The following is a 57531-nucleotide window of genomic DNA, read 5'->3' as shown; positions in this document are numbered from 1 at the left end:
CGCGGGCGCACTCCCCGCGTTCGAGACGGCGCGCCTGCTGGCCGGGCGCCGGCTGCCCGTGCCCCGCCGGCTGTTCGTCTCGGCGCAGGTCGCTCCGCACCACTGCCCGCACGACCGGTTCCTGGACATGACCGACGACCAGCTCCGGGCGGAGCTGGCCCACCTGGCGGTGCTGCGCGGGGGGCGGCCGCATCCGGCGCTGCTCGATCTGGGACTGGCCGTCCTGCGCGAGGACCTCGGCGCCAACCGCGGCTACCGGCTGGCGGAACCGGTGCGGGTGCCGTTCGGTGTGACCGTACTGCACTGGGCCGATGATCCCGAGGTGACCCAGGCCCAGCTCAAGGGCTGGGAACACTACGGGGACGAGGTGCGGTTCGCGGTACTCGACGGCGGCCACTACTCCTTCCTGTCCGCTCCGGCCACCCTGCTCGAGGCGTTGTCCGAGGCTGTGGCGTGAGCCGCGCCACGGTCTTCGCCCTGCCCGGATACCGGCGGCTGCTGGCCGGGCGCACGCTCTCGTTCCTCGGTACGGCCCTGATCCCCACCGCGCTGACGCTGGCCGTGGTGAAGGCGACCGGGGACGCGGGGGACCTGGGGATCGTGCTGGCGGCCGAATTCGTGCCGCAGCTGCTGCTGCTCCCCCTCGGCGGAGCGCTGGCCGACCGCGTCCCCGCCCAGCGGGTGGCCGTGGCCGCTGACCTGGTGCGCGGGGCGGCCCAGCTGGTCATCGGGATCGAGCTGCTGTCCGGCGCGGTCCGGATCACGGATCTGGCCGTGCTGTCGGGGATCACGGGGGCCGCGGTGTCCTTCGGCGTCCCGACGATGTCGCCGCTGCTGACGGCCGTGGTCCCGCCCGAGCGGCGGTTGCCGGCCAACAGCCACTTCGGTGTCGCGCGGGGGCTGGCGCTGGTGGCCGGTCCCGGGGTGGCGGGGATCGTGGTGGTCACGGCCGGTGCCGCCTGGGCGTTCCTGCTGACGGCCGTGCTGTTCGCGGTCGCCGCGGGCACACTGGCCGGGGTCCGGGTCGGCCGGCGGGAGCGGCCGCGTACCGCTGTGCCGTTCGTACGGGATCTCGCCGAGGGCTGGCAGGAGGTCCGCCGCCGTCCGTGGTTCTGGATGAGTCTGTGCGGCCACGGCGTGACCAACTTCGCGGCCGGTGTGCTGACGGCTCTCGGCCCGTTGATCGCTGTTCACGGGCTGGGTGGTGAAGGCGTGTGGGTGGTGATCTATCAGGCGGGTATGGCGGGCATGGTGCTCGGTGCGTTCGTCGCGCCCAGGCTGCCGGTCCGCCGTCCGCTGGTGGCCGGCTCGGCCTGCGCGGCGCTCTACGCGCTGCCGCTGGTCACGTTCGCCGTACCGGTGGCCCTGGGGCGGTGCGGCGGTGGCTACATGGGCGGACGTGGCGGCCTACAGCGTCGCCATGCTGGGGGTCGGCGTGCTCAACGCGCTCTGGCTGACGACCCGCCAACTGCGCTTCGCTCCCGATCTGCTGGCCCGCGCCGATTCGTACGACGGGCTGCTGTCCCTGTCGGCGCGGCCGCTCGGCCTCGCGGTCGCCGCGCCGGCCGCGGCGCTCATGGGGGAGGCGGTGCCGCTCGTGGTCGCCGCGGTCCTGGTGGTGGCGGTCAACCTGGCGGTCGTCGCGCTGCGCGATGTCCGCGCGTTCTCGGTCCCCCGTCCTTCGGATACGGCGGTGCAATCTCCGACATGAGGAGCCCCACGGTATGAATCTTCATGCTTCTGCTCGTCGTGGCCGGCCGGGTCGGCTGCGTCGGTTCCGGCGCAAGGTGTGTGTGGCCGCGGCGGTGGGCGCCGCTGTCCTCACCCTCGGTGCGCCGGCCCCGCCGCCGGCCCGGGCCCCCGGCGCGCCCGCGCCCGTACCCGCGCCCGCCGCCCGTTCGCTGGCCGACGAGCTGGCGCATGCCGTGACCGGCAGGGGCGCCTGGCGGCATCTGGCGGCCATCGAGGCGGCGACGACGGCGAACGGCGGGCACCGGGTCACCGGTTCGGCGGGTTACGACGCCTCGGCGGACTACCTCACCAAGGTGCTCACCGCGGCCGGATACCAGGTCGAACGGCAGCGTTTCACCTTTCCCGACTTCGAAGTGACCGCCGAATCAGGCGTGTTGAAGGCCCCGGAAGTCAGGACGCTCCATCCCGTCATGGCGAACTTCTCCCGCTCCACCCCCGAGGGCGGAGTGACGGCCCAGCTGGTGGTGCCGTCCGGTGAGGACACCGGCTGTGCGGCCGCCGACTACGCCGGCGCCGACGTCACCGGAAAGATCGTTCTGGTCCGGAAGGGGAAGTGCTTCCTGACGGACAAGCAGCGACTGGCGGCGGACGCCGGAGCGGCGGCGCTCTTGATGAACGTGGACCTCCCGCAGACCGGGCTGAACCTGCGCCACCGGATGAATCCGCCGTCCGCGGCCCGCATCCCGACCGCCACGGTGACGCGTGCGGAGGCCGAGCAGCTGCTCGCGGACATGCCGGCGGCCGGCCCTGTCACGCTCACTCTCGACCTGCGTGGCCGGGCGACCACCAACCGGGCGTACAACGTGCTGGCCGACACCCCGACCGGGCGGGCCGGCAACACGGTGGTGATGGGGGCGCACCTCGACAGCGTGGACACCACCCCCGGCGCCAATGACAACGCGGCGGCCGCGGCGATGCTCCTGGAAACCGCGGTGCAGCTGGCCCCGCGCCGGGACCGGGTGGAGAACCGGGTGCGGTTCGCCTGGTGGGCGGCAGAGGAGAAGGGGCTCTCCGGGTCACGGTATTACGTGGACGAACTGACCGGGCAGCAGCGTGACGAGACCGCGCTCTATCTCAACCTGGAGATGATCGGCTCGCCCAACTTCGCACGCCAGGTGTACAACGGCCGTACCCTCGACGGCCCCGCGCCGGACGGCTCCGAGCAGATTTCCCGGGCCCTGAACGGCTACTTCGCCACACGCGGCCTGCCTACCGTGGGCCTGGCGCTGGATCACCGCTCCGACCACGACCCGTTCATCGCCGCCGGTATCCCGGCGGGGGGCGTGAACGCGGGTGCGGACACCGTCAAGACGCCTGAGTGGGCGGAACTCTTCGGGGGGACGGCGGGCCAGATGCTCGACCCGTGCTACCACCAGCGCTGCGATACGCCGGCCAACGTGAACCGGACGATATTCGGTCAGTTCGGCAGGTCGATGGCGTGGGCCCTGGGCCGGTACGCCGTCGACACCTCCGAGGTCAACGGCCGTCGATGAGCCCCGTCCACCGCTGAAGCGAAGGAGCCCTCGCGATGCCTGCCCCCGTACCGCCCGCCCCCGCCGACGGCGGCCCGCGCAAGACGCTGGCCGTCGTGTACGACGAGGGAGCGGCCCGCCCCGGTGACCTCGCCGTCGGTCTCGCGGACTGGGCCCGGTGCGTGTTCGTGGCCGCGCCCAATGAGCACACCCGGGCGATGCAGCCGCTGCTCGCCCGTTTCGGCCCCGTCGTCATGGCCGAGGCGCCCGGCCGGGCCGCCGCGGAGCTGCGCGCCCACCGCCCCGACGCCCTGGTCACCTACAGCGAGGCGGCTCTCGGCCTGGCCACCGAACTGGCCGCGGCGCTGGGGCTGCCGTTCCACGACCGGCATGTGCACGGCCTGCTGACGGACAAGTGGCGGCAGCGTGAGGCACTGCGGGTGGCGGGAGTCGACGCGGTGCGCTGTCACCGTATCGAGTCGGCGGGCGACTGGGAGCCGGCGCTGGCCGCGACCGGCTTGCCCGCGGTTCTCAAACCGGCACACGGTGGCGGCAGCCGCAACACCTTTCCCGTCGACGACGCGGCGAGCGGGCTGGAGCTGGTGCGCCGGACCCTGGCCCTGGAACGTCCCGGCCTGGTGGCGGGCGGGGGGCTCGTCCTGGAGGAGTACCTGATCGGCCGGGACTGCGGTCCGTTCGGTGACTACGTGTCCGTCGAGAGTCTCGTACGGGGCGGTGAGGTCACCGACCTGGCGGTGACCGGCAAGTTTCCCATGGTGCCGCCGTTCCGGGAGACCGGGCGGTTCTGGCCCTCGCCGCTGTCCGCCGCCGAGGAGGCCGGGGTGCGGGATCTGGCCCGGCGCGCCGTCGAGGCGCTCGGGGTACGCGAGGGGCTGACGCACACAGAGGTGAAGCTCACGCCACGGGGGCCGCGGATCATCGAGGTCAACGGGCGGCTGGGGGGATGGATCAACGAGCTGGCCGGGCGGGCTCAGGGGTGCAGTCTGGTCGAGGTGGCGGCCCGCGTCGCGCTCGGCGAAGCGGTGGCGCCGCCCCCCTTCTACCGGGGACGGGTGTACTTCCAGCTCATCCACCCCGCCCCGCGCACCCCGTGCCGGCTGCTGGCCGTCGACGGGATCGAGGAGGTCAACCGCATACCGGGGGTCACGCTCTACCGCCCCTACGCGCGTCTGGGTGCGCCGCTGCCGGGCGGGGTGCAGATGCGGGAGCTGGATGTGGTGACGGGGGAGGCGGACGATATGGCCGGACTCGCCGCCACCGCGGCGAAGGTGGACGCCACCCTGCGCTACCGCTTCGACTTCTCCGGCACCGAATGCGCCGTCACCGGCGCAGAGTTGGGAACCCTATGACCAGGGCGGCCGGTTGCCCGGCCCCGAACACGAAAGAGGTTCCATGCCCGCTGACCCTGCCATGCCGGACGCCGTCGCGACGCTCGCGCGGATCTGGCAGGAGATCCTCGACGTCCCCCGCGTCGGGCCGGACGACGACTTCTTCGCTCTGGGAGGCGACTCCCTCCTCGCCCTCGAGATCATCGGCGCGGCGGAGGAGCAGGGACTGTCCCTGACCTTGCTGGACCTGTTCAAGAACCCCACCCCCCGCGGCGCGTGCACCGCGCTGACCACCTCCGGCGGCCCGGGCGCGGCCGCCTCCGCACTCGTCAGCCCCCTGGACCGGGCACGCGTCCCCGATGACGTCGAAGCCGCCTGTCCGGCGGCGCACCTCCAACTCGGCCTGATCTACGAAAGCCTGATGAGCGAGGGCCGGTGCTATATCGACGTGATCTCCCGCACCCTCAACCGGCCCCTGCGCCCCGACGTGTTACGCCGCACCCTGGACCTGCTCGCGCAGCGCCACCCCGTCCTGCGTACCCGTTTCGACCTGGCGACGTTCAGCGAACCCCTGCAACTGGTGGAGCCGGCCGCGCCGATCCCCCTGGAGATCTCCGACGACCAGGCCGACGACCAGGCCACGGCCGCCGAGCGGCATGAGGAGCTGATGCGGCGCCTCGCCGAACCCTACGACCCGGAGCGCGCTCCTCTGCTGCGTGCCCACGCCGCGGCGACGGGCCCGCGGACCTTCCGGTTCTCCTACTCCTTCCACCACGCGATCCTGGACGGCTGGAGCGAGGCGGTCTTCTTCAGTGAACTCGCCCGCACCTACGCGGCACTGTGGTCAGGCTCCCGCCCCGACCTCCCGGAGCCGGCCCCCTACGCCACGTTCGTACGCCTGGAACGCGAAGCCCTGCAGGACGCCGCCGCCCTGCGCTACCTCACCCGTCTGTGGACCGCACCGGGGGGTGCCCCTCAGGGAGTGCCGGCAGCCCGGTCGGAGGCCGCGCTTCCGGGACCGTCGACGGCCTCCTCGGAGGCGGAGGCTCCGCCGGGACCGTCGACGGCTGCCCGGACCACCGCCACCGCCGCCCTGCCGCAGGCCCATACCCAGCGCCTGACCCAGCTCTCCGCCCAGTGGAGGGTGCCCGTCAAGAGCCTGCTGCTGACGGCCTGTTGCGCGGCGGCCGGTGCCGTGTGGGGCACCGACACCCCCACCGTCGGCCTGGTGACGAACGGCCGTCCGGAGGTCCCGGGTGCGGCCCTGACCCTGGGCCTGTTCCTGAACCGGCTGCCGTTCCGCCTCGGCCTGTCCGGTGCGACCTGGCAGGCGGCAGCCCGCCGGGCGCTCGCCGAGGAGAACGGTCTGCTGCCCTACCGCCGGTTCCCGTACGCGGAGCTGCGCCGGCTGCTGGGCCCCGACCCGTTCCTCGTGAACTTCAACTATGTGCACTTCCACCCCCGCGCGGAGCTCGTGGCGGCGGGGCTGGTGACGGCCGAGGAGGACATGCGTGACCATACGAGCCTGCCGGTGAGCGTCGATGCGCTCAACGGCCTCCCGGGCGACGGACTGACCCTGGTCGTCACGGCGGACACCAGCCGCTTCGGCCCGCACCTGCCGGCCCGCCTGCTGGAACATGTACTGCACGCCGTGGCCGGACTCGTCACCCACCCCGAGGCGGCTGCCGTGGCACCACGCTCCGGGTAGCACGCACGGAAGACGCACGGAAGACCTCTACGCCCGCCGCCGCATCCGCGTTACGCCCGCCGCCGAATCCCCGTGAGAGGAAGCCCGTTGGCACCGATGCCCCAGCACCGACTGCGCTGTTCCCGTCTGCGCCATGCCCGTGTGCGTCTCGCGGTCCTGGCGGTGTCCACCGCCCTGCTCGGCGCCGCCGCGACCGCCTCGGCACCCGCCGTCACCCCCACGCCGGCCCGAGCATCCGCCCCCGCCGCCGCCCCCGCATCCGTCCCCGTCGCCCAGCCGCCGCAGGCCGTACTCGGCGATCCGTACGTGGAGACCAGCCTCCTCTTCGGCACCGCCCATGCCGACGGCTCCCCTCCCGTCACCGACCGGCAGTTCCGGCGATTCGTGGATGAATTCGTCACGCCCCGGTTTCCGGAGGGACTGACCGTCCAGCAGGGGCAAGGCCAGTACCGGGACGCGCACGGGGCCATCGAGCGTGAGCGCTCCTACGAGCTGATCCTGTGGTACCCCCTCAGCCGCAAGGGGCCCAGCGGCCGCAAGATCGAGGAGATCCGCTCCGCTTACACCCAGCGCTTCGGCCAGGAGTCCGTGGCCCGCGCCGACCACCCCATCAGCGTCGACTTCTGACCTCCCGTGGGAAGGTTCACTGCCCGGGCGTGCCGCCGTCGCCGCGGTCGCCTTCCCCGCGACGGGTGCCGGCCGCGCGGCGGAGCCGCAGCAGGCGGGGGTGCCGGGGCCTGCGGTGTTCGGTGACCGCTTCGCCGACCATGGCCGTCACGGCGTCCCGCAGCCCGTGGAGGGCGTGCCGCGGGGGGCCGGCGCCCGGGTCCTCGCGCAGCTCGGACAGCAGCGACCAGCACAGCGCCAGCATCACCAGCGCGAACGGCAGCGCCACCAGGATCGTCGCCGTCTGCAGCGAGGTGAGCCCGCCCGCGATCAGCAGTACGGCCGCGACCGCGGCCATCAGCACACCCCACACGACGACCAGCCAGGTACGCGGGTGCAGTGCGCCGCGGCTGGTCAGCGAGCCCATGACGAGGGAGGCCGAGTCGGCACTCGTCACGAAGTACGTCATCACCAGCGCCATCGCCACCCATGAGGTGAGCGTGCCCAGCGGCAGGCTGTCCAGCAGCCCGAAGAGCGACGCCTCCGGGCCCTTGTCGACCGTCTCCGCGAGGTTCGCCTGCCCGGTCGCGTCCCTGCGGATCGCGCTGCCGCCCATGACGGCGAACCAGACCATGGTCGCGCCGCTGGGGACCAGGAGCACGCCGATGAGGAACTCGCGGATGGTCCGGCCGTGCGAGATGCGGGCGAGGAACGTGCCGACGAACGGGGCCCACGACAGCCACCATGCCCAGTAGAAGATCGTCCACTTGCCCAGCCACCCGGGGTCGGTGAAGGCACCGGTCTGTGAGGCCATCGGCAGCAGCTGGTTGAGGTAGCGGCCCAGGCCGGCCGGGATCGTCTCCAGCAGGTACACGGTCGGGCCGGCCACGAAGACGAACAGCATCAGCAGCGCTGCCAGCAGGATGTTGACCGTGCTCAGCCACTTCACGCCCCGGTGCAGCCCGGAGAAGGCCGAGGCCACGAAGGCCGCCGACAGCGAGGTGATGATGATCATCTCCAGCGTCCGCGACTGCGGCGTGCCCGCCGTGAGATCGAGGCCCTGGGCCACCTGGAGCGTGCCGAGGCCGAGGCTGGTGGCCGTGCCGAAGACGGTCGCGAAGACCGCCAGCAGATCGATCGCCTTGCCCGGCCCGCCGTTGGCCCACCGCTCACCGATGAGCGGTACGAAGGCCGAGCTCAGCCGGTTGCCGCGGGCCTTGCGGAAGCCCGCGTACGCCAGGGCGAGTCCGGCGATGCCGTAGATGGCCCAGGGCGTGAGGGTCCAGTGGAAGAAGGAGTACTCCAGGGCCGTACGGGCCGCGTCCGTGGTCTGCGGCCGTGCACCCGAGCCGGGCGGCGGCGACACATAGTGCTGCAGCGGTTCGCCCACGCCGTAGAACATGAGGCCGATGCCCATTCCGGCGCTGAACATCATGGCGATCCACGCGATATTGGTGAATTCCGGTTCCGCGTCGTCCCGGCCGAGACGGATCATTCCGAAACGGCTGAACGCGATGACCACGCACAGCACGAGGAAGAAATCGGCAGCCACGACGAAAAGCCAGCTGAAATTGCTCAGCACCCAGTTCAGAGCGGTGTCCGAGACGTTGGCGAAGTTGTCCTTCCCGATGGACGCCCACCCCACGACCAGCAGTACCACCACCACGCCGATGGTCACGATCGTCGGGTCCGGGGGATCCTCATGCGGCTGCCGGCCGGGGGCGGCCGGGTACGTGGGCTCCGTGCTCATGGCGCCCCACTATGGTGCGAAATCACGGGATTCTGGGGCTGGCGCGCCGACGGGATGATCATCGGCGGGCCGGGCACCGGCGCCCACCTCGCCCCCGGCGCGCCGGGATGATCCGGCCTCAGGCACACTTCATCTGCAGGTATTCCACCATTCACGAGGGTTGTACATGATTACGCTCACCAAGGAAGACGGCCCGGCGGACCTGGACGGGGTGACCCATATGTCCATCGGGGTCTCCTGGGATCCCACCGCGGGCAGCAAGGGCGGCCTGATAGGCAAGCTCAAGCGGAAGACCGGCACCGACCTGGATCTGATCGCGATCGCGCTGCAGGGGGAGGACCCGGTCCGCCTCGCGGGCCTCGACTCCCTGGACCCGATGGGCAACGGCGCACTGCTGCACAGCGGCGACAACCAGACGGGGCACGGCGACGGCGACGACGAGACGGTGACCGTCGAGTTCGCCAAGATCCCGCCGAACATCACCTCCCTCGTCTTCGTCGCCGCCGCCTACAAGAAGGGCAGTTCCTTCCAGGACGCGCGCAACATCAGCTTCAAGGTCTACGACGCGACGGGCGGCAGCAGCCAGCAGGTCGCCGACATCTGGCCGTCCCTGCTCACCAACGACAACGGCTGTGCCGTGGCCAAGGCGATCCGGGTGGGCGCGGGCTGGAAGCTGCAGGTGATCAACGAGACCGGGAAGATCAAGCAGGGTGACGAACACGCCCTGATGCGCTTCGCCATCAGCAAGTAGGACCCCCTCTCTCCCGTACGAGCAGGGCGGACCGGCGCGCGGCGAAGCCAGGTGAGGTGCGCCGGGCCCGCGCCCGCGCCCGCGCCCGGGCCCGCCGGCCCCTGCTCGTCGAGCGGCGAGATCGGCGAGCGCGACGGAGCGGCGAACGCGACGGAGCGTGAACATGATGGAGGGCCGGATATGACGGAGCGCCGAATTTCGGGCGAGGCATAGGCTTTACGGATATGCGTTCGACCGCCTAGCTTGGCATTGCTGCGCAGCTCAACTCGGCCTTCCGCAGGGGCGAGGCCGGCATCGACGTCGTCCGTGAGGTGTTCGGCCAGTACTACCTGTGGCGCAATCAGTTCCACCGCTGGTTCGGCGTGTGCATTGTCAAAAGCCCCGCGTTCGGTACCTCCTTCGACACCTCCTTCGTCCTGTCCGAGCTGACCGAGCACATCGACGAGGAGATCAACGGTGACCACCACGGCATGGCGGTCCGGTTCCTGCACGCACTGGGCGTCGCGGAACCGCAGTCGCTCACGCCCCTGCCGGTGACCTCGGCGTACTCCGACTCCTTCCTGCGCCGGTACCTCGGTCCCCAGCGGACCGGGGAGGAGACGCTGGCGGCCCTCGCCGGCCGGGAGATCGTCGCGCCGGAACGGAACCGCCTGACCATCGAGGCCCTACCCGAGCACTACGGCATCGACGAGGGCCTGGAGTTCTTCGGGCTGCACGAAGAGCTGGAAGTCGAACACTTCGCGTCGCTGTGGGGAGCCCTGGTGAAGGGCTATCAGGCGGACGAGAGCACCCTGATCGACGCCGCCCGGCAGGAGATCCGGGAGCACGTCACCTTCTGGGATGACGTCTACGCCGCGGTGACCGAGGCCAGGGGCCGCGCCTCCGCCTGGGCGTGACGGCGGCCCTGGAGGGCATGGTCCGGACATGGCCGTGGCCCGGGTGAGTTGCGCGGCGCCGCCGCGGATGAGGTGGTGGATGCTCGCGGTGGTGACGCTGGTGCAGGTCACCGCGTCCTTCGCCACCCAAGGACTCGGCGCGCTCTCGGGTGCGGTGCATGACGCGTTCACACTCTCCGGCGCCGAAGTCGGCCTGATGGTCACCGCGGTCGGCCTGGCTCCGGTCTTCTCCCTGTTCGTGGTGGGGCATCTGGTGGACCGCCATGGGGAGCGATGGGTGGTGGCCGTCGGATCGCTCGTGATGACGGCGGGACTGGCCGCCGCCTCCATCGCGCCGGGCTACGCGGTGGTGCTGGTCTCGTTGTTCTTCGCGGGCATCGGGTACAGCACCGTGCAGCCCGGTGGCAGCAAGTCGGTCTCCTCCTGGTTCCCTGCCGGCCGGCGCGGTGTGGCGATGGGGGTGCGCCAGGCGGGCCTGCCCATCGGCGGAGCCGCGGCCGCGGCTGCCCTCCCGGGGGTTGCGCACGCGTTCGCCTGGCAGGCGGCGTTCGCCGTGGCCGCCGCTGTCGCGCTGGCCGGGGGAGTGGCGTTCACCCTGGCCTACCGCCCGCCACCCGACGCCCGACGGACGAGGGGCGAGCAGTCCCCCGGCGCCCGGCGAACGATGCGCGAGCAGCCGGACGACGCCCGGCTACTGCCCGGCCTGGCCCGTACGCTCCGGCAGCCGTGGCTGCGTCCGGTCCTGTGGTCCGGAGTACCGCTGGTCGGCGCCCAGTTCTGCCTCACCGCCCACCTGATGCTCTTCACCCGCGACCACTTTGACCGTCCCCTGTCCCAGGGCGCGGTCCTGCTGGCACTGCTGCAGGTCGGTGGAGTGACGGGCCGGGTCGTGCTGGCCTCCATCAGCGACCGCGACCGCGCCCGCGCCCGTGGTTCGCGACTGCCGGTCGTGCGCGTCAGCATGCTGTGCTCGGCGCTGTTCCTGGCGCTGCTGCCCGTGCTGCCCGCCCGGACGCCGTTCGGCGTGCTGGCCGTCGCCACCGTCGCGCTCGGCTTCTTCGTCATCGGCTGGTACGGCCCCTGGGTCGCGCATATCGCCGACGCGGCCACGGGTGGCGGCGTGGGCCGGGCGACGGGCGCGGCGATGGCCGCCAACCAGGCAGCGATCGTCGCCGCCCCGCCGCTCCTCGGGCTGCTGCACGACGGCAGCGGCAGCTACCTCGTCACGTGGTGGCTCCCGGCCGCGGTCCTCACCGCCTGCGCGCTGCGTACCACCCGGCAGGCCGCCTGAGCCCCGGCGCCTCCGGAAATATGAATCTGGAATGCGTCTTTGATAGGGTCCGGACTGTGCGGCTGACAAAGTTCACCGACCTGGCGCTGCGTTCCGTGATGCGCCTGGCGGTCTCCCGGGACACCGATGAGGCGCTGACCACCCGGATGGTGGCGGATGCCATGGGGGTGCCGTACACCCACGCGGCGAAGGCGATCACGCGCTTGCAGCACCTGGGCGTGGTGGAGGCCCGGCGGGGCCGCGGCGGCGGGCTGGTACTGACCGATCTCGGGCGTCGTGCCTCCGTGGGCTGGCTGGTGCGGGAGCTCGAAGGCGACGGTGAGGTCGTCGCCTGTGAGGGCGACCCGCCGTGTCCGCTGCGCGCGGCCTGCCGGCTGCGGGGGGCGCTGCGCGAGGCCCAGAACGCGTTCTACGCCACGCTCGATCCGCTGACCGTGGCCGACCTGGTGACCTCGCCCACCGGCCCCGTCCTGGTCTCCCTGACCGGCCGCGCGGCCCCGTAGTCGGAGTGGATCGGGTCGCGGCGGCGGGGTCTGATTCCCTCCCCTTAAATGCGAAGATCATTAACCAATTTCAGGAGGCGCTGTGCTGTCCGAACGGTCCACCCCAGTAGTCCGAGCCACCCTCCCCGTGGTCGGCGCCGCCATCGGGGACATCGCCGAGGCCTTCTACCGCAGGCTGTTCGACGCCCACCCCGAGCTGTTGCGGAACCTGTTCAACCGGGGCAATCAGGCCGGCGGACAACAGCAGCGCGCACTGGCGGGATCCATCGCGGCGTTCGCCGGCATGCTCCTGGACAACCCCGGCGCACGCCCCGACGTGATGCTGTCCCGGATCGCGCACAAGCACGCGTCCTTGGGCATCACCTCCGACCAGTACAAGATCGTCCACCGCCACCTCTTCGCGGCGATCGCCGAAGTGCTCGGCGACGCCGTCACCCCCGACGTCGCCGCCGCCTGGGACGAGGTCTACTGGCTGATGGCCAACGCGCTGATGGCCAACGAGGCCCGCCTCTACGAGGAGGCCGGCGTCGCGGAGGGCGACGTCTGGCACCGTATGGAGATCGTCGAACGGCGCCAGGAGACCCCTCAGGCCGTCTCCTTCCTGCTCCGGCCCGCCGACGGCCGGCCCGCCGAGCCGTTCCGTCCGGGCCAGTACGTGAGCGTCCAGGTCGAGCTGCCCGACGGTGCGCGGCAGATCCGCCAGTACAGCCTGTCCGCCGCCCCGGGCAACGACACCTGGCGCATCACCGTCAAGCGGATCCGGGGCGACGGGCAGCCCGACGGCGAGGTCTCCTCCTGGCTCCACGCACACGCCCGGGTGGGAGATGCCGTCACCGTGTCCGCCCCGTTCGGCGACCTGATACTGCCGGACGGCGACGGTCCGCTGCTGCTGGCGACCGCCGGCATCGGCGTCACGCCCGCACTGGCCATGCTGGGCCACCTCGCCGCCACCGACTCCGGCCGACCGGTGACCGTGGTCCACGCCGACCGCTCACCCGCCGACCACGCACACCGCGACGAGCTGCGCACCCTCGTACAGGCGCTGCCCGACGCCCGCCTTCACCTCTGGTACGACCAGCCCGACGACTCCGCACCCGGGGCATCGGCCGGCCGGGCCGACCTCGGCAGCCTGGAGCTTCCCCCCACCCTCACCGCCTGCCTCTGCGGCCCGCTGCCCTTCATGCGTGCCGTCCGCGGCGATCTGCTGCGCCGCGGCATACCCGCACAGAGGATCCACTACGAGGTGTTCGGCCCCGATCTCTGGCGCGCACAGCAGTAGGCCGCTGCCCTGCTCGCCCTCGGCTCCGCCGCACCGGCCGCTTGAACCGGCCGTCCTCACCCTGTTCCAGGACCGGAGGGCCGGGTGTCCGGCAGCCGTCCCCGGTGCAGGCGGCGGTTGCGCTCGCTGCCGGTCTCGTACGCGGACGCTATGGGGAAGTAGCTGGTCAGGAAGGCGTGCAGGGTCGCGCTCTGCTCCTCTTCCGGCACGTCGCCGTCGTGGTAGTCGTTGAGGCAGAAGACGTCGTGCGGGCGGCTGCTGAGGATGCGGGTCAGCCGTGTGTGGTGCTCGCGGAGGCCGACATTCACAAAGCCGCAGTTGACCGCCCCGGGCACACTGCGGCTGGTGAAGTAGCCGTACGTGTGGTGAAGCGACGAGGCGATGGACAGGTCCGTGCGGCTGCGCAGCTGTGCGGCGGCGGTCTGCTCCACGGCCTCGGGGAAGCGCTGTTCGATGTCGTTCAGCACGCTGCGCCGCAGCGGGTGCGGGGCGTGCAGGAAGGTCTGGGCGGGGGTGTGCCCGAAGAGGTCCTCGATGAGTGCCCGGTTGTTCTTCGCCGCGCTGATGTTGAACTCGTCCTCGTCCGATACCGGCGTGGGCGGTACGGGTGTGGGGGACTGGAAGAACTTCGCCTGACCGTTGGGCAGGAAGAAGACCTCCGGCAGGACCGGGCGGCCGAAGAACACGTCGTCGTTGAGGTAGAGGAAGTGCTCGCTGAGGCCGTCGATGTGGTGCAGGCGGCTCTCGATGGCGTGCGAGTTGTAGGTGGGGAGCCTGCCGCGGTTCTGGAAGATGTCCCGGTGGTCCACTATGCGTACCCGGGGGTGCGAGGTGTCCAGCCAGGAGGGGACCTGCCGGTCCGTGACGATGTAGATGTTCCTGATCCAGGGGGCGTACATGTCCACCGACCGCAGTGAATAGCGCAGTTCGTCCCGGTCGCGGAAGCGCGCGTTTCCGGCGGCGCTGCCCACCGGGGGCAGGCCCAGGACGGTCAGCTCCGCGTTCTTGCGTGCGAGCCAGTCGGGGCCGGTGCCGTCGACCCAGGTGTAGACGGCGTCGATGGGGAAGGAGAGCTCCTGCACGAAGGTGCGCTCGAACGGCTTGATCGTCGGGTAGTCGCGGTCGCCGATCCGCAGCCGTCCCCGCAGAAGCGCGGACTTGGGCACGGTGTGGCCGATCCGGCTGCGCCTGAGCAGCCGGAAGGAGTCCGGGTCGTCCTCGGGTTCGCTCCAGAAGTCGATCGTGCAGGCGTAGACGCCGCCCAGCCGCAGGGTCCCCGAAGGCGTCACCGTCGGCTGGTAGACGCGCAGACCGGCGCACTCATAGTCGCCGGCGACGGCCTCGGCCAGCGCCGCGAGGGTGGTGGCGGTCGCGGCGTTGCGCTCGTTCACCAGCGTCACATAGACCGCCTCCCGCGCGTACTGCCGGGCCAGCGTGGCCAGGACGGCCGGGCGGAACTGCTCGTGCACGCCCACGGTGTAGGGGATCGCCCCGTCCTTGACCACGATGTACGGGACGCCGGCGGCCTCCAGGACCGCCACGGCCAGGTCCAGGTTGGCCTTGACGATGTCGAAGGGCGTCTCGGAGTCGAAGATCCGGCACACCTGCCCGCCCGTCCGCGTCAGGTCGGGCCGGCTCGCCTCGATACGGTCCTCCAGTGCGCGGCGGGTGCGGACGCCGACGCCGGAGCCGGGTGGGGCGAGGGCGGCCCGGCCCAGGTCACCGGAGGCGGTGAGCAGCGCGTGGTGGGCCAGTCGCCGCGCCTTGAGGTCCGCACGCCCGGTGCCGTCCCGTTCCGTCAGCAGCGCACCGAACAGGTCCTCCCAGCGCTCGGCGACGAGGGAGACCCCGAAACGCTCGGAGGCCTTGAGCGCGGCGTGCCCGAAGGAGTGGCGCAGGGCCCGGTCGCTCATCAGCCGGCCCAGTGCATGCCCCAGGCCGACGGTGTCGCCCGGCGGGACGAGGAAGCCGTCCACACCTTCGGTGACGATCTCCGAGGGGCCGTTGGGGCAGTCGTAGGAGACGACGGGTACTCCCGCGGCCTGAGCCTCGACGAGCACCAGCCCGAAGGCCTCGACCCGCGACGTGCACAGGGCGATGCTGGCTTTGGCCCACTCCTCGGCAAGGTGCGCCGAGCTGCCGAGCAGGCGCACGGTGTCGTGCAGCTCCAAGTCCTCGATCTGACGACGCAGACGAGGCCGCAACGGCCCCTCGCCGAAGATCTTCAAGGTCCAATCGGGGTGGTCCGGGACGACTGTGGCGAAAGCCCGGATCGCGTGGTCGACCTGTTTTTCGGATACCAGCCGCCCCGCGAGCACAACCGAGCGCGACTCCAGGGACGAGCGCGGACGGAAGCTGTCCGGCAGCCCGTTGGGGATCACTTCGAGGCGGGGTGCGCGCGGGCCGAGCGACTCCGCGAGCCACGCCTGGGTGCGGCGCGTGAGCAGGACCATGGCGTCGAACCGGGGCGCGAACTGCAGCAGCGGGTCGCCGCTGGCGCCGCGCCGCTCGGCCACTCGGTGTTCCTGATGCACGGTCACCGTACGGGCCGGTGCCGTCTGCGCCACGACGGCCATGAGCGCGGGGGTGGTGGAGACCAGGATGTCGGTGTCCGTCTCGCGCAGGGCGTGCTCGGCCTCGAGGTCGGTGAGCCGGTCGAACGCGGGCTCCCAGGCGGGATCGACCAGCCGGCTCGGCAGGGCCGCCAGCCGCGCACAGTCCGCCGTGCCGAGCCCGCTGTCACGCACCGGCCGCTCCACGGTGCCGGTCCGGTCCACGAGGTAGCTCACCCGCACCCGGGGGTCGAGGTCGAAGAACAGCTTCGCACGGGTGCGGAAGATGCTGATGACGCGGACGTCGTGGCGCCCGGCGAGCTGGTTGGCCTGGGTGAAGACGGTGCGCTCGGTACCGCCCATCTCGTCCGCGGTGGTGAGCAGGTAAGTGATCTTCATGGGGCGTCCCGGCGGCTGTGTCGGCGTCATCAGGCGGTGTCGGCGTCGTCGGCCAGTCGTGTGCAGGCCATACGGAGACTGCCGCGGTCGGTGTAGTAGAGGTGCACGCGCACCAGGCCTCCCCGGCGGTCGGAGACCACCGTCGGCCGGATGGCGAAGACCCCGCGGGGGTCGCTGACGTCGTGCAGTCGCCGGCCCAGGCGCAGCGGCCGACCGCTCTCACCGCCCCAGCGGACGTAGAAGTCCCAGGCCTCGGTGCGCCGGCCCGCAGGGCGGATCGAGCCCAGCGGTACCTCGAAGCGCAGCACACCGTCCTGACCCGTGAACTCCGGTGCGGGACAGGCGATGGCGGCCTCGCCGCGGACCAGCAGAGCCGCGGGGATCTCGTCGGGGGCCCCACCGGTGTCGCCCACGCCGTGGAAGCACACCGCGATGCCGTGGTGGCGCACCTCCACCCGATCCACCTCGGCTCTGGGGAGCGGCCGGGCGACCACCAGGCGGGCATACCCCAGGAGCGAGCTGCCCACGCGGTAGCGGCGACCGGTGCGCTGGCAGGCGTTCACCGGCCCCGTCGGGCCGTTGTAGTCAGCGGCGGGCCCCTCGGCGGGCAGCAGCCGGAGCAGGTGGACGCCGCGCCTGCTGTGCACCGCCAGGGCCATGCGCCAAGGGCCGTGGCCGACCGGAACGCCGTCCATCTCGGCCCCCAGCAACACCGCGGCGTCGAAGGCGGGCGGCCCGCCCGGACGCGGCCGCAGCCGGACGGGAGTGCAGTGCTCGACCCGGCCCCGCCGCAGGACCACCGTCGCCGAGTGCGCACTGCGGAACGACATCGGCAGCGTGCCGTGCAGATTGAGGGTGTGGCCGTCGAGCACGCCCGCGAAACGCAGCGGTGCCGCACGGTCCGTGGTGAGCGGCCGCACCACGCGCCGGACGAGAAGGCCACGCACCGGCAGCAGGGGCCTCAGTGCCCGCTGCCCCCACCGTCGCAGCAAGAACGGGTGCCGGCCGCGGCCGGGTTCTGTCAGGGGGGTCGGGGGCACAGCGTTCTCTCGTGGGCAGCGGTAAGCCCCGGGCCAGGGGAGGCACCGGGGCACAAGGGTCTGTTCACGCCGAAGGGCGCACAAGCGACAGACAAGCTTACCCGCTCCAAAAGGGGTGTACGTCCCCCAGTGGGTATACGTCCGTCCGTCCCCACAGTGGACACACATGCCCGGCCCCACACATGCCCGGCGTCGCCACGCGAGCCCCGGACGCTGCCGGTCAGTCCGTGCCGGACTCCATCGCGGCGCGGTCCAGCATCTCGTCGCCGGAGACCTCGCCGCCGGAGGCGATGGCCTCGGCGCCGCCCTCCGGCATGCTGCCGATCAGCCCCGTCGCGGCCGCCTGGGCGGCGCCGATGGCGGGATGGGCGGTGCCGACCAGGCCCAGCCCGGCGTACTGTTCCAGCTTGGCGCGCGAGTCGGCGATGTCGAGGTTCCGCATGGTGAGCTGGCCGATCCGGTCCACCGGACCGAAGGCCGAGTCCTCGGTGCGCTCCATGGACAGCTTGTCGGGGTGGTAGCTGAAGGCGGGGCCGGTCGTGTCGAGGACCGAGTAGTCCTCGCCGCGCCGCAGCCGCAGCGTCACCTCGCCGGTGACGGCCGTGCCGACCCAGCGCTGCAACGACTCGCGCACCATCAGCGCCTGCGGGTCCAGCCAGCGGCCTTCGTACATCAGCCGGCCGAGGCGCCGTCCCTCGTTGTGGTACTGGGCGAGGGTGTCCTCGTTGTGGATCGCGTTGACCAGGCGCTCGTACGCCGCGTGCAGCAGGGCCATGCCGGGCGCCTCGTAGATGCCGCGGCTCTTGGCCTCGATGATCCGGTTCTCGATCTGGTCCGACATGCCCATACCGTGCCGGCCGCCGATTTCGTTCGCCTCCATCACCAGGTCGACGGCGGAGGCGAATTCCTTGCCGTTGATCGTCACCGGGCGGCCCTGGTCGAAGCCGATCGTCACGTCCTCGACGGCGATCTCGACCGAGGGGTCCCAGAACCGCACGCCCATGATCGGCTCCACCGACTCCAGGCCGGTGTCCAGGTGCTCCAGAGTCTTGGCCTCATGGGTGGCGCCCCAGATGTTGGCGTCAGTGGAGTACGCCTTCTCCGCGCTGTCGCGGTAGGGCAGGTCGTGGGCGACGAGCCACTCCGACATCTCCTTGCGGCCGCCGAGCTCGGTCACGAAGGCCGCGTCCAGCCAGGGCTTGTAGATCCGCAGGTTCGGGTTGGCGAGCAGGCCGTAACGGTAGAACCGCTCGATGTCATTGCCCTTGAACGTCGATCCGTCACCCCAGATCTGGACGTTGTCCTCGAGCATCGCCCGGACCAGGAGGGTGCCCGTGACGGCACGGCCGAGCGGCGTGGTGTTGAAGTACGTACGCCCGCCCGAGCGGATGTGGAACGCCCCGCAGGTGAGCGCTGCCAGGCCCTCCTCGACCAGCGCCGCGCGGCAGTCGACCAGGCGCGCGATCTCGGCACCGTAGGTCTTCGCGCGGTCGGGCACCGAGGCGATGTCGGGCTCGTCGTACTGGCCGATGTCGGCGGTGTAGGTGCACGGGACGGCGCCCTTGTCGCGCATCCACGCGACCGCGACCGAGGTGTCGAGGCCACCCGAGAAGGCGATGCCGACGAGCTCACCGGCGGGGAGGGAGGTAAGAACCTTGGACATGGAAAGAGTATGCATTACGCTGCATTTTCATGCAAGGCGCCCGTCGCCTCGGAAGATCCGGTCGAGGTGATGGCGCAGGACCGCGGTGGCCGACTCCGGGCTGCGCTGGCCGGCGAGGACGCTGGTGCCGAGTCCCGCGGACATGGCGAGGAGGCCGGCCGCCTCCAGCTGCGCGTCCATGCCGGGCCGTGTGAGCTCCGCTTCCTCCGCCTGCCGGAGGAGTTCGGTGACGGCGCCCTCGGCGGCGTCGGGGTTCTTGAGGAAGGGCTGGGCGGCGAGCGTCGGGTCGTTCACGGCCAGGACCGTGTAGGAGGTGTAGAGGTGGTGGAAGGTGCGGCTCTCCTCGTCCGTCGGCAGCGCCGCCATCAGCAGCGCCTCGATCGTCGCGCGCGGTCCCGGGGTGTCCCCGGCGGCCTGGACGCGGGCGGCGACCCGCTGCCCGAATCTCTCCGTCAGGTGCTGCAGCCCGAAGAGCAGCAACTTCTCCTTGGTCTCGAAGTAGTACTGCACCAGCCGCAGTGACACGCCTGCCTCGGCTGCCACCTCGCGCATCCCCGCGGCATGCAGTCCGCGCCGCCCGGCGACCCGGACGAGCGCCTCGGCGATCTCGGTGCGCCGTTCCGCGTGATTCACGCGCTTGGGCATGGGTCGCTTCTCCCTTCGCCGCTTCTCCTTGTGTGCCCTGCTGGGCCGTCCCGTGTGGGCACCCTTGATGATACAGCTGTATCAGTACCGTGGTACGGTCGTATCACGAAGGCTCGAAACCCCGGAGGTAGCCGTGTCCGAGACCGTTGCCCGCACCCAGGCCGATGTCGGCCGCTACGTGAGCGATGCCTGGCGGGACCGCTACTTCGCAGCCTGCGACGCGGTCTACGCCCTCGGCGCATCCGCAGCCGCGGAACAGGACGTGGAGACCTCCTTCGGCACCACACACGTCTACCGTTACGACCCCGCGGACCAGGCCGCCCGGTCCCGCACCCCCGTCGTCCTCGTGCACGGGGCGGGCTCCTGCGCCGCCATGTGGTACCCCAACACCCCCGCCCTCAGCGCCGACCGCCCCGTCTACGCCCTCGACACCCCGGGCGACCCCGGACGCAGCGTGCAGCGCGAACCCATCCACCAGCCCGAACGCGCCGCACAGTGGCTGGACGAGGCGCTCGCCGGGCTCGGGCTCGACCGCGTACACCTCGTCGGCAGCTCGTACGGCGGATGGCTCGCTCTGAACCAGGCGCACCGCGGGCCCGGCCGCCTCGCCTCGGTCACCCTCCTCGACCCCGGCGGCCTGGAGAAGGTGGGGCTGCGCTTCTTCGTCTGGATCTTCGTCAGCCTCTTCGCGACCTTCGCACCCAAGGCGCTGCGTCCGCGCCTGGCGGCCTGGCTGGAGCAGCCGGTCCTCATCGTGCCGCAGCTGCGCACCATGATCAGGCTCGGTGTCCGTGCCTACCGCATACGCCGCCCGTCCCCCCTGCCGCTGTCCGAGGACGAACTGTCCACCATCCGCACCCCGCTCTACCTGGTGCTCGGCAAGCGAAGCCTCCTCGTGCATCCGCGTCGGCAAGCGGAGCGGGTTCCGCGCCTGATCCCTGGCGCCCGAGCCGAAATCGTGTCAAACACCGGCCACGGACCGCAGTTCGACCACGCGGAGGAGGTCAACCGCCGGATGCTGAGCTTCATGGACTCCGTCGACTGACAGCTGCCGGTGAGCGGCGCACCGCGACGGGCGGCATGCTGACACTGTGACTGGGCGCAGCGCTTGAGGGCGTCGTCCAGAAGTGCCGTCCGGAAGCGCCGTTCCGGAAGTGCCGTCCGGAATTGCCGTCCGGAAGGTGTCGGACTCCCCTCGGCCGTAGGGCATTTACTGCCCAGTGGGCGTGGTCTCCGCGCTGTCGCGCAGCGCGCGTTCCGCTGCTCTTTCCGCCGCTCGTTCCTCTGCGTCGGCAAGCCAGAAGAAGACCGGCGGCAGGCCGAGTTCGATCGCCGCCAGGGGGATCTGGAACCACTGCGGCCAGCCGTGAAGGACGAGCGAGAGCAGCCGCCCCGCGCCGCCCAGGAGAAAGACGCCGGCCAGCCACCGCACCGCCCGGGCCGGGATGGGGCGCTGCCGAGCGGCCCAGAGCCAGGCCAGCCCGTAGCCGGCGAAGCTGGCCCCCATGAACCGGCCCCAGCTGTCGACCGTCGTGCCGGCCGAACCTGCGCCGGGGATCGCTGCGTTGCCGAGCAGCACATGAAATACCCCGATCAGGACGCAGGCCCAGCCCATCAGCTGTGTGAGTGCCCGCAGAGCCTTTGCCATAGCGTCGCCTCCCCATCCGTCTCGGCGGAACCTTAGTTGACATGCGTCTCCCGGACCCTGCTCTACCGCCACTTCCTCACTGCGGCCGGGCGAAAGGTTGACGAAAGCAGTCCTCCCGTACACCTGAAGCAGGGCGATGCGGAACGTGCCGCGGAGCCAAGGGTTGACCAGGAGGAATGCCATGCGTCGGACGACTTCGTCCTTCGGACGTCCCGGTGCGTTCATGTGTTCACCTACAGCCATGGCGACCGGGCGGTCACCGCCCGGCTTCCCCTCGCCGACCAGCAGCTGGCGAAGAAGGGCAGCGCCGTGCGGGTCGTCCTGCCGGGCGGCGAAGCGGTACAGGGGCGCATCGCGGACGTCCGCACTGTCACCGGTGACAAGGCCGGTGACAAGGCCGGCGGCGCGGCCGATACGAAGCCGAAGACCGAGGTGGAGGTGCGGATCGCGGTCCGCGACCAGAAGGCGCTGGGGGAGCTGGAGAACGTCACGGTCGACGCCGAGTTCACCAGCGAGGTCCGCAAGGACGTGTTCCACGTGCCCGTCACGGCGCTCGTGGCCCGGACGGGCGGTGGGTACGGCGTGGAGGTCCCGGAAGGCGGGGGTCGTACCCGTCTGGTTCCCGTGAAACTCGGGATGTTCAGCAACGGAGAGGTCGAGGTGGCCGGCGAGGGCCTGCGGGCCGGCCTGAAGGTGACGGTGCCGCGATGACGGCGCGGGAACCGGTCGTCGAACTGCGGGACGTCACCCGCGCCTACCCCGGCGTCGCCGCGCTGGCCGGTGTCGACCTCACCGTGGGGCGGGGCGAGCTGCTGGCCATCGTCGGTCCGTCCGGATCGGGCAAGTCGACGCTGCTCAACATCATGGGGATCCTGGACCGGCCCACGTCGGGTCTGGTGCGCGTGGACGGACACGACGTGGCGGCGCTCAGCGACCGCGGACTGGCCGCGCTGCGCGCCCGGTCCATCGGCTTCGTCTTCCAGCACTTCCACCTCGCCGAGAGCGCCACCGCGCTGGACAACGTGGCCGACGGCCTGCTCTACAGCGGCCGTTCACGCACCGAGCGCAGGGAGCGGGGCGCGGCCGTGCTGGCCCGCGTGGGCCTGGGGGAGCGCCTGCACCACCGGCCGCACGAGCTGTCCGCAGGCCAGAAGCAGCGGGTCGCGATCGCCCGCGCGGTGGTCGGCGAGCCCGGTCTGCTGCTGGCGGACGAGCCCACCGGCGCGCTGGACTCCGCGTCCGGCGCGGCCGTCATGGAGCTGCTGCACGAGCTGCACGCCGGAGGGACCACGATCGTCGTCATCACCCACGATCAGGACATCGCGGCGAGCCTGCCGCGCCAGGTCGCCATGCTCGACGGCCGGGTCCGGTACGACTCCGCGGCGCGGCCCGGCGGGCGCGAGGAGGCGACGGCATGCTGACCCCGGCCCGGCTCTCGCCGGCGGACCTGCTGCGCGTCGGGGCCTTCGGACTGCGCACCAGGCCCCTGCGGGTCTTCCTGTCCGCCCTCGGTATCGCCATCGGGATCGCCGCGATGGTCGCCACCGTCGGCATCTCCACCTCCAGCCGCGCCGAACTCGACCGGACCCTGGACCGGCTGGGCACCAACCTGCTGACCGTCCACCCCGGCAAGGCCCTGGACGGCAGCGACGCGAAACTCCCCGAGCCGGCCACGGACATGATCGGCAGGATCGCGGGCGTCGAGCGCGCCTCCGCGACCGGCCGGGTGGACGGCATCAGGGCCTACCGTACCGACAAGATCCCCGAGGAGCAGTCCGGCGCGATCGGCACCTACGCCGCCCGCCGCGACCTGCCCGCGGCGGTCGGGGCGCGGATGGCCGAGGGCCGCTGGTTCGACGCGGCCACCGGCCGGTACCCCACCGCCGTACTCGGCGCCGAGACGGCCCGGCGGCTGGGGGTGACGACACCCGGCACGCAGATCCGGCTGGGCGGACAGTGGTTCACCGTCACCGGCATCCTGGCCGCCGCCCCGCTCGCACCCGAACTGGACACCGCGGTACTCGTGGACTGGGACACCGCCCGCGAGCGGCTCGGCTTCGACGGCCATCCCACCACCGTCTACATTCGCGCGGAGAAGAAGAAGGTCGAAGAGGTACGCGCGCTGCTCGCGGCGACCGCCGACCCCGCGGACCCGTCGAGGGTGGCCGGTCTCCCGTCCCTCCGACGCGCTCGCCGCCCAGCAGGCGGGGGAGAAGGCCTTCACCGGCCTCCTCGTGGGCCTGGGCGCGGTGGCGCTCCTGGTCGGCGGCATCGGCGTGGCCAACACCATGGTGATATCCGTTCGGCCTGGACGGCCCCGACGACGAACTCAAGGACCTGTCCGACACCTTCGACTCCCTGCTCGCCAGGCCGGAGGCCGCCTTCGACAGCCAGCGGCGCTTCATCGCCAACGCCTCGCATGAACTGCGCACGCCCCTCGCCGGGCAGCGCGCCGCCCTCCAGATCGGGCTGGAGGACCCGAGCCCCGAGGAGCTGGCCGAGGTGCGCCAGGCCCTGCTGGACTCCAACCGCCGCAGCGAGCGCCTGCTCGACAGCCTGCTCACCCTCGCCAAGGGGGAGCGGGGGGTCGAACGTTTCGAGCCCTTCGACCTGGGCCAGGTCACCCGCCAGGAGGCCACAGCTGCGGAGGCGCTCGCCGAGGAGCACGCCGTCACGCTGGAGGTCACCGTGCCCCGCCCGCTGCGGGGCGGCCCCGCCCTGATGGCCACGCTGGTCGGGAACCTGTTGCGCAACGCCGTCCTGTACAACCGGCCCGGCGGCACGGTCGAGGTGCGCTGCACCGCCGATGCCCTGACCGTCCGCAACACCGGGCCCCGGGTGCCGGCGGAGGAGGTGGCGAGCCTCTTCGAGCCGTTCCGCCGCGGCCGTGACCTCGACCGGCGCGCCGGCCGGGGAGAGGGACTCGGCCTGTCCATCGTCGCCGCCGTGGCCCGCGCACATGGCGCCACCACCACCGCGACCGCCAACCCGGACGGCGGTCTCACAATCGGCGTACGACTGCCCGCCGGTGACACCCCGGCCGGGTGAACGGCGGCCCGGGCGCGCCCGGTTGAGTGGTGGCCTGGGCGCGCTCGGGGGAGTCCGGCATGTGTACCTGTCCCGTACCTAGGGCCTGTCTCTCCGATCTCCGCGGGCCTGCGGCGCCTGGCACCGCACCTCGCCGCGTTGTCACATCACCCACGGACACCCAGTCCGCGGGCAATGCTCCGCCTTGCGATGCACGGCACCAGGCGCCGCAGGCTGATCCACGGAGATCGGAGAGACAGGCCCTAGCCCGCGTGCAGGGCGAGCGTCGGTGAGAGGCGGGCGGCGCGGACCGCCGGGTACAGGCCTGCCACCGACCCGATGAGCAGGGTGGCGGCGAAGCCGCCGCCGACCGCCCACAGGGGTACCACCCACGGCATGCCGCCCGAGGCGGCGAACACATAGGTGGCCGCCGCGCCCAGCACCACTCCGGCCAGCCCGCCGAGCCCGGACAGCAGCAGTGATTCGGTGACGAACTGGATACGGACCTGGCCTCGCGTGGCGCCCAGCGAGCGGCGCAGGCCGATCTCGTGCCGCCGCTCCAGCACCGAGATGATCATGGTGTTGGCCACGCCGACCCCACCGACCAGCAGCGCCACTCCGCCCAGCCCCAGCAGGAGGTTGGTGAAGGCCCCTTCGGTGGCGGCCTTGGCCTGGAGCGCCGACGACGGGTCGGTGACCCGTACGTTGTTCGGAGCCTGCGGATCGGCGGTGCGCGGGATCAGGCCCCGCACCGTGTCCACCGAGGCGTCCGTGGAGCGCTCGTAGATCTGGGTGGGGTGACCGTCGAAGCCCAGCAACGCGCTCGCGGCCTGCCAGCCCACCAGTGCCGACCGTTCGATCTCCGGCGCCAGCGGCAGCGGGTCGAGGACGCCGATGACCGTGAAGTACCTGCTGCCGATGAGGACTTGCTGACCGGGCGTGGTGATGCCGAGGCGTTCGGCGGCGATGTGCCCGAGCACCACGGCCGGGTAGCGCCCGTTGGCGGCGTTGAGCCAGGTGCCCGCGTCGACCGTGCCGCGCAGGACCTTGAGCAGGTCCTCGTCGGCGGCCTTCACGGTGATGCCGCTGGTGTCGCTCTCGGGGATCTTCTCGCTGCGCCGGACCGTGGGTTGCAGGTCGCCGGTCGCGCCGACGTGCTCCACCCCGGGGATGCGGCCGATCATGCCCGGGGCTTCCTTGGGCAGTTTCGCCGTCTTGCCGCTGAGAAGGTCCTGACCAGGGGTGATCGTCAGCATGTTGGTGCCCAGCCGGTCGAGCTGCTGGAGCAGCTGGGCCTTGCTGGACGCCGAGATGCCGACCACCGCGATCATGGTGGCGATGCCGAGGGCGATGCCCAGTGCGGAGAGGACGACCCGTATCGGCCGGGTACGCAGTCCTGCCGAACCGACGTGGAGCACGTCACGCGGGCCGAGCCGGGCCGGGGTCAGGCGGTCACGTCGCATGTCCGGCGCTCCGCTCGCACGAGGTCTCCCCACGCTCGACGCCGGTCCGCCGGACAGCGCCGGTCCGCCGGTCGGCGACGACTTCGCCGTCACGGATGCGGACCTGGCGCGGCAGCGCACCGGCGATCTCGTGGTCATGGGTGATCACCGCGATGGTGGCGCCTTCGGCGTTGAGGTCGTGGAGCAGCTCCAGGACGGTCTCGCCGGAGGCGGAGTCGAGCGCGCCGGTCGGCTCGTCCGCCAGCAGGAGGTCCGGTTCGCCGACCACGGCCCGCGCGATGGCCACCCGCTGGCGCTGCCCGCCCGACAGTTCGTGCGGGCGGTGGTGCATCCGGTCGGCGAGCCCGACCCGTTCCAGGGCCGCGGCGGCGCGGGCCCGGCGCTCGGCACGGGGCAGGCCGCTGTAGAGCAGGCCCTCCGCGACATTGTCCTGGGCGCCGGCTCCGGCCATGAGGTGGAAGGACTGGAAGACGAAGCCGATATGCCGGGCGCGCAGCGCGGACAGCCGGCGGTCGGAGAGGGCCGCGACATCGTGCCCCGTGATGGTGAGCGTCCCCGCGGTGGGCCGGTCCAGGGTTCCGACGATGTGCAGCAGCGTGGACTTGCCCGACCCGGACGGGCCGACGATGCCGAGCAGCTCTCCGCGCTCGATGCGCAGGTCCACTCCGCGGAGTGCCGCGACACCGCCCGGGTACTCCTTGGTGACCTGGTTCAACTCGACGACGGCGCTCATGACGTGGGCACCCCGACCTTCATTCCCTCCTTGAGGCCGGATCCGCTGACCTCGACCCTCCCTTGCCCGAACAGGCCTGGCTTCACCGGGACTTCCCGGGCCTTTCCGCCCTCGACGACCTGCACGCCGAAACCGCCGGCGGGCAGCGCGAGCAGGGCGTTGACGGGAACGGTCAGCACGTTCTCGCGCTTCTCACCCTGGAGGTCGACGGTGACCGGTGCCTGGTCGGGGCCCTTGGCCTCCGACGGGTCGGAGAAGGTCACCCGTGCGGTGACTTTCTTGGACTCCTCCCCTCCGCCCTGGCCCTTGCCGTCCCCACCGGAGCCGTGGTCGACCGAGGCGACCTTGCCCTTGACCCGTTTCCCGTCGGGGAGGGTGATCTCGACGCGGGTACCGGGCCCGGCGAGACCGGCGTCGGAGGCGTCGAGCTTGATCTGCACCTCCCGGTCGGAGCCGGTGGTGGTCAGCACCGGACGGCCGGGACCGGTCTGGTCGCCCAGGGCCGCGTCCTTCTTCTGCACCCGCACGGAACCGGGCGCGAACGCGATCTGGTCCGGCCCCGTCTCGCCGGTCTGCTTCAGGCCGTGCGCCTTCTGCCAGCGCTTGACCGCCTCGGCGGTGCCGGAGGTGAAGGATTCGTCCACGGTCAGTCCCCGGCTGTAACCGAGGTCGCGGAGGTTCTGCTTCAGCTGCCGGACATCGGGCCCCTCGTCGCCGGCCTTGAGCTTCCGGTACATGGGCCGCTTGCCGTACATGAGCCGGACCTTGTGACCGTCGGCCTCGTAGAGCGGATCGTCGAGCTTGATCACCGAACCGGTGTCCGGGAGCCAGGTGAGCGTGCCCTGCGCGCCACCGTTGAGCTTGCGTTCCTTGGAGTAGCCCAGGGTTCCGTCCACCTGGGTGCGGCTGCTCAGGTCCTGCCGCGTGACCGTATCGGTCTTCTGCGGCAGGCCGTCGGTGCGCCGCTCATGGCTCCGGCCGTCGTCACTGTCACCGCTCACCGAGACGGCGGCCGCACCGCCCACCAGCGCGCTCACCACGGCCAGCGAGGCGACCAGGTATTTCCCGGGGAAACGTCTGCGCTCACCGCCCATTCTGTTCACCGCACGCCTTCTGCGCCTTCTCGAACTTCCCCTTGTCCACGTCGGAGTCCAGGCGCTCCGATCGCATCCCGCCGCCCTCGAACTTCGGATCCGGCACATTGACGCCGTGTTCGCGCATGCACCGGGCGAATTTCAGGGCCCGATCCTTGTCGGCCTGCGTCATTTCCTTGCCGCCGCCCGCACCCGGCAGGTCCTTACAGGCCTCCATGGCCTTCTTGACCTTCTTGTCGTCCCCCTGGATGCCGACGGCCTCACCCTCCTTGGGCTCCTCCACCTTCGCACCGTGTTCACGCAGGCACTGACGGTACTTATAGGCCTCGTCCGCGTCCTTGCCGCTGCCGGACGCGCCGGAGCCCTGCCCACTGTTCTCCTTGCCGGAATCCACCTCACCCCCGGTGCAGCCGACGGCGAACAACGCTATTCCCGTCATGAACGCAGCCACCATGCCGTACTTGATATTTCCCATGGAATTCCTCCGTATCCGGGGCCGATTTGGCCGACGAGCCGACGGGCCGACGGAACGGAGGCTGACACGGACCCGCATTTCGTTTCTCTCAACGAAGACGTTTACACCGGCGAAAGGTCGCTCTCGGGTATACATGGAGTCATGCGTGTGCTGGTCGTGGAGGACGAGGAATTCCTGGCGGACATGATCGCCGAAGGGCTGCGCCGTGACGCCCTGGCCGTCGACATCGCGCACGACGGCAGACAGGCGCTGGAGCGGCTGCGCCTGGGCGACTACGACGTGCTCGTCCTGGACCGCGATCTGCCCGGCATCCACGGTGACGAGGTGTGCCGCCAGGTCGTCGGGACGCGCCTGCTGACCCGGGTGCTGATGCTCACCGCCGCCGGTTCCGTGCGCGAGCGCGTCGAGGGACTGGGCCTGGGCGCGGACGACTACCTGGCCAAGCCGTTCGCCTACGAGGAACTCCTGGCCCGCGTGCTGGCGCTGGGCCGTCGCGCCCACCCCGCCCTGCCCCCGGTCATCGAACGCGCGGGCATCACCCTGGACACCGCCCGCCGCCAGGCGTCCCGGGACGGGCGCCATCTCGCGCTCTCCCGCAAGGAGTTCGGCGTACTGGAGGTGCTGATGCGCGCCGAGGGCGCCGTCGTCAGCGGCGACGACCTCATCGAGCAGGTATGGGAGGAGCACACCAGCTACCGCACCAACGCCGTCCGCGTCACCCTCAGCAAACTCCGCACCAAACTGGGCGAGCCCCCGGTCGTCGAAACCCTGCCCGGCCACGGCTACCGCATCGGCGGCTCCGGATGCCCCGGATGAGGCGGCTCCCGGTACCCCGCGCGCTCCGTGACCGCGTCCGGCTGCCCGGCGGGGAACGCACGCGGCTGACCCTGCTCTACGGGGGGCTGCTCGTCCTCGCCGGCGCCATGCTCATCGGCCTGGTCAACGTCCTCGTGGGCCAGGGCCTGTACATGACGATCAGCACGGCGGTGGCTCCCGCGACCAGCCGGCCCGGCGACGCCCCCGAACCCTCGCCCGCCATCGCCGGATCCGCCGTCCCCACCCGCGTGCCCCGCGACCAGTCGGCTCCCGACCCTCTCAAGGCGTTCACACAGGCCGCTGAACAGGCCGCCCAGCACCGCCTGCTGACCATCTCCCTGATCGCCCTGGCCGCCTTCGCCGTCCTCTCGGTCGCGCTGGCCTGGTGGATGGCCGGCCGGGTGCTGCGCCCGGTGGGGGTGATCACCCGTACCGCCCGGCGGCTGTCCGGGGAGAACCTCCACGAGCGCATCGCCCTCGACGCCCCCGCGGGCGAACTCAAACAGCTCGCCGACACCTTCGACGAGATGCTCGACCGTATCGAGCACCTCGTCGGCGCCCAGAAGCGTTTCGCCGCCAACGCCGCGCACGAGCTGCGCACCTCGCTGGCGGTGCAGCGGGCCGCGGCGGAGATCGGTCTGGCCACCTCCGACCCACAGGCCGTCGCCCGCATCCGCAGCAAGCTGATCGAGGTCGCGGACAGCAGCGAGCGGCTCATCGAGGGCCTGTTGCTGCTCTCCGTCTCCGACCAGGGACTGGAGCACCGCGAACCGGTCGCCCTCGACGAACTGACCGGCTCCGTGGCCGCCGAACACACCGCCTCGCAACGGGCCCGCGACCACGGCATCACCGTACGGACCGAGACCTCACCGGTGACGGTGCAGGGCGACCCGGTCCTGCTGGTCCACCTCGTCCGCAACCTCCTCGGCAACGCCCTCCGTTACAACCAGGACGGCGGCCACATCACCGTCACCGTGCACGGCCGCGTCCTGGAGGTCGCCAACAGCGGCCCCCTGGTGCCGCCGGAGACCGTCCCGTACCTCTTCGAGCCCTTCCGGCGCCTGGAAGAACGCCGGCACGGCCCCGGCGAGGGCGCCGGCCTGGGCCTGTCCATCGTGGCCTCGATCGCCCGCGCCCACGACGCCCGCGCCACCGCCGAGGCGAACCCGGACGGCGGCCTGACCGTCCGGGTCGCCTTCCCCGACCCCAAGGGCGACGAGTGAACACCCACGACATCGGGCCGGCCTGCCTGTCCGCCGGGGAGGTGCTCCGTCCACCGGGGGGCTACCTCCTGATGCCGTAGGGAGCGGCTACTTTCCGAGCGCGAGCGCGCCGGCCTGGGCGAACTCCTCGTCGGTGGCACCGCTCGGGGCGCCGGCCACACCGATCCCGGCGATCGGCGCGCCCTGGGAGCGCACCGGGGTGCCGCCGGGAAGGAAGAGCGTGCCGGGAATGTCCTTGAGGGTGGGCGCCTGGTCGAGCCGCTTGACCAGTTCGGAGGTGGGCGCGTTCCAGGAGACTGCGGTGAACGCCTTCTGCGCGGCCGACTCGTAGGACTGCGGGCCTGCGCCGTCGCCCCGCAGGTGGACGAGCGTGTTGCCATTGCGGTCCACGACGGCGACCGAGATCTTCTGGCCCGCCTTGCGCGCCGCGTCCACGGCGGCCTGCGCTGCCTTGGTGGCGGCAGCGAGGGTGAGGTGGCTGGTGGTGTGGGTGTCTTCGGCGGCAGCGACGGTGGTCTTCTTGCTGACGGACTGCGCGGTGCCGGGAGAGGAAGCGGCGGTCGCGGAGAAGGCGCCGACAGTGCCCGCGCTGAGGAGGGCGAGGGCGGCGGCACCGGTGACGACACGGGCACGGCCGGACAGCTTCTTGGCGGTCCGCTGCGGGGTGAGGGTCGGGTTCGGCATGTTCTGGCTCCTTGGATGGCCGTCGTGGCCGTCATGGCTGCTACGGCCCGCTATGGCAGGCATGGTCTGGGACAGCCGTGGACGGTCTGGGATGAGTGGAAGAGGTGGTGCGTCTTCATCCTCGGGGCGGGGCGGGAGCACGCGGGTCGGCGTTCCGGCTGGGGCCGGCGTGCATGATGGGGGAGGCCGGTGTCATCCGATCGGTTGATACGGGCCGCTCGCCACCCGGGTTACGACTGGGAGGACCACTACGGGAGAGCCCGCAAGGAGAAAGATCCACGTGCCTGACGCCGCCCCCTGCCGCGCGCAACCCGCCCCACAGCAGCCCCCGGCGCCGGACGCGAACCCCGACGCCCGCTGGCTGGGCCCCGTCATGCACCTGGCGTTCTTCCTGCTGCTGGCCGCCTCCCTCGCCCGCTTCCTGCTCCGCCACCCCGGTCAGCCCCGCACCCCGTGGATCGTCGCACTCGGCGTGGCCCTGGCCCTCCTGTACGTCCTCGGCCCGGTGCTCGGCCCCCGTACGGACGACGAGCGGCGCCCCACCGCCCGCCGGCTCCTGTGGCTGGGGGCCGTCGTGTCGATCTGGGCCGTCCTCGTCGTGCTCGCACCGAGCTTCGCGTGGTGCGCGGTGCCGCTGTTCTACACGGGACTGCGGACGCTGCCGACCGGCGCGGCGTCGGTGCTCGTCGGTCTGCTCACCGCGTTCGTCATGGTCGCCCAGATGCGGCTGTCCACCGGCTTCGACCCGAATCTGCTGCTCGCACCGCCGGCCATCGCCGCCCTGGCCACCGCCGTGTTCGTCCATATGGAACGCCAGACCGCGCGGCAGCGGGCACTGGTCGACGATCTCCTGCGCACCCGGCGTGAACTGGCCGCCACCGAGCGGCGCGAGGGCACGCTCGCCGAGCGGCAGCGGCTGTCGATGGAGATCCACGACACCCTCGCCCAGGGGCTGTCGAGCCAGCAGATGCTGCTCCAGGCCGCCGAACGCACCTGGGACGCGGCTCCGGACACCGCCCGCGGTCATATCCGTACGGCCACCGAGATCACCGCCCGCAACCTCGCCGAGGCCCGTCGCTTCGTGCACGACCTCGCCCCGGCGGACCTCGCCGACGGCGCCTCGCTCCCTCAGGCGCTGCGCCAACTCGCCGCCCGCGCCAACGAGTCGGCCCTGGAGCCGGCCCCCGCGTCCGCTCCGGCGGCCGCCCCCGGGGTGCTCTCCGTGCGGCTGCACGTGGACGGCACGCCGGCACCGCTGCCCGACCGGGTGCAGTCCGCGCTGCTGCGCATCGCCCAGGGCGCCCTCGCCAACGTCCGCGAGCACGCCGCCGCGACCACCGTCGCCCTGACCCTCACCTACCTCGGCGACCAGATCGTGCTGGACATCGCCGACGACGGCCGCGGCTTCACCCCCGCCGGTCCGGGCACCTTCGCTGTTCCGGGCACGCCCGCCGGTCCGGGCACCTCCGCCGGCCCAGTCGCACCGGCCGCCCCCGGGCGCGAGCGCGGCCACGGCCTGCCCGCCATGCGGGCCCGGGTGCGGCAGCTCGGCGGCACCCTCACCGTCGAGTCCGCACCGGGCGAGGGCACCGTCCTGTCCGCCGCCATCCCCCTGGAGCCCACCCCATGACCACCCCCGAGCCCGCCCGAGAGCCCGGAACCGATCCCGTCCGAGGGCCCGGAGACGCGGCCGTCCGAGAGTCCGGAGCCGCGCCCGTACGCGTCCTGCTCTGTGACGACCACGCCGTCGTACGCGCCGGGCTGCTGGCTCTGCTGAGCAGCGCGCCCGGCATCGAGGTCGCCGGCGAGGCCGGCAGCGGCGAGGAAGCCGTGGCGGCGGCCGCCAAGCTCCGGCCAGATGTCGTCCTGATGGATCTGCAACTCGGCCCGGGAATCGACGGCATCGAAGCAACCCGCCGCATCACCCACCTTGCTCCCACCCCCCACGTCCTGGTCCTGACCACCTACGACACCGACGCCGACATCACCCGCGCCATCGAGGCCGGCGCCACCGGCTACCTCCTCAAAGCCGAACGCCCCGACGAACTCTTCACCGCCATCCACGCCGCCGCCCAGGGCCACAGCACCCTCTCCGCGCCCGTCGCCCATCGCGTACTGGCCCGGATGCGCAGCCCCCGCCCCACGCTCACCGACCGGGAACGCGACATCCTCGGCCAGCTGGCGCGGGGCCTGAGCAACCGCGAGATCGCCCGGGCGCTGTTCATCAGTGAGGCCACCGTCAAGACACACCTGGGCCGCATCTACGACAAGCTCGACGTCGACACCCGTGCCGGCGCGGTCGCGGTGGCCAAGGAGCAACGACTGCTGCCCTGAAAAGGAACAGCGACTGCTGTCCTGAACCGGTCAGCAGGATGCCGCCGGAGCGGAACGTCGTGATCCGTCGCAGTTCGAGCGGGAGGGCCGGACGCCGCCCGGCAGTCCCTCGTTGTCTCGGGGCTTGCATAGGCTGGTCCGATGCGGACGCGAGTGCGAGAACGATGGAGTGGTCGGCCACTGTGGGCACGATGGGTTCTCGCGGTGTACTTGATCGGCTTCCTCCAAGGTGCCTGCGTTCACGTCCTCGACCTGGTCCGCGGCGGGATCCACGCCTATGCGTCGTTCCCGCAGGTTTCGTTCCAGGCGTTCTTCATCAGTCTGGTGGTCCTCGATCCGCTGGTCGTCGTGCTGGTGGCACTCATGCGGCCGGTGGGCGTCCGGCTGGCCGTCTGCGTGATGGCGTTGGACGTCTCCGCGAACTGGATCGGTAACTGGCCCTGGCTGCGGGCGGATCCGACGCGACTGCTGCAACCGGTCGGACTGCTGCCCATCACGCTCTTCGGCCTGTTCGTCGTCGTGTCCTCGACGCCCTTGCTGCGAGCCATGCGGGGGCGGCATCCCCGTTGTACGACCCGTTGACCCGTTGTACGCCCCGATGACGATCGCCGACGATCCCGCTGTGGGGCACCGACTGTCCGGATTCCGCCGTCGGCGCGGTGCCGATTGCGGGATGGTGGTGGTTGGTGTGTCGTACCCGGGCGTCGACCGTCACCATCCCCGAGGACGTCGACGAGCTGTTGAAGAAGGCAGATGCCGCGCTCGACGCGCTCGCGAGCCGTGCCCCCGCAGCCGCCCTCAAAGCCGCCCGCCGCCTGGAGATTCTGGCGCAGAGCATCGGATACCACGCCGCGGGCGGCGCATACCGGACGATGGAGACGGAAGAACTCGGTACAGCCCTCGGCATCACTGCCGACGAGGCTGAGAACCTCCTCTTCCGCTACAGGAGGCGGTAGAGCGGCGCCTCCGCTGCCTGACCATCAGGCGGTGCCTGTACGTACTGTGCGGCTTGCATCTCGTAGAGCGTTCGGTAGTGGCCCTGGGGCAACGCCATGAGTTCGGCGTGGCTGCCGTGCTCGGCCACGCGGCCGTGGTCGAGCACGTAGATCAGGTCGGGCGGTTGCGGTGGCCGCCAGCCGGTGCGTGATGAGCAGGACCGTCGTGCCGTCGTCCGTCATCGACCGCAGGGCATGGAACGCCTCGATCTCCGCCTTCGGGTCCAGGGCGGAGGTGGGCTCGTCGACGATCACCAGCGGGGCTCGCCGGAATCGGGCTCTGGCGCTGCCGATGCGCTGCCATTGCCCGCCGGAGAGCTGGGTGCTGCGCTCGAACCCGCTGACGATGATGCTGTCCCAGCCGTCCGGCAGTGAGTCCACCACACACGAGGCGTCGGCCTCCCGGGCGGCTTGCTCGATCCGGGCCTGGTCGAGGTCCAGCTCGGGCCGGCCGATGTGGATGTTGGCCCGGGCGGTCATCGACCAGTGAGGGAAGTCCTGGCAGAGCAGAGCCACCTGGTCGAAGACGGCGTCCCGATCGGCTGTGCGCAGGTCGACGCCGTTGACGAAGACCTGGCCCTTGGACGGCAGGTAGAGCCCGGCCAGGAGCTTGGACAGCGTCGTCTTGCCGGACCCGTTCTCCCTGACCAGAGCCACCACCTTCCCTGCGGAAATCGTCAACGACACGTATTCCAGGGCGGGTTGCTCGGCTCCGGGGTAGGAGAAGGACACGTTCTCGCATCGCACTTCGACCGGCCCCCGGGGGATCGGGAGACCCCCGGTGGGGATCGCTTCGCGTTCGGCCAGCTCGTACGCCGCCTCCAGATCGGCCAGGTACATCGACTCCTCATAGAGCCGGTTCATGGACATCACCAGACTGCCAAGATTCTGGCTGGAGTTACGCATCGCGACGACTGCGGTGCCGGCCGCCGCCAGCGGGATGCCGCCGTACCACAGCAGCGCCCACAAAGCTCCATAGGAGGCGAGCGCGACGACCCCGGACAGGGCCGAGGCCACCAGGTCGGTTCCGGCCTCGGCGTAGGCCAGGCGCTGCTTCTCCAGCGCCGCGGTGGCCGCCATGTCCTCGTACGCGCCGGCGAGCAGTTCGCCGGCGCGGTGGGCCTTGACTTCCGGTCCCGCCTCCGGCCGCCCGGGCCAGGCCCCGGTAGTAGCGGGCGGTGCAGGCCCGTTCGATCTTCGGCTCCAACCGGGCCGGATGCCGCCACGCTCAGCGCCGACAGCATCGAGGATGCCGCTGACACCGCGGCGGCCGCGCCGAGGGCGGGAGCCGCGTCCAGGAGACGGTCGGTACCAGCAGGGCTCGCGGGTCTTCCCGCCACCCGGCTCTGGCGACACTGGCCATCATCGCCGGGAACTGCTTGGCCATCGACCAGAACGAGATCCTCAGCAGTGGGTTCTCGTAGTGCGCCCATGCTTTGTCGTGCCGTAGTGCACCGCTGAACAGGAGTTGTTCACTGTCGGACAGCGCTGACTGCCGGGGTGTCCTGTCAGGGGTGGCCTGGTGGGACATGGTGTCGCGGATCAGGGTTCATGACCACCCCGCCTCGGTGCAGGGACGACAGGGCCTGGCGCGGATGAGGGCGGGTCAACTCACCTTGCAGGGAGATTGGTTCGTGCGAAGAGAACGGGTCCTCTCGGCCGAGCCGGCAAGCATTCTCGGCCGAGAGGACCTCCCTACTGGAACCGCCCGTTCAACTCAGTTCATGCGCTTGCCGTCGGAGAGGCGGCCGGCGCCGTCACCGACGTACAACTGTGGGACGCCATCACTGCGGATACCCACCACATCGGACTTGCCGTCACCGTTGAAGTCCCCGCCCAACAGCGCCTTGCGGCTGCCCCAGGAGGTGTCCTTCCACAACGGCGTGTACGCCCGGGACAGCTTGCCCGGGGCCGAGCCGGTATACAGGCGGAAGCTCCCGCCCTGGTGGACCCGGCGAGATCCGTGTACCGCCCGCCGAGCGACATGTCCCGTGCCGGCCGTTCGCGGAAGTCCCCGGCGACCAGGTGCTTCATCCGCTTCCAGGAAGTGTCGTGCCACAGCGTGCGGCGCCCGGAGAACGCGGCCAGGGTGCCGTCGGCCCGCGTCGGGTAGAAGTACAGGCAAGCCGTCCCTGGCGATGGCCACCAGCCCGTCGCGGCCGCTGCGGTCATCGCGCATGGCGGCGAAGGTCCGTACGTTCTTCCAGGTGTTGTCGGGCCAGATGCGGCCACGCGCCCGCACGTGCCCCTCGCGGGTACCGGTGTACTGGCGCAGCTCGCCATTGGCCCACAGCGCGATCAGATCGCCGATGCCGTCGCCGTTGAAGTCCCCGCCGACGATCCGCCGCATCCCTCCCCACGTCCTGTCGTGCCACAGTGCCCGGCCGTACTCCAGCGTGCCGTCCGGCTTGGCGTAGAACGCATGCAGGGAACCGTCCTTGCGCACCGCCGCGATGTCGGTACGGCCGTCACCGTTGAAGTCCGCCGAGGCCACAAGATCGGTGACATCCTCGAAGGGGCGAGGCTTCGGCTGGGGCTTCGGCCCTGGGCCCGGCGTGGGCTTCGGCTTGGTGGGGGCCTTCTGCGGGGCGCGTACGTCGAGGTGGTTGCGGTCGATGTTGAGGGTGACGCCGCCGTGGGGCCTTCAGGGCCTGGACGCCGGAAGAGGCGTGGACGTACGCGCCCGAGCGGTAGCCCAGCTCGTGGAGGCGCTTGGTCCAGGCCGACAGATACGCGCGCACGGGGCCGTCGAAGCCCTTGCGGTCGTTGTAGTGTTCGACGTCGTTGTAGAGTGCGGCGCCCGGCCCCAGGCCGAGGCCCTTCGCGGCCTGCACCGCACCGTCCGCCGCCTGCCGGCCCTGGTGTGCGGCGCCGGCCTCGTTCTTGATCAGGCGGGTGGCGGGCGCCTTCTTATCGTTCCAGGGCTGGGGGCCGACCCAGATCGGCATGAGGTGCCAGCCGTCCGCCGCCTGCCGGCGGATCCACTCCGCGGTGAGCTGGGGCTGCGCGCAGGCCCGTGTGCTGCCGCCGATGTAGACCCCCACCGCCCGGTAGGGCGACGCCTTGCGCCACGCCTTCATCTGGGACCCGCTCGGGGCTGTGCAGGCATCGAAGCCCTCGGTGCCCGAGGACACCGTCACCGTCGGGATGTCGGCGCGCTGCGATGCGCCCTCCAGCGGCTCCAGGTGGACCGTCTCGGCCCGTTCGCCGACGGCGCCGCCCGTGCAGCGCGCCTGTTCACCAGCGCGGCCGAGATGCAGCGCGGGCTGGTCCAGGCGGAGGCACGCCTCAGGGGAACGCTCCAGGTCGACGACCTGCCAGCCGTCCGGGACGGGCACCTGCCAGCCGCCGTAGCTGACGGACCCGGCGGAGCCGGAGGACCCGGCGGAGGGCTCGTCGGCCGCTGCCGCGACGGGGGGGTGGTCAGGGAGAGGAGCGCGGTGGCGGCGAGAGTTCCGCCGACGAGCCGGGGCAGCCGGGGGAGTGGGGGTATCGCGGATGTCATGGTTCTCCGAGTCGTGGTGTCCGAGCCGTCGCGTTGCGTCGTGACGGCGGGATCCTTGACGGAGATTGAAATTCAGACGCGGCGGAATTTCTGCCTACCAAAGCCCTTATCCGGTGGACTTATTGACCGCTGTTACCCAACGAAGGATGACGAATTCATCAACTTCGGGCTACAACCTCTTTTGGGTACCAAGGGCTACACGAACTTCGGCACCAAGGGCTACACGACTTTCGGTACCAAGGACTACACGGCTGTCCCGGTCCGACGACATCCCCGCACATACGATGCAGCGAAGAGTCGACGCCGTCGGCGTGGCGCGCGCCGGTCCAGGCCCCGGCCGGTCCGGCGAAACGTGAGAAATGAGAATGGCGAATGGGAAATCCATGTCCGAGCAGCAGTACCAGGGGGGCGTGACGGCCCCGCCAGGGGCGGACGTCCGCCACGGGCAGCAGGCGGCCGCCGAGCCGCGCGGCATGGTCATGAGTGGGTACCGGAGGTTGTGCGACAGCCGGTGGAAGAACACGATCCAGGCGGTGCTCTACGGGGTGCCGCTCGTGGGGATCGCGGTGGCCCTGCCGTACTCGGGCCTTGTCGCCAGCAGGACCGCGGGGGTGACGGTGTCCGTCGTCATCTCCGTGGCCACGGTGTGGCGCGAACGCCTGCTCGTCCCGTACTCCCTGGTGTCGGCCGTCGGCGTCGTGATCACCGGCCATCTGCTGAGCGCCACCGGCGCCTGTTACACGGCGGTCCGCCAGGGCCGCTACGTACTGGCTTCGATGCTGGTGGTCGGTTCCCTGGCCTTCGTCCTGGCGACCCCCGAAGCGCTGGTCGCGCGGGCTCCGAACGCGGAGGCCATCCTGGCCGACAGCGTAGTGATCATTCTGCTCCCGGTCCTCCTGGGCTATGTGGCCCAAGCGCACCGGCAGATGGCCGTGCTCGCTGCCGAGCAGCAGGCGCAAGAAGCCCTCCTCCAGGAAGGCCGCCTCCGGGAAGCGGCGCTACGGCAGCGCGAGCGGCTGGTGCGGGACATTCACAACGGGGTGGGGCAACAGGTCACCCTCATGGTGCTCCAGGCCGGCGCCATCGCGGTCCGCGCGGATGCCTCGGCGCCCATCAAGGAGCGGTGCTCGCTCATCTCCGACGCCGGGCGCGACGCCGTGAACGCCCTGCGAGAGATCGTCGCGAAGACCCCCGGGCCCGGCGAATCCCCTACGGAGGACGAGCGGCAACTATCCGATCTGGCCCCTTTGTTCACGCGCTATCGCAGCAGCGGTCACAAGATCACCGTCGGCGCCCGCATCACTGCCGAACCACCTGGCCCGGTCGCGCAGGACCTCGCGTACAAGGTCATCGCCGAAGGGCTGAGCAACGCCGTGCGTCATGCCGCCGGCGGGGCGATCGATGTCCGGATCGCCCAGGCGGCCGACGCCTCGTTGATCGTCGCCGTGCACAACGGCCCACCGCCCTCCGGCACCGCTCCGCTGCCCGGCACCGGCCACGGTCTGTCCTGGCTCCGGCAGGAGATCCAGGCCGCGGGGGGCACGCTGCGTGCCGACGCCGACCCCGCAGGGGGCTTCCTCCTGGAAGCACGGTTTGCCGGTCACCAACCATGACTCCGCCTCTTCCCGGGACCGGGGACGTGGGCACGGTCAGCGGCAGCACCCACCTCACCCTTCCCTTCCCTCTCAGGTGCCCGTTCCCGGGCTCCGCCCCGCAGTGAGGAGAACGACATGATCAACGTTGTGATCGCGGACGATGACGACCTGGTGCGCGCGGGTATCCGTGCCATCGTGGAGACCTCCCCCGAGATCACGGTCGTCGCGGAGGCCGGCAACGGCGGCGAGGCGATCGCCCAGGCGCGGAAATGGCGTCCGGATGTGGTCCTGATGGACCTCGACATGCCACGTTGCGACGGACTCTGTGCCACCCGGCGCCTGCTCACCGAGCCGGACCCGCCGAAGGTGCTCGTGCTGACCACCTTCGGCATGGACGAGAACATCACCGCGGCCCTGCACGCCGGAGCCTCGGGGTTTCTGATGAAGCAGCTCACCCCGCAACAGCTCATCCACGCGGTCTCCACCGTCGTGGCCGGGGGCACCGTACTGTCCCCCGCCGTCACCCAACAGCTCCTCACCCACGTCGCCCGGCCCGGCTCGCAGCGCAAGGCCCGCATCCGCGCCATGGCCGCCAAGCTCAGCGAACGCGAGCGGGAGGTCTTCGGGCTCCTGGGGCAGGGGCTGGGCAATGCCGAGATCTCCGAGCAGCTGCACCTGACCACCTCGACCGTCAAGACGCATGTCTCGCGGATACTGGTCAAACTCGAAGTGGAGAACCGCACCCAGGCCGCGCTCGTGGCGTTCGAACTCGATTTACTCCCTGCCACCGGAGCGTAGCGGCAGGTATCACCGGCGAGCGGACGGCGTGACGGGCCGAGCCGGAACCTTCGCCGGCACGATACGAACGCCGGCCTTCACCACCCACTGACAGGTGGTGAAGGCCGGCGTTTCCTTTCCGCTCCGGGGCCGCTCTTTGACTCTTCCGGTGTGAATTGCTCTTCCGGTGCGAATCGCCGGGCCGCGAAGATGCACTAAGGCCTACCTAATCGGCACTCTGGTCCACAATCTGACGCCCGGGCCCGTGATGGAATCAATGCAGGCGGTTTTCACCGGAGATGACGGAGCGCTGGGCTCCCCAGGGCCGCTGGAGAACACTGTCGCGAAAAGAAGTTCGCATACCTCGCCACACGGTGAGGACGGGAAAGGAAAATCCCCAGTGACGTCTGATACTTCGCCGAGGTCCCGGGCCGGTCGGCCGGCCACCAGCAGGCGCACCGTGGTCATGGCCGCAGCGGCCGTGGCGGCGGTCATGGGCGCCACTGTCGTGGCCGCGGATGCGGCAGCAGTCAATCCGAGGCCCGACCGGAACATCAGTTCCGTGGACACCAGGCACTACACCACCGAATTGTGTGCCGAGACGTTCCAGCTGTCCGCGAAGCCGTCGCCGGCCAAGGAGCAACAGCGTCTGAAGTCCTCGTTCCGGCTGAGCGGTGCGCAGAGCACCGGCCTGCACGTGCCGCCGAGTGGGAGGTCGGGGTTCGCCGAAGTCGCCGACACCCCTGACAGCCGGGCCGGCAGGGTCAAGCTGCGGATCGGTGTTCCAGGCGCCAAGCATGACGGGGGCAAGCAGCGCGTCATCACCCTCAAGCCGGGTACCAACCGCATTGGCGACGAGACCGGCGGCATGCTGTACCTCACCGTCGAGGGGAACTCGTCCGCCACCACCTCTGTGGAGTTCGCGGGACATTTTGCGAAGGTCCCGCGCTTCGTGCTCGGCGAGACGAGCGGCGAGAACTTCCGCACCATGCTGGACAATTCCGATGCCCCGTGGGTCGAGTACGTCAGCGAGCGGGTCATCGTCACCGTGGACCGGGCCACGGCACTGAAGTACCGCGACCAGGACCCGGTCAAGCTGATGCGGACCTATGACGCGATCGTTCGCATACAGGACCGCGTCAACGATGTCGGGGAGGAGGGCGGCAGCCTGGCTCCCAGTCCGCTGCGTCAGCACATCGTCCTGGACGGCCAGAAGAGGAAGGGCACGGCCCGGACCGCGAACGGCTACACAGCCTTCGGCCCCGCCCACGCCGGGGTTCTCCTCTCCTCGGGCAAGTTGTCCCGGGGCGAGACCGCTTGGGACATCTGGCGGGAGCTGAGCCGCCCGCGTCAGCTCAAGCCGGTCAGCGGCGACGGACTGGGGGAGGCGATGGCGGGCATCTATGCCGTTCAGGTTGAGCGGGACATCTCCGGACTGCCGTTGTCCGGCCCGCGGGGGTGGCACACCAGGACGCTGGCCAAGCTCCGCGAGGCGAAGCCGACGCTGGAGAGTGTGCGGGGAGCCGTCATGCTCGACCAGCTTGCCCTCGCCTATGGCAGCAAGGACTTCTGGCGCTCGGTCAACAGACTGATCCTTGAGGAGGAGTTCCCGAAGCCGCAGAGGGCTCAGGATGCCCTGATTATGAAGACCAGTGCGATCGCGGGTGAGGACCTGCGGGAATTCTTCGCGAAGTGGGGAGTGTTCCCGGGCGAGGAGCTCGGCAAGCTCTTCGACGCGATGAAGTTCCCGAAGCCCCGGGTCGACCCGTTCACCCTCGGAGGAGAACGCAAGGTGTCGATAGTACCCTTCGGCCAGTAGCAGGGTACCGCGCACGTAGGCCTGGACAGCCTCCCGCCGTCAGCCGCCCTCTCCGTGCACCAGGTTCGGATTGCCTCGGCGGCTCGCCCGCACACGCACGGGGGAGCGTAGCGGCTGATGGCGGGGCATCGCACTCGACGTGGTCCGGTTTGCGTTTCAACTTCCTCCCCTTGAGGTCCACTTCCGGCTCACTGCCTGCTGAGGCCCAGTCAAGTAGGCGTAGGTGCAGTTTGGTTACGTACGGCCCTGACTGTAGGGACTTTGGTCCCTACGGATAAATGATCAAGTGCTGCAAGGATTCTTGTGACGGGTGGGTGGCCGGTCGAAGAATTCCTTCGGCATTGTCTGTGCCCCTGGCGCTCTTCTCCGTCGTTCGCATTTCGCGTGTGCGATGGTGTCGTCTTTTATCATTTCCGACTTTTGAAAGCGCTGAGCTGTTGCCGCTGAGTCCTGGCAAGGCAGTCAGTAAACGTGAGATAAGGAGTTGCGGGTGCCTAACTATCTGTCCCCGGGTGTGTTCGTAGAGGAGATGGAGGGCGGATCGCGTCCGGTCGAAGGGGTTGGCACCGCAGTAGCGGCCTTTGTCGGATTCGCAGAAAAGGGGCCGCTGGACCGGCCCGTGCGCGTCACCAATTGGAGCCAGTTCGCGCAAACATTCGGCGACTTCATGGAGGGTTCGTACCTCGGGCACTCCGTCTATGGATACTTCGCCAATGGCGGCGGCACGTGTTACGTGGTGCGCGTCGCCGGAGACAGTGCGGCCGCGGAAGGACAGGCCACGGTGGGTGCCGGTGCCGGTGCCGGTGCTGGTGACGTGGAGATGGTGGCCGCGTCGCGGATGCTCGGGGGCTTCCGGATCACGGCCCTCCCGTCGGCGGCCGGGCAGGACATCTCCGTCGACGTGCGGTGTACGGAGCCGGAGGGCGGCACGGGCACCAGGACCCGCAGGTCCGCGGCCGAGAGCGCGAGAAGCAGGACCGGGAAGGACGGCGGCGAGGCGGCCGCCGCGAACAGCGACAAGGACAGTGACAAGGAAGGCGACAAGGGGGCCGACAAGGGTGGCGACAAGGATGGCGTGAAGGGCGGACAGGGTTCCTACCGGCTGACGGTGCATCTCGGTGGTTCGCCGACGGAGACCTTTGACGTCTCCACCGACAGGGCCTCGGCCCAGTACGTGGTCACTCAGGTCCGGGAGCGGTCGAAGCTCATCCTCATCGAGGAGGCGGGCGCCACCGCCGGTGCGGCCCTGGCACTTCCCGAGAAGACGTCCCTGATGCTGCCCGCCGCCTCGGCGGCGGAGAGCGGTGCCCAGCTGGCCGGAGCCGGAGCCGTGGGGGTGACGGGCAGCGCGGTCGGCCGCTATGTCGGCGATGTGAGCAGGCGCTCCGGCCTCTCCGGCCTGGAGGCGATCGACGATGTGACCATGGTCGCCGCACCTGACCTGATGGCGGCGTACGAACGCGGTGCCCTCGACGGCGAGCAGGTGAAGGCCGTCCAGATGGCGATGATCAACCACTGCGAGGGCATGGCCAACCGCATGGCGATCATCGACCCGCTGCCGGACATGGGACCGTCCGAGGTCTACGAGTGGCGGCAGAACGACGCCGGGTTCGACTCCAAATTCGCCGCCCTGTACTACCCCTGGATCAAGGTGGCCGACCCGTCCACCGGCAAGAGCTTCCTGATGCCTCCGTCCGGTCACGTAGCGGGGCTGTGGGCGCGTAACGACGAAGCTCGCGGGGTGCACAAGGCGCCCGCGAACGAGGTTCTGCGCGGTGCGTTGGACCTGGGCATCCAGATCACCAAGGGTGAGCAGGAACAGCTCAATCCCGCGGGCGTCAACTGCATCCGCAGCTTTCCCGGGCGCGGCATCCGTATCTGGGGTGCCCGTACGCTCTCCAGCGACCCGGCGTGGCGCTACCTGAACGTCCGCCGGCTCTTCAACTACCTGGAGGAGTCCATCTTCCAGGGCTCCCAGTGGGTGGTCTTCGAGCCCAACGACGAGCGGTTGTGGGCCACCATGCGCCGCAATGTGGCCGCCTTCTTGGTAGGCGAGTGGCGGCAGGGTGCCCTCTTCGGCGCCACCCCCGACGAGGCTTTCTACGTCAAATGCGACTCCGAGACCAACCCGCCGGAAGTCATCGAGTCCGGCCAGGTCGTGTGTGAGATCGGCGTGGCGCCGGTCAAGCCGGCCGAGTTCGTGGTCTTCCGCATTTCGCAGGAATCGCTGGGCGGTTCGGGTACGTAACCGGAAACCGGACCTGCCATCGGGTGGGGTGGGACCGGTGCAAAGCTCGGCAGATCCAACTCCCCTACCCAAGCACTGAGTACAGCAATGAAACGTGAGGTTCGATAGTGGCGGATATGCAGGACAACTTTGTCGTCCACACCTTTGGTATCCAGATCGACGGTGTTCAGCTGGAGCAGCTGAAGAGCATCAGCGGACTGGGCATGCAGCAGGACGTCATCACCAGCCAGCATGTGACGGACAAGGGCGTTGTCTACACGCGTAAGCAGCCGGGTGCCAAGACCCCCGGCAGCGTCACCATCACCCGTGGCATGGACAAGAGCAAGGCCCTGGGCGACTGGATCAAGGAGACGTACGAAAAGGGTGATGTGACCAAGGGGCGTAAGAACGTCACCATCGAGATGAAGGACAACACCGGAAAGACGGTCCGGCGCATCACGCTGATGCGGGCCTGGGCCAGCTCGTGGCAGAGCGGCGACCTGATCGCGGGTCAGACGAACGCGGTCGATGAGTCCGTCACCATCGAATTCGAAGAGATGAAGGTCGAGGACTCGTGAGGCGTGGGCGTATCACGGAAGGCCCGTCCCCGGCAGTGCCGTCCGAGCCGGCCGCGCCGCATACGCCCACCACGCTGCCTTCGGCTGCGGGCCCGTCCAACGGGCCCGCAGCCCTCCCGACAGAATTCCCCTTCACCCTGCCGCGCGGCTACGTGGACGGCAAGGGGAATGTCCATCGGGAGGGCGTGATGCGCCTTGCGACGGCCCGTGACGAGCTGATTCCGCTCAAGGACCAGAGGGTGCAGGAGAACCCCGCCTATCTGTCCGTCGTCCTGCTCGGACGGCTCATCACACGGCTGGGCACCCTGACGGACATTCACGCCGGGGTCGTGGAGGAGATGTTCGCCGCGGACCTGGCATTCCTGCAGAGGTTCTACGAGAAGATCAATACCGATGGCTCCGCGCTCGCGTCCACCGTGTGCCCGAACTGCCGGCACGAGTTCCAGGTGGACATGGGGAGCCGCCTGGGGGAATGACGGTGTACGCGATCGACGACCTCCATGCGGAAATCGCGTACATCGCCTACTACTTCCACTGGCCGCTGAGCGAAATCCTCGACCTGGAACACGGCGAACGCAGACGCTACATACGGCAGATCGGAACCATCAATCAGCATGTGGCGGGCAAGGGCGGCGGTCAGGGGCGTCAGGGAATCCAGGCCTGACGAGGGCTTGGTGACGCGGCCGGGGAATTCGTAGCAGTTGAGGTGCCGCAACCGACGCGGTCAAGGAAGTCAGGGCTGTTGCAGCAGCCGAGACAGTGAGGGACACCAGGGAAATGTTGCAGCGGATGCGCGGCGTGGCGCGGCGATCGTGGCGGTCGCGGCGGTCGGCTCGTACAAGAGCCGAGGCAGAGGTCTCCGCGGCTCTCGCGCCGGTGGCGGAGCCGAGGACCGGTCCGGGGGTCCGGATCATCTCCCCCCTCGCCCTCGCCTGCGTGGATGGCGTACGGACCGTCACGGACGCGCCGCGCGCGGCCGCTGCGTTGACGGCGTGGCGGGACCCTCGGCTGAGCGGGGAGCAGGCGCTGGTGGTCGATCCGGAGCCTCCGTTGGTGTTCCGTACGGCCATCGGTCTGTGGAGTGCGACTGGTTATCCGCTGCATCGCCGGGCGGCGCCACTGGTGTGGGCCGTGGACCGGGAGCGGGAGCCGGAGCCGGAGAGCGACGGCAGTGGTGGCAGTGGCAGTGACGGTGACGGTGGCGGCGGGCTGGTCGACGCAGTCGGCCGGCCCGGGCCGGCCCGTGTGGCCCGTATGGAAGGCGTCGAGGACGCGAAGGATGTGAAGGGCGCGAAGGGCGTGGTGGTCGTGGAGCGGAAGGAGGGCGTGGGCGAAGACGAGGGGCGAGGTGCGGGGCGGTCCGGGAGGAGTCCCCGCCGCGAGAGGCAGTGGCGGGACCGCTGGTGGCGGCACGGCGGTGAACGGGCGCGTGCCGGTCGGCAGGCCGTCGGTCCTGGTGGGCCGGGGAGGGACACCGGCGGCGCTGAAGGAGGTCAGGCGGAGGAACGGGTCGCGGACCGCGTCCCACTGGTGCAGTTCGCCCAGGGGGCGGGGGCGAAGAGAGGAAGGTCTGGGGCGAATGCAGTGGTGGCTGGTCTGGCGCGTGTGGAGACGAAGTCCAACCACCCGGCGGGGATGACGAGTTCGGGCATGCCTTCTCCGGCTGTGCGGGGCGACGACCTCGCGACTGAATGTGAGGCATCGAAGCCGAAGCGCCGCAGGAAGGCGCGTCACGAGGGGCCGGAAGGGCGGGAGGAGCTGGACCAGCTGACTGCCCGGCCGGGCCCGAGGGGAGCCCGGGGGCGTTCACCTGACGGGTACGTACCGGTCGTGGCCTCGCGCAGCGCATCGCGCGAACGAGCTGAAGAAGCCGAACGAGCCGAAGGCGCCGAACGGCCCACACAAGTGGGAGGAGCCGCACGGACCCAACAGGCCCAACAGGTTCAGGAGGCGGTGTCGCGGAGGAACAGCTCCATGACCGCTCCGAGCCTGCCGGACGCAGATAGCGGCAGGGGTACAGCTCAAGGCATAGGCGGACCTCAAGGTGTAGGCAGAGCTAAAGGCGTAGGCACTGTTACATCTGCTGCTGCACACACATCAGTACACGTGAACGCGATATCGGATCGCGCGGCAGTCACCGCTCGCGTTGGCCGTCACCTCCGCTCCGTCCCCTCTCCGCTCCCGGTCCACCCTCCGCATCCCGTCCCCTCTCCGTTCCCCGTCCACCCTCCGCTCCCCGTACCGCGCGCCCACTCCGCCCCGCGCCCCCACCCCCACCCGGCTCCCGCCACCCCTGCCGGAACGGCAGCGTCCCGGCGGCGGGCTGTCACGGCCGTCGCGTCGACCGCTCCCACGATCGACCCGGAGGCGGAGGGAGGCCAGGGGACGGGGGAAGGGCATGAAGGGGCGGATGCGGCACAGTCCGTCGTGCCGATGAGCGGTGCCCGCAGCCGAATGACCGCCGGCCTGCCGGTAGGCGACAAGCCTCAGGCAAGTATGGGCAGTTGGGGAATTCCAGGCAGTGGTAGTGGCGGTGGGAGCGGCAGGGGCGGGGCGGCCGCGTCCCGTACACCACCGGGTCGGCCGCGCAGCCGGACACTGCGCGGAGAGGGGTGACAGCATGTCAGGAAAATCGGCAACGGCGGCCGATCCGGGGACGACGCACCGCTTCCGGCTCGCCATCGACGGAACCGACCTGGGCGTCTTCACCCGGTGCACCGGTCTGGCCTGCACGGTCGAGGTGGAGGAGTACACCGAGGGCGGCCGCAACGACTCGGCCTGGTATCTGCCCCGGCGGATCACCTATCCGCCGCTGGTTCTGTCGCGCCCGGTGACCGCCGAAGCGGAGAAGACCAGCCAGTGGGTGCTCGACGCGGTGAACGACACCCGGCGGCGCACCGGTCAGATCGCCTCGCTCTCGGCCACCGGATCGGTGCTGGCGAAGTGGGATCTGCTCAACGTGGTGCCGGTGGCCTGGAGCGGTCCGAACTTCGACACCGCGTCACCCGGCGCGGCCATGGAGGTGCTGGAGATCGTGCACCACGGATTCTTCAGGGCGGGTACGACATGAGCGGGCCGCAGGAGAGCCGGGACAAGATGGTGCGGGCGACCCTTGAGATGTACGCCCCGCCCAGCGGCGGCGGAACCGACCCGGGACCGCTCATGGACGAGGTCCGGATGCAGTTCAACCCCGCCGAACTGGTCCTGGCCAAGGGGGCGGCCTGGGCCCGGCACACCGTACGCTCCGCGCCCCGCACCGCCGTCCCCGAATTCACCGGCAGTCGGCCGCGTGTCCTGGCTATGACGGTGCTGCTGGACGGGGCCGACAAGCGGGGGCGCTCGGTCGACGCCCGGGTCTCCAAGCTCCTGGAGTGCTGCGCGCCGACCGAGTCCAGCATCGACGCGGAGCGCCCCTCGCCGCCGTGGGTCAGGTTCCGGTGGGGCGACTTCGCCTCGGTGTCCTTCCTCTCCTACATGCGCAAGGTGCACGCCACCTACACCCGCTTCTCCCCGCAGGGCAGTCCGCAGCGGGCGGTCTGTGAGATCACGCTGGAGGAGATCGGCGGTGCGACGAAGGGGCAGAACCCGACATCCGGTGCGCTGACGTCACGTCGGTCGCGCACCGTCGTCGCGGGTGACTCGCTTCCTTCGATCGCGCAGCAGGAGCTCGGCAGCGCGGCGGCCTGGCGGGATATCGCCCGGCTCAACGGGCTGCACGACCCCTGGCGGCTGCGTCCGGGCGCACAGGTCCTGCTGCCGGGTCACGAGGACGGGTGACGGTCTGAGCGGTGAGCGGTGAGCGGTGAGTGGTGAGTGGTGAGTGGTGAGTGGCGAGAAGAGGCGGGGCGGCAAGGGGCGCCCGGGCAGGCGAGGGCGGTCAGGCACGTGGATCAGCAAGTGAGCGGAGACAATTGATGGCGCGTCATACCACGGGGCTCACTGTACGGGTCGGTGGGCAGCCCCTGCCCATGGCCTGGAGCCTCGCCCTGGGCTGGGCGGTCGTCGAGGAGTCCCACCGGGACTCGGCCTCGGCGGAACTCGGATTTCGCGACCCCGGCGGTGAACTGCCTGCCAGGACCGGGCTCAAGCTGGGCGCGCGGCTGGAGGTGACCGCCCACGACGGCAAGGTCACCTGCGAGTTGTTCGAGGGCGAGATCACCGGTTGTGAGGTCCGCGCGTCGGAGTCGGGCACCTTCAGCGCCGTCCTGGCCGAGGACTGCGCCCACCGGCTCAAACGGGGGCGCCGGGTGGCCGGCTACCAGCAGATGTCGGCGGGCGAGATCGCCGCCAAGCTGGCGCGGCAGGCGGGCCTGAAGGTCGGCACCGTGGACCGTACGTCCCTGGTCTATGACGTCATCACCCAACCAGGCGTTTCTGACTGGGAGTTCCTCACCCACCTGGCCCGGGAGAACGCCTGCGATGTCTTCGTACGTGGAGGCGCGCTGCACTTCCGGGGTCGTGCCAAGGCCACGGGGGCACCGGCCAGGGGAACCGGTGCCCGGCAGAGCCCCTTCGTCCTGGAGTACGGACGGAATCTCGTGAGGGTACGGACCGGGGCCACCCTGCGCGAGCAGGTGACCACGGTGCAGGTCCGCGGCTGGGACCCGCAGCGCAAGAAGGAACTGGTGGCCGACCGGCGCATCGGCACCACTCCGTCACGCGATGTGCCCTGGAAGACGGGGGAGCGGGCCGTACGAGGAGCGCCGCTCCAGCTGTCCTCGGCGCCGCGCTCCAGCCAGCACGAGGTCGAGGCGGTCGCCGACGCCATGGCGCAGGAGGTCGCCGCGGGCCTGAGCGAACTGGAGGCCGTGGTGCGCGGCGAGCCCCGGCTGCGGCTGCGCTCGGCGGTGACCCTCGGCGGACTCGGCAGCCGCTACGAGGGCCGCTACACCGTCACCTCCGTACGTCACGAATACCACCCCGACACCGGCTACCTCACCGACCTCGTGGTCCGGGAGGGCACCGACCGCGCGGTGGCGGGGCGGACCGGCGACGCGGAGGCGGGGTTGCGCCGGATCCCGGGGATGGTCTCCGCCCAGGTCGTGGACATCAAGGACCCGAAGGACGAGGGACGGGTCAAGCTGTGCTTCCCGTGGCTGTCCGACGACTACGTCAGCGACTGGGCCCGCACGGTGCAACTCGGCGGCTGCAAGGGCGGCGGCATCGTCGTCCCGGAGGTGGGCGACGAGGTGCTGGTCGGCTTCGAACAAGGAAGTCTGGCCCGCCCGTACGTCATCGGCGGGCTCTACAACGGCGTCGACAAGCCGCCCCGGCACCGCGTACCGCTCTACGACAAGACGAAGGGGACCACCAACCGCCGCTCCTTCGCCTCAAAGAAGGGGCACCGGCTGGAGCTGCTGGACGCGGACCGGGGGCGGCTGGGGGTCCTGGTGGCCACCGGTGACGACAAGCTGCAGATCGAGCTCGACCAGAGCAGCACCCGGATCGCCATCCAGAGCAACGGCACAGTGGAGATCGAGGCGAAGCGGGCCGTGAGCGTCAAGGGCGACGGGATCACGCTGGATGCGGGATCGGGTGCGCTGAAGCTCAACGGCACCCAGATCAAGCTCTCCGGTACCCGGGTCGACGTCTCCGGAACCGACGTGAAGGTGTCCGGGACCGGCGCGGTGAAGCTCAAGGGCGGTGCACTGGCCGAGCTCTCCGCCGCGCTAGTGAAGATCAACTGAACCAGATCAACTGAGCCAGATCACCCGAGCCAGATCAACCGAGCGAGATCAACCGAGCAGGACCAGCACACCAGGACCAGCTGAGCAGGACCAGCCGAGCAAGACAGCGAGCACCACAGCTGAGCAAGGAGAAGAACCCATGCCCCCCGCAGCGCGGATCGGCGACGCCACGTCCCACATCCCCAACCCCACTCCGGTACCGGTCCCGGTGGGTACCGGGGCCATCACCGGGCCGCCGATGGCCCCCACGGTGCTGATCGGCGGTCAGCCCGCCGCGGTGGCCGCGTCCCTGGCGACCTGCGCGTTCCCCGCGCACATACCGCCGCTTCCGCCCATGCCGCTGATCGCCGTTCCGGTGCCCGGCAGGACCGTGCTCATCGGCGGGATGCCCGCCGCGAAGATGGGCGACAAACTGCCGTGCGGTGCGACGGTCACCGGCGGGGCGCCCACCGTACGGATCGGTGGCTGAGATGTCCGAGGTCTTCATCGGACGGGGCTGGTCCTGGCCGATCGGCGTGAGCCCGTCCGGCGGGACGGCCATGGCCGAAGGGACGGCCGACGTGGAGCAGGCCATCCGGCTTATCCTGGCCACCGAACCCGGAGAACGGCCCATGCGGCCCGAGTTCGGCTGCGCGATCCGGGACCGGATCTTCGGCTCCTTCGACGCCGCCACCAGCGGAGCCATCGCCCACGAGGTGCGCCGGGCCTTGGAGCGCTGGGAGCCGCGCATCGTCGTCGACGACGTGGACGTCGTCCAGAGCGCGGACGAGCAGGACATGCTGCGTATCCACGTGGCCTACCACCTGGCGAGCACCAACAGCCGCCGCAACCTGGTCCACCCGTTCTACGTGATCCCCTCCCACGAGGGGGACGGCGAGCACAGGGAGAACCCACCCGGCTCCCGCCACAGCGCGCTGCGCCCCGTTCCTGCCGGCCCGGGCCCGGTCCACGCCGGCCCGAGCCCACCCCAGGCCGACCCCGGCACCACCGATCCCAGCACCACCGCCCCCAGAGCGACCGTCCGGAGCCACCCCGATGCCCCTGCCTAGCCCGAACCTCGACGACCGCCGGTTCCAGGACCTGGTCGACGACGCCAAGAGGTTCATCCAGCGCCGCTGCCCGGAGTGGACGGACCACAACGTCTCCGACCCCGGAGTCGCCCTCATCGAGGCCTTTGCGCAGATGGTCGACCAGCTCTCCTACCGGCTCAACCAGGTACCGGAGAAGGTGCATCTGGGCTTCCTGGACCTGCTCGGCGTCCGGCAGATGGCCCCTCAGGCGGCCCGTACGGAGCTGACGTTCTGGCTGTCGGCGCCCCAGGCGGCGGTCGTGTCCGTCCCCGTCGGCACCGAGGTGGCCCGGCCGCGTACCGGACACGGCCCGGTCTGCGTGTTCACCGTGGACCGCGAAGTAGACGTCGTACCGAGCGAGTTCGCGCATATCGGCACCGCGGACGCGAGCGACGGCGGCGCGGTGCTGGTTACCGAGCGTTTCCTCGCGGGCGATCCGGTCACCTGCTTCGCGCAGCCGCCCGTCCCCGGCGACAGCCTGCTGATCGGGCTGACCGAGGCCGCCCCCCGCTGTGCGGTGGCACTCGGCATCGACTGCTCTCTGGAGGGCGTGGGCGTGGACCCCCGCCGGCCCCCACTGGTGTGGGAAGCCTGGTGCGGCCGGCGCTGGGAGGAGTGCGAGGTCGACAGCGACACCACCGGCGGCCTCAACCGCCCCGGCGAGATCGTGCTGCACATCCCGGACGGCCACGTCCCGTCGCTGATCGGACGGCGCCGCGCCGGATGGCTGCGCTGCCGGGTGCTGGGTTCCGCCCCCGGCCGGCCCGACTACTCCGCCTCACCACGGATCACCGCCGTCGAGGCCCACACCGTCGGCGGTACCACCACCGCGGTCCACGGCGAGGTCGTCACCGACGAGGAACTCGGCACCTCCGACGGCACCCCCGGCCAGGTCTTCACACTGGAGCGCACCCCCATAGCCGCCGGGTCGCTGCGTACCGTGACCACCGAGGGCACCGGCGGACACCGGGAGTGGACCGTGGTCACCGACTTCGCCGCCTCGGGACCGCAGGACCGGCATGTGACGGTGGACGAGGTCAGCGGCGAAGTGCGGTTCGGACCGTGTGTGCGCGAGGCGGACCGTACGGTGCGCCAGCGAGGCGCCGTCCCGGAGATCGGCGCCCGCGTCGGCGTCGCCGCGTACCACCAGGGAGGCGGTCGCGACGGCAACGTCGTGTCCGGCACGCTCTCCGTCCTGCGCACCCCGCTCGCGCTGATCGCCCGGGTGGAGAACCGCAAGGGCGCGGTGGGCGGGGTGGACGCCGAGTCGGTGGAGAGCGTCAAACAGCGCGCCGCACAGTGGCTGCGCACCCAGGAACGGGCGGTCACCGTCCGCGACTACGAGGCCATCGCGGCGGCCGCCTGCCGCGAGGCGGGTCGTGTCGAATGCCTGGCGGACACCTCCGGCGAGGGGCCGCCACTGGTACGGGTCCTGGTCGTGCCCAGGGTCTTCGAACCGGGCCACGTCCAGGATCCGCAGGAACTGGCGCCCTCGGCGGCGATGCTCGACGCGGTGGCCACGGCCGTCGAGGCCGCCCGGCCGCTGGGTACCCGGGTCGCGGTCAGCGGCCCCGCCTACCAGGGGGTGACCGTGGTGGCCGAGGTGGAGCCGGTGGCCGGCGCGGACCAACGTGCCGTACACGACCAGGTGCTGGAGGCGCTGCACCGCCTCCTCAGCCCGCTGCCCTCCCCCACGGGGACGGACGGCGGCTGGCCGCTCGGCCGCGCCCTGCGGCTGAGCGACGCCTTCGCCGCGGTGGCGCGCTGCCCGGACGTGGAGTCGGTGCCCAAGCTTGAGATGTACCCGGCCGATCCGGCCACCGGCGAACGGGCACCGGCCCAGGACCGCATCGAGGCGGGACCCACCGGGCTCTTTGTGTCCTACCGGCACCAGATCGCCGTCAGGACGACGAAGCGCGCACGATAGGCAGGGGGAGCACATGTCACATCCACAAGGAGCCGCTCACCAGGGCGACGTGGCACGCGAGGTGCCGCCGCTCGTCCCGGGGAGCCGGTCGCTGCGGGCCCTGCTGCCGGAGAGCTACCGGCAGGGCGGCTTCGCGGACCGTCTGCTGCTGGGCTTCGACGACACCCTCGCCCCGGTGATCCACGCCCTGGACTGCCTGGACGCCTACTTCGGCCCGCGGACCGCGCCCGGCGACTTCCTCGACTGGATGCTCGCCTGGACCGGCACCGAACCGGTCGCTCCGGTGCCCGAGCCGGGCCGGCGCCGGGCCCTGGAACTGGGGACCCGGCTCCAGGGCCGGCGCGGCACCCGTGCCGGACTTGAGCTCTTCGTGCGCGAAGTGCTCGGCGGTCACGTGGAGTTGACCGAGTCCGGCGGCACATACCGGTCCCGGTGGCCCGAGGAGTACCCCACCGCCGCACAGCGGTCCTGGGCCGAGATCCGCGTCACCCTGCCGGCAGCGGTGACCGGGGCCGACGGCGACGCCACGGCGACCGGCTTCGGCGAGGCCACCGCGGATGCGGTCGTACGGCTGGTGCGCGACTGGGTACCCGCCGATGTCGACGTCCGGGTCAGTGTGACGGACGGCCGCCTCGCGGCCGGACAGGACGTGGTCTGATTGGCGGCACGAGCACACGGTGAGTCCGGTCCGGGCCCGGTCGACGGCGCGGGGATGTGCGATGCCTGTGGGGTGCCCGCGTACGGCGGTGAGACGTTCTGCGTGGCCTGCGGCGCCTATCTGGGGTGGGAAGAGACCGGCGGCCGCCCGCTGCTCCGGCAGCCCCCGGCCCGGTCCGGACCGGCCCTGCCCGCCCACGACCAGACGCTCCGGCTCTCCCGCACCGTGCCGCCGGTCCCGTACGGCACCACTCATGCCACCGGCGGGACCGGCGAGGGCACCGGGCGGGCCACCGCGTACGGAACCGACGGGCACGTGCAGATCCACGAGGGCATCCTCCTGTTCCTGGCGTGCCCCGACTGCCGCTCGGACAACCCCGGCGGCCGCACCTACTGCCGGCTGTGCGGTGCACTGCTGCGCCCCGAGCCCGGGCCGGTGCCGCTGACGCGGTGGCAGAAGCTGCGCAAGCGCTGGTACGACCGTCCGCAGCAGTGGCACCGGGACCGTCGCTGGCTCGCGGTGCCGCTCGCCCTGCCCCTGTGCTTCGCCGTAGGCGCCTTTGGTGGCCGGCTGGCAGACGCGGCGCGCGAGGCGGTACCGGCGGTGCAGGACCGGTTCAGCGGTCAGGCGGCCGTGGCGCCCGACCGCGTCGAGGCATCGGCCCAGGAGCCGGGGTTCGAGGCGGGGATGGCCGTCGACGGGGTCAGCAACCGGTTCTGGGCCCCGGCGCGCAAGGGCGCGGAGGCAGTCGGCGAGACCTGGACGGCCACGTTCGAGCGGCCCTTCCGGCTGACCGCGCTGGTGATCTTCAACGGAGCCTCGGCCGACCCCAAGGCGTACTTGGCGACCGGCAGGCCCACCCGGCTCACCGCGATCGCCGAGACGGCCGGCGACGACGGCAGGAAGACCGTGCACAAGGAGGTCACCCTCGCCGACCAGCCCGGCGCACAGGACTTCCGCTGGGGCGTGGACGACGTGGTGTCGGTGACGCTGCGGATCGCCGCCGTCCACGCCGGAGCCCAGCCCGACGGCCCCGTCGCCCTGGCCGAGGTGCAGTTCTTCACCAGGCAGGGACGATGACGCTCAGGGCCCAATTGATCGTCCCCGACGACACCGTCGAGCCCGGGGCCTCGGTCACCGCGCAGCTGCTGGTGTGGAACGAGAGCCGCATCGTCGACGCCTACGACCTGACCCTGCTCGGACCGCCGGGGCAGTGGCGCGATCCGCACCTGGGGCAGCTGGCGGTGTACCCGGGCAACCACGAGCGGATCAGCATCCCCCTCACCGTGCCCCGCAGCAGTGACCTCCTGCCGGGCACCCTGGTCTTCGCGGTCAGAGTCTCCTCCGCCCAGAACCCGGCCCGGGCCGCCGTCCCCGAAGCCGAGATCCCGATCGGCGAGTTCCGGGAGGTGGAGCCGCGGCTGACCCGTACCCGGCTGGGCGGACGCTTCTCCGGCTCCAACCTCATCACGCTGACCAACCGCGGCAACACCGCGGTGCACCTGCGGTTGCGTACCGCCCCGGAGGACGCCAAGGCGCCCCTGCGGTCCCGGGTACGCCGCTCCAGGGTCGTGCTGCGCGCCGGCGAGAAGGCCCGTATCGGGGTGCTGCTGCGCGTCACCAGGCCGGTGGGGCTGGGCGAACCCGCCACGTGGGACGTCGGTGTCAGCGCCGAGTGGGACGCGAAGGAGATCCGTCGCGAGACCTTCGCCTTCGAGCAGCGGCCGCTGCTGACCAAGCGGGCGCTGAAGGCACTGACCGCACTGGTCGCGGCCGTGGTGGCCGGGACCGCGCTGTGGCTGTCGCCGGTGGGCGGCGGCGAGCCGAAGGCCCGGACGGTGTCCGCCGACGGCCCCTCCCAGCAGGAGCGGGCCAAGGCCGCCGAGCAGAAGGCCGCCAAGGACGAGGAGCGGAAGCAGCAGGCCGAGGAGAAGAAGCAGCAGGAGAAGCGGAAGGCGGCGGAGGAGGCCAAGGCGCCGAAGCGGAAGCCGTTGCAGCACTCGCTCGTCGTCAAGGCCCAAGACGGCGGCACACAGGACGAGTTCACGGTGGGCAAGGGCTACTGGCTCAAGCTCTCGGCCATTCAGATCACCGCGGCCGGACCGCCCGCCGCCACCTTGACCCTGACCGCCGGCTCCCTGCCGCTCGCGACGATGAACCTGGACAAGGCCAGGGACTTCACGCCCAAGTCGCCCGTCGTCGTCCAGGAAGGCGAGACGGTACGGCTGACCGTCCGGTGCCCCACCGGCGGCACCCGGCCCGCCACCCCGCCCTCCCCGGGCAGCGGTACGGCCCAGGCGCCCACGGACTGCACGGCCATCGCGCTGGTGACCGGCGAGCAGATCCCCAACCGGGGCCCGTTCTCGAAAGACGCCTGACCCGCCGGCGCCCGACCCTGTGCCCCTGACCCGCGAAGGACACCCCACCTCATGAGCGTTGTTCACCGAGTCGACGAGACCCTGAAAGAAGGGCTGCTGCGCGGCCCGCTGCGGGCCGCCAACGCCCAGGTGCTGTTCGAGACCCCGGACTCCGACTGGGCCGCCCGGCGCTCCGGGCCGTGTGTGAACGTCTTCCTGTACGGCATCGAGGAGGACTCCTCACGCACCCAGTCGGGCGGGGTCAGCGTCGTCGACGAACAGGGCGCCGTGGTCGGCTACGGCACCCCGCCACGCTTCTTCCGGCTCCTCTACCTGGTCAGCGTCTGGGCCCAGTCCGTACAGGACGAACACCGCATGCTCGGCACGTTGCTCGAATGGTGTGTCAGGACCGAGGAGCTGACGGTGACCGGGGTGCCGGGCAGGGGAGACCCCGGGGCGCGGCTGTCACTGGGCCTGCGGGAGACGCCCCCGGGAGCCGAGAGTGCCGCCTCGCGCTTGTGGACGAGCCTGGGCACCCCGGCCCGGCCGGTGCTGGACCTCGTGGTGACGGTGCCACTGGGCAGGCCCACGCAGGACACCGGACCGGCCCCCGCCAAGGGACTGGCCCTGAGAGCCCTCCAACTGCCGGATACGGCGCAGCGATCCGGCGATCCGGCGACGACACCGCCCATGAGTGAGCCGGCCCAGCCCGTGCGCCGGCGCAGTATCCAGGAGATGGCATGACCAGCGACCTGCTGCAAGCACGCGTGACCGTACTGGAGGAACGCCTCCTCCAGTACGCGGCACGCGCGGTTGGAACCGGGGAGGCTTTCGCGGGCGACGGGGCCGCGGCGGCCGGCTCCGGCGGCGGAGACGGAGACGGCCCGGACGCGCAGGCTCCGGACGTCCGGCCGACCGGGCGCGAGGCCGACGACGGCGACTTGGGCGACTGCGGTGACTTGGGCGACTGCAGTGAGCCGGGGCACTGCGGCGGAGCGGACTCCCTGGCCCATGTGGAGCGGGAGTTCGGGCTCAGCGGTATCGAGCGTGATCTGCTGGTCGTCTGTGTGCTGCCGGAGCTGAGCACGGTCTGCGGCGCCGCCTGCCGGGTGCTGACCGGTGCGGCACCGGCCTCCCGGCCCACCGTGGCCGTCGCCCTGGGGGTCCTCGGGCTCACCCCGGC

At 71.0% G+C, this 57531-nt stretch carries 52 protein-coding genes and 2 pseudogenes (2 of these 54 running past the window's edge); 40 read left to right on the top strand and 14 right to left on the bottom strand.

The annotated features are described in order from the left end of the window. The 6 genes from AZE13_RS27590 to AZE13_RS27565 all read left to right on the top strand — a co-directional run. A protein-coding gene (locus tag AZE13_RS27590; protein WP_066937740.1) for a thioesterase II family protein crosses the window boundary here: on the top strand, positions 1-457 show its 3' portion. 278 nt of this gene lie to the left of the window's left edge; only the last 457 of its 735 coding nucleotides appear in the window; its start codon lies beyond the left edge, outside the window; it ends in the stop codon at positions 455-457. Continuing rightward, positions 454-1728 carry an MFS transporter gene (locus AZE13_RS27585; RefSeq protein WP_066937737.1) on the top strand — a complete coding sequence of 425 codons (1275 nt, stop codon included), beginning with the start codon at positions 454-456 and terminating at the stop codon, positions 1726-1728. Before AZE13_RS27590 ends, AZE13_RS27585 begins: the two co-directional genes overlap by 4 nt. Before the next feature lie 65 nt (positions 1729-1793). Further along, on the top strand, positions 1794-3245 hold the full coding sequence (locus tag AZE13_RS27580; protein WP_258528021.1) for a M28 family peptidase: 1452 nt from the start codon (positions 1794-1796) through the stop codon (positions 3243-3245). Between the two features lie 35 nt (positions 3246-3280). Continuing rightward, positions 3281-4594 (top strand): acetyl-CoA carboxylase biotin carboxylase subunit family protein, encoded by a 1314-nt coding sequence (locus AZE13_RS27575; RefSeq protein ID WP_066937735.1) that lies wholly within the window; start codon positions 3281-3283, stop codon positions 4592-4594. A 43-nt stretch (positions 4595-4637) separates the two neighbouring features. Then, positions 4638-6281, top strand: coding sequence for a condensation domain-containing protein (locus AZE13_RS27570; RefSeq protein ID WP_066937732.1), 1644 nt, complete (start codon positions 4638-4640; stop codon positions 6279-6281). A gap of 96 nt (positions 6282-6377) precedes the next feature. Next, positions 6378-6908 carry a DUF3574 domain-containing protein gene (locus tag AZE13_RS27565; RefSeq protein WP_066937728.1) on the top strand — a complete coding sequence of 177 codons (531 nt, stop codon included), beginning with the start codon at positions 6378-6380 and terminating at the stop codon, positions 6906-6908. Between the two features lie 16 nt (positions 6909-6924). Here the strand turns inward: AZE13_RS27565 and AZE13_RS27560 are convergent, their stop codons facing one another. After that, a complete protein-coding gene (locus tag AZE13_RS27560; RefSeq protein WP_066937725.1) occupies positions 6925-8637 on the bottom strand; it encodes a BCCT family transporter in 1713 nt (570 codons plus the stop codon). Between the two features lie 166 nt (positions 8638-8803). On the opposite strand from AZE13_RS27560, the gene AZE13_RS27555 reads away from it, so the two are divergent. The 5 genes from AZE13_RS27555 (at position 8804) to AZE13_RS27535 (ending at position 13357) form a co-directional block, all read left to right on the top strand. Then, positions 8804-9388, top strand: coding sequence for a TerD family protein (locus tag AZE13_RS27555; RefSeq protein ID WP_066937721.1), 585 nt, complete (start codon positions 8804-8806; stop codon positions 9386-9388). 311 nt (positions 9389-9699) lie between these two features. Continuing rightward, entirely contained in the window at positions 9700-10284 is a 585-nt protein-coding gene (locus AZE13_RS27550; RefSeq protein WP_066937717.1) for an iron-containing redox enzyme family protein, read from the top strand. 28 nt (positions 10285-10312) lie between these two features. Further along, positions 10313-11575, top strand: a complete 1263-nt coding sequence (locus AZE13_RS27545) for an MFS transporter (RefSeq protein WP_066937715.1) — start codon at positions 10313-10315, stop codon at positions 11573-11575. Positions 11576-11631: 56 nt separating this feature from the next. Then, a complete protein-coding gene (gene nsrR / locus AZE13_RS27540) occupies positions 11632-12078 on the top strand; it encodes a nitric oxide-sensing transcriptional repressor NsrR (RefSeq protein ID WP_066937712.1) in 447 nt (148 codons plus the stop codon). Positions 12079-12160: 82 nt separating this feature from the next. Next, positions 12161-13357, top strand: coding sequence for a globin domain-containing protein (locus AZE13_RS27535; protein ID WP_066937709.1), 1197 nt, complete (start codon positions 12161-12163; stop codon positions 13355-13357). A gap of 56 nt (positions 13358-13413) precedes the next feature. Here the strand turns inward: AZE13_RS27535 and AZE13_RS27530 are convergent, their stop codons facing one another. From AZE13_RS27530 to AZE13_RS27515, 4 genes are all read right to left on the bottom strand, one after another. Beyond that, the gene (locus AZE13_RS27530) at positions 13414-16308 is read right to left on the bottom strand and encodes a stealth conserved region 3 domain-containing protein (RefSeq protein ID WP_066937704.1); all 2895 of its coding nucleotides are present in this window, start codon (positions 16306-16308) and stop codon (positions 13414-13416) included. Between the two features lie 29 nt (positions 16309-16337). Then, entirely contained in the window at positions 16338-17255 is a 918-nt protein-coding gene (locus AZE13_RS27525) for a hypothetical protein (RefSeq protein WP_079124425.1), read from the bottom strand. Positions 17256-17568: 313 nt separating this feature from the next. After that, positions 17569-19011: an argininosuccinate synthase gene (gene argG, locus AZE13_RS27520; protein WP_066937702.1), complete on the bottom strand. Its 1443-nt coding sequence runs from the start codon at positions 19009-19011 to the stop codon at positions 17569-17571. A gap of 27 nt (positions 19012-19038) precedes the next feature. Next, a complete protein-coding gene (locus tag AZE13_RS27515) occupies positions 19039-19656 on the bottom strand; it encodes a TetR/AcrR family transcriptional regulator (protein WP_066937699.1) in 618 nt (205 codons plus the stop codon). A 133-nt stretch (positions 19657-19789) separates the two neighbouring features. Between AZE13_RS27515 and AZE13_RS27510 the strand changes: the two genes are divergently transcribed. Further along, on the top strand, positions 19790-20701 hold the full coding sequence (locus tag AZE13_RS27510; RefSeq protein WP_066937696.1) for an alpha/beta fold hydrolase: 912 nt from the start codon (positions 19790-19792) through the stop codon (positions 20699-20701). 165 nt (positions 20702-20866) lie between these two features. On the opposite strand, the gene AZE13_RS27505 is transcribed toward AZE13_RS27510, so the two are convergent. Beyond that, on the bottom strand, positions 20867-21304 hold the full coding sequence (locus tag AZE13_RS27505; RefSeq protein WP_066937693.1) for a DUF4345 domain-containing protein: 438 nt from the start codon (positions 21302-21304) through the stop codon (positions 20867-20869). Positions 21305-21529: 225 nt separating this feature from the next. On the opposite strand from AZE13_RS27505, the gene AZE13_RS27500 reads away from it, so the two are divergent. The 4 genes and pseudogenes from AZE13_RS27500 (at position 21530) to AZE13_RS27485 (ending at position 24352) form a co-directional block, all read left to right on the top strand. Further along, positions 21530-22015, top strand: coding sequence for an efflux RND transporter periplasmic adaptor subunit (locus AZE13_RS27500; protein ID WP_066937690.1), 486 nt, complete (start codon positions 21530-21532; stop codon positions 22013-22015). After that, a complete protein-coding gene (locus tag AZE13_RS27495) occupies positions 22012-22725 on the top strand; it encodes an ABC transporter ATP-binding protein (protein WP_066937687.1) in 714 nt (237 codons plus the stop codon). The genes AZE13_RS27500 and AZE13_RS27495 overlap by 4 nt, the downstream gene beginning before the upstream one ends. After that, positions 22719-23649 (top strand): annotated as a pseudogene (locus AZE13_RS34490) (ABC transporter permease); the annotation flags it as partial. The gene AZE13_RS27495 and the pseudogene AZE13_RS34490, both read left to right, overlap by 7 nt. Beyond that, positions 23612-24352, top strand: a complete 741-nt coding sequence (locus AZE13_RS27485; RefSeq protein WP_079124423.1) for a sensor histidine kinase — start codon at positions 23612-23614, stop codon at positions 24350-24352. The pseudogene AZE13_RS34490 and the gene AZE13_RS27485, both read left to right, overlap by 38 nt. Before the next feature lie 242 nt (positions 24353-24594). Here AZE13_RS27485 and AZE13_RS27480 read toward each other — a convergent pair whose 3' ends face one another. From AZE13_RS27480 to AZE13_RS27465, 4 genes are read right to left on the bottom strand one after another with little or no spacing between them, the layout of a single operon-like run. Next, on the bottom strand, positions 24595-25794 hold the full coding sequence (locus AZE13_RS27480; RefSeq protein ID WP_066937677.1) for an ABC transporter permease: 1200 nt from the start codon (positions 25792-25794) through the stop codon (positions 24595-24597). Beyond that, the gene (locus AZE13_RS27475; protein WP_066937674.1) at positions 25784-26527 is read right to left on the bottom strand and encodes an ABC transporter ATP-binding protein; all 744 of its coding nucleotides are present in this window, start codon (positions 26525-26527) and stop codon (positions 25784-25786) included. Before AZE13_RS27475 ends, AZE13_RS27480 begins: the two co-directional genes overlap by 11 nt. Continuing rightward, positions 26524-27621 carry a peptidoglycan-binding protein gene (locus AZE13_RS27470; RefSeq protein ID WP_066937672.1) on the bottom strand — a complete coding sequence of 366 codons (1098 nt, stop codon included), beginning with the start codon at positions 27619-27621 and terminating at the stop codon, positions 26524-26526. The genes AZE13_RS27475 and AZE13_RS27470 overlap by 4 nt, the downstream gene beginning before the upstream one ends. After that, a complete protein-coding gene (locus AZE13_RS27465; RefSeq protein WP_066937668.1) occupies positions 27611-28096 on the bottom strand; it encodes a hypothetical protein in 486 nt (161 codons plus the stop codon). The genes AZE13_RS27470 and AZE13_RS27465 overlap by 11 nt, the downstream gene beginning before the upstream one ends. A gap of 141 nt (positions 28097-28237) precedes the next feature. On the opposite strand from AZE13_RS27465, the gene AZE13_RS27460 reads away from it, so the two are divergent. Beyond that, the gene (locus AZE13_RS27460; protein WP_066937664.1) at positions 28238-28912 is read left to right on the top strand and encodes a response regulator transcription factor; all 675 of its coding nucleotides are present in this window, start codon (positions 28238-28240) and stop codon (positions 28910-28912) included. Beyond that, positions 28909-30135 (top strand): sensor histidine kinase, encoded by a 1227-nt coding sequence (locus AZE13_RS27455; protein WP_066937661.1) that lies wholly within the window; start codon positions 28909-28911, stop codon positions 30133-30135. The genes AZE13_RS27460 and AZE13_RS27455 overlap by 4 nt, the downstream gene beginning before the upstream one ends. Positions 30136-30222: 87 nt before the next feature. Here AZE13_RS27455 and AZE13_RS27450 read toward each other — a convergent pair whose 3' ends face one another. Then, positions 30223-30819, bottom strand: a complete 597-nt coding sequence (locus tag AZE13_RS27450; protein ID WP_066937658.1) for a GlcG/HbpS family heme-binding protein — start codon at positions 30817-30819, stop codon at positions 30223-30225. A 373-nt stretch (positions 30820-31192) separates the two neighbouring features. Between AZE13_RS27450 and AZE13_RS27445 the strand changes: the two genes are divergently transcribed. The 4 genes from AZE13_RS27445 (at position 31193) to AZE13_RS27430 (ending at position 34109) form a co-directional block, all read left to right on the top strand. Further along, positions 31193-32449 (top strand): sensor histidine kinase, encoded by a 1257-nt coding sequence (locus tag AZE13_RS27445; RefSeq protein ID WP_079124432.1) that lies wholly within the window; start codon positions 31193-31195, stop codon positions 32447-32449. Further along, positions 32446-33153: a response regulator gene (locus AZE13_RS27440; protein ID WP_079124422.1), complete on the top strand. Its 708-nt coding sequence runs from the start codon at positions 32446-32448 to the stop codon at positions 33151-33153. The genes AZE13_RS27445 and AZE13_RS27440 overlap by 4 nt, the downstream gene beginning before the upstream one ends. Before the next feature lie 204 nt (positions 33154-33357). Next, on the top strand, positions 33358-33735 hold the full coding sequence (locus AZE13_RS27435; protein WP_258528020.1) for a hypothetical protein: 378 nt from the start codon (positions 33358-33360) through the stop codon (positions 33733-33735). Positions 33736-33836: 101 nt separating this feature from the next. Then, positions 33837-34109: a hypothetical protein gene (locus AZE13_RS27430; RefSeq protein WP_181690461.1), complete on the top strand. Its 273-nt coding sequence runs from the start codon at positions 33837-33839 to the stop codon at positions 34107-34109. A gap of 24 nt (positions 34110-34133) precedes the next feature. On the opposite strand, the gene AZE13_RS27425 is transcribed toward AZE13_RS27430, so the two are convergent. The 3 genes from AZE13_RS27425 to AZE13_RS27415 all read right to left on the bottom strand — a co-directional run bounded on the left by AZE13_RS27425 (position 34134) and on the right by AZE13_RS27415 (position 37486). Continuing rightward, the gene (locus AZE13_RS27425) at positions 34134-35228 is read right to left on the bottom strand and encodes an ATP-binding cassette domain-containing protein (protein WP_066937648.1); all 1095 of its coding nucleotides are present in this window, start codon (positions 35226-35228) and stop codon (positions 34134-34136) included. Between the two features lie 637 nt (positions 35229-35865). Beyond that, the gene (locus tag AZE13_RS27420; RefSeq protein ID WP_066937645.1) at positions 35866-36642 is read right to left on the bottom strand and encodes an FG-GAP repeat domain-containing protein; all 777 of its coding nucleotides are present in this window, start codon (positions 36640-36642) and stop codon (positions 35866-35868) included. Continuing rightward, the gene (locus AZE13_RS27415) at positions 36617-37486 is read right to left on the bottom strand and encodes a glycoside hydrolase domain-containing protein (RefSeq protein WP_066937641.1); all 870 of its coding nucleotides are present in this window, start codon (positions 37484-37486) and stop codon (positions 36617-36619) included. Before AZE13_RS27415 ends, AZE13_RS27420 begins: the two co-directional genes overlap by 26 nt. Positions 37487-38036: 550 nt before the next feature. On the opposite strand from AZE13_RS27415, the gene AZE13_RS27410 reads away from it, so the two are divergent. From AZE13_RS27410 to AZE13_RS27325, 18 genes and pseudogenes are all read left to right on the top strand, one after another. Continuing rightward, positions 38037-39266 carry a sensor histidine kinase gene (locus AZE13_RS27410; RefSeq protein ID WP_066937638.1) on the top strand — a complete coding sequence of 410 codons (1230 nt, stop codon included), beginning with the start codon at positions 38037-38039 and terminating at the stop codon, positions 39264-39266. Positions 39267-39383: 117 nt separating this feature from the next. Next, positions 39384-40046: a response regulator gene (locus AZE13_RS27405; protein ID WP_066937635.1), complete on the top strand. Its 663-nt coding sequence runs from the start codon at positions 39384-39386 to the stop codon at positions 40044-40046. 445 nt (positions 40047-40491) lie between these two features. Beyond that, entirely contained in the window at positions 40492-41844 is a 1353-nt protein-coding gene (locus tag AZE13_RS27400) for a M60 family metallopeptidase (protein ID WP_220127607.1), read from the top strand. Positions 41845-42334: 490 nt separating this feature from the next. Next, positions 42335-44092: a phage tail sheath family protein gene (locus AZE13_RS27395; RefSeq protein WP_066937630.1), complete on the top strand. Its 1758-nt coding sequence runs from the start codon at positions 42335-42337 to the stop codon at positions 44090-44092. A gap of 116 nt (positions 44093-44208) precedes the next feature. Then, a complete protein-coding gene (locus AZE13_RS27390) occupies positions 44209-44649 on the top strand; it encodes a phage tail protein (RefSeq protein WP_107288465.1) in 441 nt (146 codons plus the stop codon). Next, positions 44646-45125 (top strand): hypothetical protein, encoded by a 480-nt coding sequence (locus tag AZE13_RS27385; RefSeq protein WP_398780238.1) that lies wholly within the window; start codon positions 44646-44648, stop codon positions 45123-45125. Before AZE13_RS27390 ends, AZE13_RS27385 begins: the two co-directional genes overlap by 4 nt. Positions 45126-45127: 2 nt before the next feature. Further along, positions 45128-45313, top strand: a complete 186-nt coding sequence (locus AZE13_RS27380) for a DUF6760 family protein (RefSeq protein ID WP_258528019.1) — start codon at positions 45128-45130, stop codon at positions 45311-45313. Between the two features lie 1956 nt (positions 45314-47269). Continuing rightward, the gene (locus AZE13_RS27375; protein WP_066937623.1) at positions 47270-47719 is read left to right on the top strand and encodes a phage tail protein; all 450 of its coding nucleotides are present in this window, start codon (positions 47270-47272) and stop codon (positions 47717-47719) included. After that, positions 47716-48426 carry a LysM peptidoglycan-binding domain-containing protein gene (locus AZE13_RS27370; RefSeq protein ID WP_066937620.1) on the top strand — a complete coding sequence of 237 codons (711 nt, stop codon included), beginning with the start codon at positions 47716-47718 and terminating at the stop codon, positions 48424-48426. Before AZE13_RS27375 ends, AZE13_RS27370 begins: the two co-directional genes overlap by 4 nt. A gap of 137 nt (positions 48427-48563) precedes the next feature. Further along, on the top strand, positions 48564-50336 hold the full coding sequence (locus tag AZE13_RS27365) for a VgrG-related protein (protein ID WP_066937617.1): 1773 nt from the start codon (positions 48564-48566) through the stop codon (positions 50334-50336). Positions 50337-50475: 139 nt separating this feature from the next. Then, the gene (locus tag AZE13_RS27360; protein WP_066937614.1) at positions 50476-50805 is read left to right on the top strand and encodes a PAAR domain-containing protein; all 330 of its coding nucleotides are present in this window, start codon (positions 50476-50478) and stop codon (positions 50803-50805) included. 1 nt (position 50806) lies between these two features. Continuing rightward, positions 50807-51211, top strand: a pseudogene (locus tag AZE13_RS27355) (GPW/gp25 family protein); the annotation flags it as partial. A 160-nt stretch (positions 51212-51371) separates the two neighbouring features. Beyond that, positions 51372-53333 carry a putative baseplate assembly protein gene (locus tag AZE13_RS27350; protein WP_066937607.1) on the top strand — a complete coding sequence of 654 codons (1962 nt, stop codon included), beginning with the start codon at positions 51372-51374 and terminating at the stop codon, positions 53331-53333. A 13-nt stretch (positions 53334-53346) separates the two neighbouring features. Next, the gene (locus tag AZE13_RS27345) at positions 53347-53991 is read left to right on the top strand and encodes a phage tail protein (RefSeq protein WP_079124419.1); all 645 of its coding nucleotides are present in this window, start codon (positions 53347-53349) and stop codon (positions 53989-53991) included. After that, positions 53992-55071 (top strand): NADase-type glycan-binding domain-containing protein, encoded by a 1080-nt coding sequence (locus tag AZE13_RS27340; RefSeq protein WP_147264733.1) that lies wholly within the window; start codon positions 53992-53994, stop codon positions 55069-55071. Next, the gene (locus AZE13_RS27335) at positions 55068-56369 is read left to right on the top strand and encodes a hypothetical protein (protein WP_147264732.1); all 1302 of its coding nucleotides are present in this window, start codon (positions 55068-55070) and stop codon (positions 56367-56369) included. The genes AZE13_RS27340 and AZE13_RS27335 overlap by 4 nt, the downstream gene beginning before the upstream one ends. 51 nt (positions 56370-56420) lie before the next feature. Beyond that, positions 56421-57092 (top strand): DUF4255 domain-containing protein, encoded by a 672-nt coding sequence (locus tag AZE13_RS27330; protein ID WP_066937596.1) that lies wholly within the window; start codon positions 56421-56423, stop codon positions 57090-57092. Next, on the top strand, positions 57089-57531 hold the 5' portion of the coding sequence (locus tag AZE13_RS27325; RefSeq protein ID WP_066937593.1) for an ATP-binding protein. 1582 nt of this gene lie beyond the right edge of the window; the window shows 443 of its 2025 coding nt (coding positions 1-443); the start codon lies at positions 57089-57091; its stop codon lies beyond the right edge, outside the window. The genes AZE13_RS27330 and AZE13_RS27325 overlap by 4 nt, the downstream gene beginning before the upstream one ends.

The sequence above is a fragment of the Streptomyces sp. NBRC 110611 genome, assembly GCF_001590865.1.
Classification (GTDB): domain Bacteria; phylum Actinomycetota; class Actinomycetes; order Streptomycetales; family Streptomycetaceae; genus Streptomyces.
The sequence above is the reverse complement of the archived record's forward strand: the minus strand, read 5'-3'. Positions and strand labels throughout refer to the sequence as shown.

Excerpts from the sequence above, each read along its gene's own strand:
- AZE13_RS27400 (WP_220127607.1), top strand. The coding sequence starts at position 40,492 with ATGGCCGCAGCGGCCGTGGCGGCGGTCATGGGCGCCACTGTCGTGGCC.
- AZE13_RS27505 (WP_066937693.1), bottom strand. The coding sequence starts at position 21,304 with ATGGCAAAGGCTCTGCGGGCACTCACACAGCTGATGGGCTGGGCCTGC.
- AZE13_RS27370 (WP_066937620.1), top strand. The coding sequence starts at position 47,716 with ATGAGCGGGCCGCAGGAGAGCCGGGACAAGATGGTGCGGGCGACCCTT.
- AZE13_RS27555 (WP_066937721.1), top strand. The coding sequence starts at position 8,804 with ATGATTACGCTCACCAAGGAAGACGGCCCGGCGGACCTGGACGGGGTG.
- AZE13_RS27480 (WP_066937677.1), bottom strand. The coding sequence starts at position 25,794 with ATGCGACGTGACCGCCTGACCCCGGCCCGGCTCGGCCCGCGTGACGTG.
- AZE13_RS27475 (WP_066937674.1), bottom strand. The coding sequence starts at position 26,527 with ATGAGCGCCGTCGTCGAGTTGAACCAGGTCACCAAGGAGTACCCGGGC.
- AZE13_RS27335 (WP_147264732.1), top strand. The coding sequence starts at position 55,068 with ATGACGCTCAGGGCCCAATTGATCGTCCCCGACGACACCGTCGAGCCC.
- AZE13_RS27465 (WP_066937668.1), bottom strand. The coding sequence starts at position 28,096 with ATGGGAAATATCAAGTACGGCATGGTGGCTGCGTTCATGACGGGAATA.
- AZE13_RS27455 (WP_066937661.1), top strand. The coding sequence starts at position 28,909 with ATGAGGCGGCTCCCGGTACCCCGCGCGCTCCGTGACCGCGTCCGGCTG.
- AZE13_RS27390 (WP_107288465.1), top strand. The coding sequence starts at position 44,209 with ATGCAGGACAACTTTGTCGTCCACACCTTTGGTATCCAGATCGACGGT.
- argG (WP_066937702.1), bottom strand. The coding sequence starts at position 19,011 with ATGTCCAAGGTTCTTACCTCCCTCCCCGCCGGTGAGCTCGTCGGCATC.
- AZE13_RS27575 (WP_066937735.1), top strand. The coding sequence starts at position 3,281 with ATGCCTGCCCCCGTACCGCCCGCCCCCGCCGACGGCGGCCCGCGCAAG.
- AZE13_RS27425 (WP_066937648.1), bottom strand. The coding sequence starts at position 35,228 with ATGGCGGCCACCGCGGCGCTGGAGAAGCAGCGCCTGGCCTACGCCGAG.
- AZE13_RS27350 (WP_066937607.1), top strand. The coding sequence starts at position 51,372 with ATGCCCCTGCCTAGCCCGAACCTCGACGACCGCCGGTTCCAGGACCTG.
- AZE13_RS27375 (WP_066937623.1), top strand. The coding sequence starts at position 47,270 with ATGTCAGGAAAATCGGCAACGGCGGCCGATCCGGGGACGACGCACCGC.
- AZE13_RS27545 (WP_066937715.1), top strand. The coding sequence starts at position 10,313 with ATGGCCGTGGCCCGGGTGAGTTGCGCGGCGCCGCCGCGGATGAGGTGG.
- AZE13_RS27365 (WP_066937617.1), top strand. The coding sequence starts at position 48,564 with ATGGCGCGTCATACCACGGGGCTCACTGTACGGGTCGGTGGGCAGCCC.
- AZE13_RS27470 (WP_066937672.1), bottom strand. The coding sequence starts at position 27,621 with ATGGGCGGTGAGCGCAGACGTTTCCCCGGGAAATACCTGGTCGCCTCG.
- AZE13_RS27530 (WP_066937704.1), bottom strand. The coding sequence starts at position 16,308 with ATGAAGATCACTTACCTGCTCACCACCGCGGACGAGATGGGCGGTACC.
- AZE13_RS27450 (WP_066937658.1), bottom strand. The coding sequence starts at position 30,819 with ATGCCGAACCCGACCCTCACCCCGCAGCGGACCGCCAAGAAGCTGTCC.
- AZE13_RS27440 (WP_079124422.1), top strand. The coding sequence starts at position 32,446 with ATGACCACCCCCGAGCCCGCCCGAGAGCCCGGAACCGATCCCGTCCGA.
- AZE13_RS27360 (WP_066937614.1), top strand. The coding sequence starts at position 50,476 with ATGCCCCCCGCAGCGCGGATCGGCGACGCCACGTCCCACATCCCCAAC.
- AZE13_RS27345 (WP_079124419.1), top strand. The coding sequence starts at position 53,347 with ATGTCACATCCACAAGGAGCCGCTCACCAGGGCGACGTGGCACGCGAG.
- AZE13_RS27445 (WP_079124432.1), top strand. The coding sequence starts at position 31,193 with ATGCACCTGGCGTTCTTCCTGCTGCTGGCCGCCTCCCTCGCCCGCTTC.
- AZE13_RS27560 (WP_066937725.1), bottom strand. The coding sequence starts at position 8,637 with ATGAGCACGGAGCCCACGTACCCGGCCGCCCCCGGCCGGCAGCCGCAT.
- AZE13_RS27410 (WP_066937638.1), top strand. The coding sequence starts at position 38,037 with ATGTCCGAGCAGCAGTACCAGGGGGGCGTGACGGCCCCGCCAGGGGCG.
- AZE13_RS27405 (WP_066937635.1), top strand. The coding sequence starts at position 39,384 with ATGATCAACGTTGTGATCGCGGACGATGACGACCTGGTGCGCGCGGGT.
- AZE13_RS27460 (WP_066937664.1), top strand. The coding sequence starts at position 28,238 with ATGCGTGTGCTGGTCGTGGAGGACGAGGAATTCCTGGCGGACATGATC.
- AZE13_RS27515 (WP_066937699.1), bottom strand. The coding sequence starts at position 19,656 with ATGCCCAAGCGCGTGAATCACGCGGAACGGCGCACCGAGATCGCCGAG.
- AZE13_RS27570 (WP_066937732.1), top strand. The coding sequence starts at position 4,638 with ATGCCCGCTGACCCTGCCATGCCGGACGCCGTCGCGACGCTCGCGCGG.
- AZE13_RS27330 (WP_066937596.1), top strand. The coding sequence starts at position 56,421 with ATGAGCGTTGTTCACCGAGTCGACGAGACCCTGAAAGAAGGGCTGCTG.
- AZE13_RS27495 (WP_066937687.1), top strand. The coding sequence starts at position 22,012 with ATGACGGCGCGGGAACCGGTCGTCGAACTGCGGGACGTCACCCGCGCC.
- AZE13_RS27565 (WP_066937728.1), top strand. The coding sequence starts at position 6,378 with ATGCCCCAGCACCGACTGCGCTGTTCCCGTCTGCGCCATGCCCGTGTG.